General features: G+C 69.7%; 47 protein-coding genes and 1 tRNA gene. 26 read left to right on the top strand and 22 right to left on the bottom strand.

Features of this window, described 5'->3' with window-relative positions; genetic code table 11:
* Window positions 1–113, bottom strand: a 113-nt coding sequence (locus ACZ7SW_RS45185; RefSeq protein WP_452082024.1) for a PHP domain-containing protein, incomplete at its 3' end; no start/stop codon positions are given.
* 410 nt (window positions 114–523) lie between these two features.
* Here ACZ7SW_RS45185 and ACZ7SW_RS45180 point away from each other — a divergent pair.
* The 4 genes from ACZ7SW_RS45180 to ACZ7SW_RS45165 all read left to right on the top strand — a co-directional run bounded on the left by ACZ7SW_RS45180 (window position 524) and on the right by ACZ7SW_RS45165 (window position 5,355).
* The gene (locus tag ACZ7SW_RS45180; protein ID WP_470236543.1) at window positions 524–1,201 is read left to right on the top strand and encodes a FadR/GntR family transcriptional regulator; all 678 of its coding nucleotides are present in this window, start codon (window positions 524–526) and stop codon (window positions 1,199–1,201) included.
* Window positions 1,198–2,634, top strand: coding sequence for an amino acid permease (locus ACZ7SW_RS45175; protein WP_470236541.1), 1,437 nt, complete (start codon window positions 1,198–1,200; stop codon window positions 2,632–2,634). The genes ACZ7SW_RS45180 and ACZ7SW_RS45175 overlap by 4 nt, the downstream gene beginning before the upstream one ends.
* Complete coding sequence (locus ACZ7SW_RS45170) at window positions 2,631–3,575, top strand: asparaginase (protein WP_470236540.1); 945 nt, start codon at window positions 2,631–2,633, stop codon at window positions 3,573–3,575. Before ACZ7SW_RS45175 ends, ACZ7SW_RS45170 begins: the two co-directional genes overlap by 4 nt.
* A 154-nt stretch (window positions 3,576–3,729) precedes the next feature.
* The gene (locus tag ACZ7SW_RS45165) at window positions 3,730–5,355 is read left to right on the top strand and encodes a CocE/NonD family hydrolase (protein WP_470236539.1); all 1,626 of its coding nucleotides are present in this window, start codon (window positions 3,730–3,732) and stop codon (window positions 5,353–5,355) included.
* Here the strand turns inward: ACZ7SW_RS45165 and ACZ7SW_RS45160 are convergent.
* Both ACZ7SW_RS45160 and ACZ7SW_RS45155 read right to left on the bottom strand, forming a co-directional pair.
* Window positions 5,345–6,106 (bottom strand): metallophosphoesterase, encoded by a 762-nt coding sequence (locus ACZ7SW_RS45160; RefSeq protein WP_470236538.1) that lies wholly within the window; start codon window positions 6,104–6,106, stop codon window positions 5,345–5,347. The genes ACZ7SW_RS45165 and ACZ7SW_RS45160 overlap by 11 nt on opposite strands.
* Before the next feature lie 4 nt (window positions 6,107–6,110).
* Window positions 6,111–6,725, bottom strand: coding sequence for a GntR family transcriptional regulator (locus tag ACZ7SW_RS45155; RefSeq protein WP_470236537.1), 615 nt, complete (start codon window positions 6,723–6,725; stop codon window positions 6,111–6,113).
* Between the two features lie 45 nt (window positions 6,726–6,770).
* Here ACZ7SW_RS45155 and ACZ7SW_RS45150 point away from each other — a divergent pair, with 45 nt between their 5' ends.
* On the top strand, window positions 6,771–7,955 hold the full coding sequence (locus tag ACZ7SW_RS45150) for an aminotransferase class V-fold PLP-dependent enzyme (protein WP_470236536.1): 1,185 nt from the start codon (window positions 6,771–6,773) through the stop codon (window positions 7,953–7,955).
* Between the two features lie 286 nt (window positions 7,956–8,241).
* On the opposite strand, the gene ACZ7SW_RS45145 is transcribed toward ACZ7SW_RS45150, so the two are convergent.
* Window positions 8,242–8,544 (bottom strand): hypothetical protein, encoded by a 303-nt coding sequence (locus tag ACZ7SW_RS45145; protein ID WP_470236535.1) that lies wholly within the window; start codon window positions 8,542–8,544, stop codon window positions 8,242–8,244.
* A gap of 314 nt (window positions 8,545–8,858) precedes the next feature.
* On the opposite strand from ACZ7SW_RS45145, the gene ACZ7SW_RS45140 reads away from it, so the two are divergent.
* Window positions 8,859–9,308, top strand: coding sequence for a hypothetical protein (locus ACZ7SW_RS45140; RefSeq protein WP_470236534.1), 450 nt, complete (start codon window positions 8,859–8,861; stop codon window positions 9,306–9,308).
* A 40-nt stretch (window positions 9,309–9,348) separates the two neighbouring features.
* Here the strand turns inward: ACZ7SW_RS45140 and ACZ7SW_RS45135 are convergent, their stop codons facing one another.
* The 4 genes from ACZ7SW_RS45135 to ACZ7SW_RS45120 form a co-directional block, all read right to left on the bottom strand.
* Complete coding sequence (locus ACZ7SW_RS45135; RefSeq protein ID WP_470236533.1) at window positions 9,349–10,038, bottom strand: haloacid dehalogenase-like hydrolase; 690 nt, start codon at window positions 10,036–10,038, stop codon at window positions 9,349–9,351.
* 277 nt (window positions 10,039–10,315) lie between these two features.
* Window positions 10,316–10,387, bottom strand: a tRNA-Val gene (locus tag ACZ7SW_RS45130).
* Window positions 10,388–10,435: 48 nt separating this feature from the next.
* Window positions 10,436–10,900 carry a peroxiredoxin gene (locus ACZ7SW_RS45125; protein WP_470236532.1) on the bottom strand — a complete coding sequence of 155 codons (465 nt, stop codon included), beginning with the start codon at window positions 10,898–10,900 and terminating at the stop codon, window positions 10,436–10,438.
* A 55-nt stretch (window positions 10,901–10,955) separates the two neighbouring features.
* Entirely contained in the window at window positions 10,956–11,390 is a 435-nt protein-coding gene (locus ACZ7SW_RS45120; RefSeq protein WP_067591158.1) for a DUF3052 domain-containing protein, read from the bottom strand.
* Window positions 11,391–11,789: 399 nt separating this feature from the next.
* Between ACZ7SW_RS45120 and aceE the strand changes: the two genes are divergently transcribed.
* The 3 genes from aceE (at window position 11,790) to ACZ7SW_RS45105 (ending at window position 16,337) form a co-directional block, all read left to right on the top strand.
* A complete protein-coding gene (aceE, locus tag ACZ7SW_RS45115; RefSeq protein WP_470236531.1) occupies window positions 11,790–14,585 on the top strand; it encodes a pyruvate dehydrogenase (acetyl-transferring), homodimeric type in 2,796 nt (931 codons plus the stop codon).
* 141 nt (window positions 14,586–14,726) lie between these two features.
* Window positions 14,727–15,938 carry an alpha-hydroxy acid oxidase gene (locus tag ACZ7SW_RS45110; protein WP_470236530.1) on the top strand — a complete coding sequence of 404 codons (1,212 nt, stop codon included), beginning with the start codon at window positions 14,727–14,729 and terminating at the stop codon, window positions 15,936–15,938.
* 153 nt (window positions 15,939–16,091) lie between these two features.
* Window positions 16,092–16,337, top strand: a complete 246-nt coding sequence (locus ACZ7SW_RS45105; RefSeq protein ID WP_470236529.1) for a hypothetical protein — start codon at window positions 16,092–16,094, stop codon at window positions 16,335–16,337.
* Window positions 16,338–16,339: 2 nt separating this feature from the next.
* On the opposite strand, the gene ACZ7SW_RS45100 is transcribed toward ACZ7SW_RS45105, so the two are convergent.
* The 4 genes from ACZ7SW_RS45100 to ACZ7SW_RS45085 form a co-directional block, all read right to left on the bottom strand.
* On the bottom strand, window positions 16,340–16,978 hold the full coding sequence (locus ACZ7SW_RS45100) for a nicotinamide mononucleotide transporter family protein (RefSeq protein WP_470236528.1): 639 nt from the start codon (window positions 16,976–16,978) through the stop codon (window positions 16,340–16,342).
* A 268-nt stretch (window positions 16,979–17,246) separates the two neighbouring features.
* Window positions 17,247–18,116 carry a mechanosensitive ion channel family protein gene (locus tag ACZ7SW_RS45095; RefSeq protein ID WP_470236527.1) on the bottom strand — a complete coding sequence of 290 codons (870 nt, stop codon included), beginning with the start codon at window positions 18,114–18,116 and terminating at the stop codon, window positions 17,247–17,249.
* Window positions 18,117–18,866: 750 nt separating this feature from the next.
* Window positions 18,867–20,081 carry an ABC transporter permease gene (locus ACZ7SW_RS45090; protein ID WP_470236526.1) on the bottom strand — a complete coding sequence of 405 codons (1,215 nt, stop codon included), beginning with the start codon at window positions 20,079–20,081 and terminating at the stop codon, window positions 18,867–18,869.
* Window positions 20,078–20,995, bottom strand: coding sequence for an ABC transporter ATP-binding protein (locus tag ACZ7SW_RS45085; RefSeq protein ID WP_470236525.1), 918 nt, complete (start codon window positions 20,993–20,995; stop codon window positions 20,078–20,080). Before ACZ7SW_RS45085 ends, ACZ7SW_RS45090 begins: the two co-directional genes overlap by 4 nt.
* Before the next feature lie 155 nt (window positions 20,996–21,150).
* On the opposite strand from ACZ7SW_RS45085, the gene ACZ7SW_RS45080 reads away from it, so the two are divergent.
* The 5 genes from ACZ7SW_RS45080 to ACZ7SW_RS45060 all read left to right on the top strand — a co-directional run bounded on the left by ACZ7SW_RS45080 (window position 21,151) and on the right by ACZ7SW_RS45060 (window position 26,159).
* A complete protein-coding gene (locus tag ACZ7SW_RS45080) occupies window positions 21,151–22,362 on the top strand; it encodes a PucR family transcriptional regulator (protein ID WP_470236524.1) in 1,212 nt (403 codons plus the stop codon).
* A gap of 287 nt (window positions 22,363–22,649) precedes the next feature.
* Window positions 22,650–23,561 (top strand): ACP S-malonyltransferase, encoded by a 912-nt coding sequence (locus ACZ7SW_RS45075; RefSeq protein WP_470236523.1) that lies wholly within the window; start codon window positions 22,650–22,652, stop codon window positions 23,559–23,561.
* A complete protein-coding gene (locus ACZ7SW_RS45070; protein ID WP_470236522.1) occupies window positions 23,558–24,541 on the top strand; it encodes a beta-ketoacyl-ACP synthase 3 in 984 nt (327 codons plus the stop codon). Before ACZ7SW_RS45075 ends, ACZ7SW_RS45070 begins: the two co-directional genes overlap by 4 nt.
* 70 nt (window positions 24,542–24,611) lie before the next feature.
* Window positions 24,612–24,857 (top strand): acyl carrier protein, encoded by a 246-nt coding sequence (locus ACZ7SW_RS45065; RefSeq protein ID WP_037820481.1) that lies wholly within the window; start codon window positions 24,612–24,614, stop codon window positions 24,855–24,857.
* A 51-nt stretch (window positions 24,858–24,908) separates the two neighbouring features.
* The gene (locus ACZ7SW_RS45060; RefSeq protein ID WP_470236521.1) at window positions 24,909–26,159 is read left to right on the top strand and encodes a beta-ketoacyl-[acyl-carrier-protein] synthase family protein; all 1,251 of its coding nucleotides are present in this window, start codon (window positions 24,909–24,911) and stop codon (window positions 26,157–26,159) included.
* A 73-nt stretch (window positions 26,160–26,232) separates the two neighbouring features.
* Here the strand turns inward: ACZ7SW_RS45060 and ACZ7SW_RS45055 are convergent, their stop codons facing one another.
* Window positions 26,233–26,832: a hypothetical protein gene (locus ACZ7SW_RS45055; RefSeq protein WP_470236520.1), complete on the bottom strand. Its 600-nt coding sequence runs from the start codon at window positions 26,830–26,832 to the stop codon at window positions 26,233–26,235.
* Between the two features lie 23 nt (window positions 26,833–26,855).
* Complete coding sequence (locus ACZ7SW_RS45050; protein WP_093576929.1) at window positions 26,856–27,359, bottom strand: DUF3145 domain-containing protein; 504 nt, start codon at window positions 27,357–27,359, stop codon at window positions 26,856–26,858.
* A gap of 267 nt (window positions 27,360–27,626) precedes the next feature.
* On the opposite strand from ACZ7SW_RS45050, the gene ACZ7SW_RS45045 reads away from it, so the two are divergent.
* Window positions 27,627–30,059 (top strand): hypothetical protein, encoded by a 2,433-nt coding sequence (locus ACZ7SW_RS45045; RefSeq protein ID WP_470236519.1) that lies wholly within the window; start codon window positions 27,627–27,629, stop codon window positions 30,057–30,059.
* A gap of 95 nt (window positions 30,060–30,154) precedes the next feature.
* Here the strand turns inward: ACZ7SW_RS45045 and ACZ7SW_RS45040 are convergent, their stop codons facing one another.
* Window positions 30,155–30,724 carry a TetR/AcrR family transcriptional regulator gene (locus ACZ7SW_RS45040; protein WP_470236518.1) on the bottom strand — a complete coding sequence of 190 codons (570 nt, stop codon included), beginning with the start codon at window positions 30,722–30,724 and terminating at the stop codon, window positions 30,155–30,157.
* A 55-nt stretch (window positions 30,725–30,779) separates the two neighbouring features.
* Window positions 30,780–32,174: a dihydrolipoyl dehydrogenase family protein gene (locus ACZ7SW_RS45035; protein ID WP_470236517.1), complete on the bottom strand. Its 1,395-nt coding sequence runs from the start codon at window positions 32,172–32,174 to the stop codon at window positions 30,780–30,782.
* 145 nt (window positions 32,175–32,319) lie between these two features.
* Between ACZ7SW_RS45035 and ACZ7SW_RS45030 the strand changes: the two genes are divergently transcribed.
* Complete coding sequence (locus ACZ7SW_RS45030; RefSeq protein WP_470236516.1) at window positions 32,320–33,240, top strand: Lsr2 dimerization domain-containing protein; 921 nt, start codon at window positions 32,320–32,322, stop codon at window positions 33,238–33,240.
* A gap of 101 nt (window positions 33,241–33,341) precedes the next feature.
* On the opposite strand, the gene ACZ7SW_RS45025 is transcribed toward ACZ7SW_RS45030, so the two are convergent.
* Genes ACZ7SW_RS45025 through ACZ7SW_RS45015 form a run of 3 tightly spaced genes read right to left on the bottom strand, consistent with a single transcriptional unit; the run spans window position 33,342 to window position 35,199 of the window.
* Window positions 33,342–34,070, bottom strand: a complete 729-nt coding sequence (locus tag ACZ7SW_RS45025; RefSeq protein WP_470236515.1) for a lipoate--protein ligase family protein — start codon at window positions 34,068–34,070, stop codon at window positions 33,342–33,344.
* A gap of 45 nt (window positions 34,071–34,115) precedes the next feature.
* Window positions 34,116–34,517: a VOC family protein gene (locus tag ACZ7SW_RS45020; protein ID WP_470236514.1), complete on the bottom strand. Its 402-nt coding sequence runs from the start codon at window positions 34,515–34,517 to the stop codon at window positions 34,116–34,118.
* A gap of 4 nt (window positions 34,518–34,521) precedes the next feature.
* A complete protein-coding gene (locus ACZ7SW_RS45015; RefSeq protein WP_470236513.1) occupies window positions 34,522–35,199 on the bottom strand; it encodes a TetR family transcriptional regulator in 678 nt (225 codons plus the stop codon).
* A 92-nt stretch (window positions 35,200–35,291) separates the two neighbouring features.
* On the opposite strand from ACZ7SW_RS45015, the gene ACZ7SW_RS45010 reads away from it, so the two are divergent.
* The 8 genes from ACZ7SW_RS45010 (at window position 35,292) to ACZ7SW_RS44975 (ending at window position 43,864) form a co-directional block, all read left to right on the top strand.
* Complete coding sequence (locus ACZ7SW_RS45010) at window positions 35,292–36,380, top strand: ferredoxin reductase (RefSeq protein WP_470236512.1); 1,089 nt, start codon at window positions 35,292–35,294, stop codon at window positions 36,378–36,380.
* Between the two features lie 17 nt (window positions 36,381–36,397).
* Window positions 36,398–37,507 (top strand): fatty acid desaturase family protein, encoded by a 1,110-nt coding sequence (locus tag ACZ7SW_RS45005; RefSeq protein WP_470236511.1) that lies wholly within the window; start codon window positions 36,398–36,400, stop codon window positions 37,505–37,507.
* An 8-nt stretch (window positions 37,508–37,515) separates the two neighbouring features.
* Window positions 37,516–37,734: a hypothetical protein gene (locus ACZ7SW_RS45000; protein ID WP_470236510.1), complete on the top strand. Its 219-nt coding sequence runs from the start codon at window positions 37,516–37,518 to the stop codon at window positions 37,732–37,734.
* A gap of 628 nt (window positions 37,735–38,362) precedes the next feature.
* Window positions 38,363–39,631 carry a sensor histidine kinase gene (locus tag ACZ7SW_RS44995; protein WP_470236509.1) on the top strand — a complete coding sequence of 423 codons (1,269 nt, stop codon included), beginning with the start codon at window positions 38,363–38,365 and terminating at the stop codon, window positions 39,629–39,631.
* A gap of 24 nt (window positions 39,632–39,655) precedes the next feature.
* Window positions 39,656–40,300, top strand: coding sequence for a response regulator transcription factor (locus tag ACZ7SW_RS44990; RefSeq protein WP_470236508.1), 645 nt, complete (start codon window positions 39,656–39,658; stop codon window positions 40,298–40,300).
* A 16-nt stretch (window positions 40,301–40,316) separates the two neighbouring features.
* The gene (locus ACZ7SW_RS44985) at window positions 40,317–40,727 is read left to right on the top strand and encodes a YjbQ family protein (protein ID WP_470236507.1); all 411 of its coding nucleotides are present in this window, start codon (window positions 40,317–40,319) and stop codon (window positions 40,725–40,727) included.
* A gap of 30 nt (window positions 40,728–40,757) precedes the next feature.
* Window positions 40,758–41,459: a haloacid dehalogenase-like hydrolase gene (locus tag ACZ7SW_RS44980; RefSeq protein ID WP_470236542.1), complete on the top strand. Its 702-nt coding sequence runs from the start codon at window positions 40,758–40,760 to the stop codon at window positions 41,457–41,459.
* A 233-nt stretch (window positions 41,460–41,692) separates the two neighbouring features.
* A complete protein-coding gene (locus ACZ7SW_RS44975; protein ID WP_470236506.1) occupies window positions 41,693–43,864 on the top strand; it encodes a bifunctional lysylphosphatidylglycerol flippase/synthetase MprF in 2,172 nt (723 codons plus the stop codon).
* On the opposite strand, the gene ACZ7SW_RS44970 is transcribed toward ACZ7SW_RS44975, so the two are convergent.
* Together ACZ7SW_RS44970 and ACZ7SW_RS44965 are read right to left on the bottom strand one after the other, a co-directional pair.
* Window positions 43,804–44,811, bottom strand: a complete 1,008-nt coding sequence (locus ACZ7SW_RS44970) for a DUF8017 domain-containing protein (protein ID WP_470236505.1) — start codon at window positions 44,809–44,811, stop codon at window positions 43,804–43,806. The genes ACZ7SW_RS44975 and ACZ7SW_RS44970 overlap by 61 nt on opposite strands.
* A gap of 5 nt (window positions 44,812–44,816) precedes the next feature.
* On the bottom strand, window positions 44,817–46,565 hold the full coding sequence (locus ACZ7SW_RS44965) for a proline--tRNA ligase (RefSeq protein WP_470236504.1): 1,749 nt from the start codon (window positions 46,563–46,565) through the stop codon (window positions 44,817–44,819).
* Window positions 46,566–46,689: 124 nt separating this feature from the next.
* On the opposite strand from ACZ7SW_RS44965, the gene ACZ7SW_RS44960 reads away from it, so the two are divergent.
* Complete coding sequence (locus ACZ7SW_RS44960; protein ID WP_470236503.1) at window positions 46,690–47,046, top strand: VOC family protein; 357 nt, start codon at window positions 46,690–46,692, stop codon at window positions 47,044–47,046.
* 432 nt (window positions 47,047–47,478) lie between these two features.
* Here the strand turns inward: ACZ7SW_RS44960 and ACZ7SW_RS44955 are convergent, their stop codons facing one another.
* Window positions 47,479–48,444: a GNAT family N-acetyltransferase gene (locus tag ACZ7SW_RS44955; protein ID WP_470236502.1), complete on the bottom strand. Its 966-nt coding sequence runs from the start codon at window positions 48,442–48,444 to the stop codon at window positions 47,479–47,481.
* A gap of 66 nt (window positions 48,445–48,510) precedes the next feature.
* On the opposite strand from ACZ7SW_RS44955, the gene yaaA reads away from it, so the two are divergent.
* On the top strand, window positions 48,511–49,254 hold the full coding sequence (gene yaaA, locus ACZ7SW_RS44950; RefSeq protein ID WP_470236501.1) for a peroxide stress protein YaaA: 744 nt from the start codon (window positions 48,511–48,513) through the stop codon (window positions 49,252–49,254).
* Window positions 49,255–49,430 lie beyond the last annotated feature (176 nt).

Raw genomic sequence — 49,430 nt, 5'->3', positions numbered from 1 at the left:
GCCGGCATGCCCAACCGGGCCGCCTCCGCGAAAAGAGGACCGATCTTCGCCGCACCGTCCAGCATCGAATACTCGGTATGGACGTGCAGGTGGACGAAAGAATCGTTCGACACCAGCGAAAACCTCCCCTAGGCAGACGGCTTCCCGGCTCCGGTCGACGCGGCGGGCCCGGGCTGCCCACCCTAGTCCGCCGCACCTGGACGAGCTCGCCCGCCTATGGTGCGCGCGCGTCGTCCAGGTTCGGGTTCGGCGCGCCGGACGGCGGTCCGGATCTGTTCCCGGTGATGATCACCGGTGCACGCCTTCTCTGACTGACCCGGACACCGTCGCATCCGGCACCGACAAAACCGGGGTCTCCGGGAGCCGGGCCGCCGAGAGTCACCCGGGAGCGTGAACCAAGCCACAACCGCCGAGAAAGGGGCCATGGCGTCGCTTGACAGCGGCCGGGCCGGAACCGACGATCCGACGCGTGAACCTGTCTGACAGCCGGGCAGCCGGACCGCTCCCCCGGCGCGTCAGCGCGATGGAGGCCGTGCTCGGCTATCTGCGCGAGGCGATCGAGCACGGGGAGTACGCGGTCGGCGACCAGCTGCCGTCGGAGGCCGCGCTGAGCAGGGAGTTCGAGGTCAGCCGCTCGGTCGTGCGCGAGGCGCTGCGCGGGCTGCAGGCGCTCGGGCTGACCGTGTCGCGCACCGGCCGCGGCACGTTCGTCACCGCGAGCGGCCCGCCGGAGAACCCTACGTTCGGCGACTACTCGGCCCGCGACCTGGTCGAGGTGCGCAGGCACGTCGAGGTCCCGGTGGCCGCGTTCGCCGCGCGCCGCCGCGACGCCGACCAGCTCGCGCGCCTCGCCGATCTCGTCGACCGGATGGACGCCGAGACCGGCGACGCCGCGTGGGTGGCGCTCGACTCACAGTTTCACGTCACGATCGCACGGGCATCAGGCAATCCGGTGTTCGCGAAGGTGATCGAAGAGATCCGCGACGCGCTGGCCCGGCAGTCGGCGTTCCTGAACCAGCTCGGCGGTCGGCGGACGCAGTCGAACGTCGAGCACCGGCGCATCGTCACCGCGATCGCCGAAGGCGAAGAAGATGCGGCCGCGGCCGCGATGACCGAGCATCTCGATCACGTCGAGAAGACCCTGACCACGATCGTCCGACCGGCGCGCGCCGGCGAAGCAGAAACAGGTACCACCGCGTGACTGAAGAAACCCTGCCCGCGACTGCCGAGGCGGACACCGCCGACGCGGGCGACGCCGGATACCGCAAGGCGCTGAAATCCCGGCACATCAACATGATCGCCATCGGCGGCGCGATCGGCACCGGTCTGTTCCTCGGCGCGGGCGGACGGCTCGCGCAGGCCGGTCCGGCGCTCGCGATCGTGTACGCGGTGTGCGGGCTCTTCGCGTTCTTCGTGGTGCGCTCGCTCGGCGAGCTGATCCTGCACCGGCCGTCGTCCGGCGCCTTCGTGTCCTACGCGCGCGAGTTCATGGGCGAGAAGGGCGCGTACATCGCGGGCTGGATGCACTTCCTCAACTGGTCGACCACCGGTATCGCGGACATCACCGCCATCGCGTTGTACGCCCACTTCTGGTCGTTCTTCACGCCGATCCCGCAGTGGGTGCTGGCGCTGATCGCGCTGGCGGTCGTGCTGTCGCTGAACCTCGTCTCGGTGAAGCTGTTCGGCGAGATGGAGTTCTGGTTCTCGATCGTCAAGGTCGCCGCGCTGGTGCTGTTCCTGCTCGTGGGCATCTTCCTGCTGGTGACGCAGCATCCGATCGACGGCCACGCGCCCGGCCCGCAGCTGATCGCCGACCACGGCGGCGTGTTCCCGGCGGGCATCGTGCCAATGATCCTGATCGTGCAGGGCGTCGTGTTCGCCTATGCCTCCTGCGAGCTGGTCGGCGTCGCGGCGGGCGAGACGGAGAACCCGAAGGCGGTCGTGCCCAAGGCGATCAACTCGATCATGTGGCGGATCGCGGTGTTCTACGTCGGTTCGGTCGTGCTGCTGGCGATGCTGCTGCCGTGGAACGCCTACTCGGCCGATCAGAGCCCGTTCGTGACAGTGCTGGCGAAGCTGGGCGTGCCGTACGCGGACAGCATCATGAACCTGGTCGTGCTGACCGCCGCGCTGTCGAGCCTCAACTCGGGCTTGTACTCGACCGGCCGGATCCTGCGCTCGATGTCGCTGGCCGGGTCCGCGCCGAAGTTCACCGGCGTGATGAACCGCAACCAGGTGCCCTACGGCGGGATCCTGCTCACGTCGTCGGTGTGCGTGATCGGCGTCGGGCTGAACTACGTGGTGCCGAAGGACGCGTTCGAGATCGTGCTGAACTTCGCCGCTGTCGGCATCCTCGGCACCTGGGCGATCATCGTGCTGAGCCACCTGCTGTTCGTGCGGAAGGCTAAGCGCGGCGAGGTGACCAGGCCGCACTTCCGGCTGCCGTTCTCGCCCTACACCGAGATCGCGACGCTCGTGTTCCTCGCCGCGGTCGTCGTGCTGATGGGCTTCGACAAGACCGGCCGGATCACCCTGATGGCGCTGCCGGTGATCGTCGTCGCACTGGTCGTCGGCTGGTTCGTCGTGCGCAAGCGGATCGACATGAGCGCGTTCGACAAGGCAGAAGCGTCGTGACCCCGCAGGAACGCGAACCGCGGCACGTTCCGCTGGTCCACCTTCTGCGCGACGGCATGGTCGAGGGCGTGCACCACGGTTCGGTCGTCGTGCTCGATCCCGACGGTTCGACGCTGTTCGAGGCGGGCGACCCGGACGTCGCGATGTACCCACGCTCGACCGCGAAACCGCTGCAGGCCGCCGCGATGGCCCGGCTCGGGCTGCGGCTCGACCCGTCCGGCTTCGCGATCGCCGCGGCCAGCCACTCCGGCGAACCACGGCACCTCGAAGCGGCGAACGCCGTGCTGGCAAGCCGCGGCTTCATTGAGGCGGATCTGGGCAACCCCGCTGACCTGCCGTACGACCCGGTCGAACGAGACGCCTGGATCGCGGACGGCCGGAAGCCGACGCGGCTGGCACACAACTGCTCCGGCAAGCACGCCGCGATGCTGGCCGTCTGCCGGGAGCAGGCGTGGGACGTCGACGGCTACCTCGATCCGGCGCATCCGTTGCAGCGCGCGATCCGGGAAACCGTCGAGGAGCTAACCGGCCAAACCGTGCCGCGAGTAGCCACGGACGGCTGCGGCGCGCCCCTGTTCGCGCTCTCCCTGCGGGGCTTGGCGCGAGCTGCTTCGCGAATCGCGACCGCGCCCGACGGTTCGCCGGAATCGTTGGTGGCCAACGGAATCCGGGAGCACCCGGACCTGGTAGCGGGAAGCCGCCGCGACGTCACCCGGCTCATGCAAGCCGTGCCCGGCCTCATCGCGAAGGACGGTTTCGAGGCAGTGCAACTAGCCGCACTTCCAGACGGAACCGCAGTAGCACTGAAGATCGCGGACGGCGGCGACCGTGCTCGCCCCGCAGTACTCGCGGCAGCACTGGCGCGAGCTGGCGTCGATCCGAACCTGCTCGCCCCGTTCAGCGATCCAGCCCTTCGAGTGACGAACGCACTGGCCGCCTGAGCCAACCCGCACCGACGCACCCAACAATCGAGGCACTCAGCCCTTCCCCCGCACCCCGATACGAAGCCTCCCTGCACAATCAAGCTTCGGGGTGCCCCACGCCCCCGTTCCTCAGCAGAAGCGAACCGATCACAACCCGCGTACGTTCGATAACGTGCTGAACCGAATCGTCGACCGACTGCTCGGTCTCCCCGCCGCCGAAGGCCCAGCCCCCACCGCCGCCAAAGGCCTCCGCATCCCCATGCGAGACGGCGCACACCTCCTAGCCGACCGCTACACCCCGTCCGGCCTGACCATCGGCCCGGTCGTCCTGATCCGCACCCCCTACGGCCGCACCGGCCCGCTCGCCAAACTCTTCGGCGAGACCTTCGCCCGCCACGGCCTGCAAACAGTCCTCCAAAGCACCCGGGGAACCTTCGGCTCAGAAGGTCAGTTCCGCCCGTTCCACCACGAGCGCGAGGACGGGATCGCCACCGTGGAATGGCTGCGCGCGCAGCCCTGGTGCGACGGACGGATCGCGATGGCGGGCGCGAGCTACCTCGGCCACACGCAATGGGCAGTCGGGCCGTATCTCGACCCGCCGCTGGAGGCCATGTGCCTCGCGATCACCGCGTCGGAGTTCGTCAGCACGTTCTATCCGGGCGGGGTGCTCGCGGCGGACAACATGGTGTCCTGGTCGGCGATGATCGGGAAGCAGGAGGAGCGGTTCGCCGCGCTGCCGAACCCGCTGCAGACGCGGCGCACGCGCAACGCGATGGCGTATCTGCCGATCGCGGGCGCGGACGTGGTGGCGATCGGCAAGCCGGTGCAGTTCCTGCAGGACGTCACCGAGCACGCGGACCCGGACGACGATTTCTGGCGAATGTCGGACCACAGCGCCGAAGTCGCGAAGCTCGAGGTGCCGGTCAGCATGGTCACCGGCTGGTACGACCTGTTCATCCGCGCGCAGCTGCGGGACTTCCGCACGCTGCAGGACGCCGGGCGGTCGCCGCGGATCACCGTCGGGCCGTGGGCGCACGGCGAACCGGCTAGCTTCCGCGCGCTGATCCAGGACCAGCTCGGCTTCCTGCGCGCGCACCTCGCCGGCGACCGCACCCAGCTGCAGCGCTCCCCCGTGCGGATCTTCCTGCAGCAGGCGTCCGCCTGGCTCGATTTCGACCACTGGCCGCCCCCTTCCGAACCCACGCACGCACATCTGCGGCCGGTCGGCGGCCTGGGCGAAACGGTGTCCGGCCCGGCCCTGCCCACGCCGTTCACCTACGACCCGGCGGACCCGACTCCGGCCGTCGGCGGGCCGTTGCTGATGGGAAAGACCAAGCAGCGCGACAATTCCGCGACCGAGGCGCGCGACGACGTGCTGGTGTTCACCGGCGAACCGCTGGTGCACGACGTCGACGTGATCGGCGACGTGTCCGCCACCGTGTTCGTGCGGACCGAGCTGGCCGACGCCGACGTGTATGTGCGGCTGTGCGACGTCGACCCCGGCGGCATCTCGCGCAACGTCACCGACGGCATCCTGCGGCTGCGTCCCGGAGCGCCGGAAGCCGATGCGGACGGCGTGGTGCGGGCCGAGGTCGAACTCGACCCGACCGCGTACCGCTTCCGCCGCGGGCATCGGCTGCGGGTGCAGATCGCGGGCGGCGCGTTCCCCCGGTTCGCGCGCAATCACGGTACGGGAGAACGGGTTTCGTCCGCCGTGCGCGGCACGCCGAACCGGTTCGAGGTCTTTCACGACGAGACCCGGCCGTCGCGGGTCACGCTGCCGGTCTTTACCCGGTGACCGCGCGCTGATGCGTCGTCAGCCTGCCGTCGTCGTGCAGTACGTGCAGCAGAAGCGACGGCGGGCTGTCGAAGTCCAGCGGCCCGCCCTCGTCCCAGCCGCGCCCCGCGCCGGGTTCCACCGGCAGCAGTGATCCGGACACCACGCCCGGCGCGACCCGCACCGGCACGCCCGCGAACTCAGTCGCCGCGCCGGTGTGCACGTGTCCGCACAGCAGCGCCGCCACGTCGGGATGCCGCTTCAGCACGGCGGCGAGCCGGTCCTCGCCGGTCTGGCGGATCGCGTCCACCAGCGGCACCCCGACGTCGAGCGGCGGGTGATGGAAGGCGACGAACGACGGGCCGTCGTGCCCGGCGAGCGTGTCGTCCAACCAGGCCAGCGTCTCGTCGGCGAGGTAACCGGCGCCCTTGCCCGGGATCGTCGAATCGCACGACACGAACAGCACTTCGGCCACCTTGGTCGCGGTGTTCACCGGGGCGTCGCTGGCAGGTTCTCCCAGCAGCGCCTCGCGAAACGGCGCGCGTACGTCGTGGTTGCCGGGGCAGACCACCACGGGCACCGGGAGGTCGAGCAATTCCGCCGCGCGACGGTACTCCTCGGGCAGGCCGTGATCGGCGATGTCGCCAGTGACGATGACGGCGTCGACCGGCTCTTCGAGGTTTCGCAGGTACCGCGTCACCGCGGCGGCCCGTGCGTCGGCGCGCTCGCTGCCGTCGAGGTGGATGTCGGACAGATGCGCGAAAATCCGCACCGGATCAGCTCCCTTTCAAGTACGCCAACGCTTTCACCCAGTTCCGGACGAGCAGCGCGGAGGCACCGGGCAAGTCGTCCGCCCGCAGCGCCGCCGCGATCTCGCGGTGTTCGGCCACGCTCTCCGCCACTCGGTCCCGACCGCCGAAGTATGCCGTCTCGTAGCGTTTCAGCAACGGCTTTGTCTGCTCGATCAAGCGCAGCAGATGCGGGTTGTCGCAGCGGGACGTGAGCAGCGCGTGCCAGCGGTCGTCCGCCGCAGGCAGATCGCAGGAATCGGCTATCTCGTCCGAAATCCGGTCGAGCGCATCCGGCAGCGAGGCGAGTTCGAGCGGGGACGTCCAGCGCAGCGCGAGCGCCTCCAGCTCGGCGACCAGCGGATACAGCCGACGTGCCTCCTGCGGATCGAACGGCGCGACGAGAAACCCGCGACCCGGCGCGGCGACGAGAAGCCCGCGGTCGGCGAGGCCGATCAGCGCCTCGCGCAACGGCGTCCGGGATACGCCCAGCTCGCTCGCCAGGCGGACTTCGTTGATCCGGGTGTCCGCGGGAAACCGCCCGTCGAGGACGCGCGCGGTGATCTCCTCAATAAGTTCACCGCGCATAAGTCTCTTGACCATGTGATGAGTATTGCACACAGATCGCCCGTACTGTATTCAGTTCATATGGCCAGCTCTTTCGATGTCGACCGTGCAAGGCACGAAACGCCCGGATGTGTCGGAGTCACGCACTTCAACAACGCCGGCTCCGCCCTCCCGCCCGCCCGCGTGACCGACACCGTGGTCGACTACCTGCGCACCGAATCCCTGCTCGGCGGCTATGAAGCGGTCGAACAGACCAAGGACCGCCTCGACGGCGTCTACACCTCGGTGGCACGGCTGCTCAACGCCGCTCCGGAAGACATCGCACTCAGCGACAACGCGACCCGCTCGTGGCAATCGATCTTCTACGCACTGCCGTTCGGACCGGGCGACCGGATCCTCACCGCGAGCGCCGAATACGCCAGCAACGCCATCTCCTACCTCCAGATCGCCCGCCGCACCGGAGCGACCGTGGAGGTCGTGAACAACGACGAAACCGGCCAGCTCGACGTCGACGACCTGCGCCGCCGCATCGACTCCCACGTGAAGCTCATCTCGGTCACCCACGTCCCGACCCAGGGCGGTTTGGTGAACCCCGCCGAGGAAATCGGCGCCGTCGCCCGCGAGGCAGGCATCCCGTTCCTGCTCGACGCCTGCCAGTCAGCTGGCCAACTGGACCTGGACGTCGAACGAATCGGCTGCGACGCCCTCACCTCCACCGGCCGCAAGTACCTACGAGGCCCGCGCGGCACCGGCTTCCTGTACGTGCACCCGCGCCTGCGCGACCGCCTCGAACCGGCGATGCTCGACCTGCACTCGGCCAAGTGGACCTCCCCCACCGAATACGTCGTCGACCCGACCGCGAAGCGCTTCGAGGTATGGGAACGCGATTACGCCGCCGTACTCGGCCTCGGCGCGGCCGTGGACTACGCGATGGAATGGGGCCTGCCCGCGATCGAGGAACGGGTCGCCGCTCTGGCCGCGACCCTGCGCACCCGCCTGGCCGAACTGGACCGCGTCACCGTGCACGACACCGGCGCGCGCAAGTGCGGCCTCGTGACCTTCAGCGTCGACGGATTGCCCTCCGACGAGATCAAGGACCGCCTGAACGCGGCGAAGATCAACACCAGCGTCGCGCGCCCGTCGTCCGCGCAGTACGACTTCACCGCCCGCCACCTGCCGGATTTGGTGCGCGCGTCGGTGCACTATTACAACACCGAGGAGGAAATCGACCGGTTGACCAGTGAGGTTGCCGCGCTTGCGCGGTGAGGTCGCTGCGGATCACCCGGTTGGCGCAGTATCCAGCACCACCGAAGCCGCCTCTTGTCTCGCGTACACCCGCGGAGTGCGCTGCGGCCGGGCCTGTCGAGGGGGCAGGCCCGACGGGGCAAGGGGAGGAAACGAGAAGGCCTCCTGGGCCGGGATTGATGGGGGAACCCGGCCCAGGGGGCTTTCTCTTCGCAGGGGACCTGCCCGCGGACTGGCGAGGCAACTAGTACGACTCAGGTCGCAAATCTTCGCGCCACGCTTGACCCCGCCCAGGGCTCTCGGGCGCTCAGCTGCCGTAGCCGGTGTTCCGCAACGCTGCCAGCACCCGGTCGACCGCCGCGTCGAGCAAGAACGTGTCGTCCATCGATGACCAGAACGCGACCGTCCTGGTCAGTTCTTCGCGCCAGAACGCCTCGGGATCTGACACCTCGATACCTAGCGAAACGCAGAACTGAGCGAATCCCTTGCCCGGATGGCCTTCGTCGACGGTCGTCACCAGAGAGCTAAGCAACGGCCGGCCATGCTCGTGCTCGTACCGGCTGACATGTCCCAGCGAGTGGTTGAAGCCGCGAAAGGGCGGCCGACTCATCGGGTAACGCCACGTGCCTTCTGGATCCACTGCCTCGCCTAGGTCGCGATAGTAGATGCAAGCCGACTCCGGATTCAGGGCCGAACTGGCGCGAGCCCGATCACGGAGGTGTCGCCAGATGAGTCGTTCGCCGGCAGTGAGCTGCAACAAGGAGACCTCCGCGCACACAGGAATGGAGCGGGCTCACCTGGCGTGCGCCCTGACGTAACACAGTCGACGGCAAGCTCCTGAACGTTACGAAATCTGTGCCTCGCCCGATACAGCATCATGGAAGCAGGACGCGAGAATCCCGAAAAACTACACTAAGGCTGATTATGGAATACGAAGAAATTGTGCAGTTGGTGAGAAATTCTCAGTCGAGCGACTGGTCGTGCATCTCACTTTTCATTGACGGTCACTATGAAGTTGCCACTTACAAGCCGAATGTTTCGTTGAGCATCGCTTACGGTCGCGAACACAACTCAGGGGAATCGTGGGACCACGAAAAATGGTCGCATAATTTTCCCGACCCCAAGATTTTTGGCCTCTATGCCGACGTCCGCTGGAATGGCACGGTCATAGACAGCGAGCTTCTTGTATCCGTTGACGGCCACCGGGCTTACTTGCCTTCCGGGTTACTCAAGGAGGACAAGGACACAGGCGAACATGTCGTGTCCGCAAGGCAGGACGAGGTCGCTTTCGCACGTCTTGTCGATGCACTGGCGCACCACGACGGAAGGTTTGACGAGTATCTGGAGCGCGCAAAGATCCGAATCATCGAGTAACCAAATTCGACAGAAGAGCGCAGACGATTGGCGGGAACTCTCACAACTTGATCTCACGCGGTGAACCAACTACCCGAGATGCTCCCGCGTCTCTCAATTCACCTTCAGTCGTCTTGCCAGTCGTTACCCCGATGACCCGCACCCCAGCGACCAGCCCGGCACTTACGTCATTCGGCGTATCCCCGATCAGCACGACGTGCTGGTCTTCGAAGCGTGCGCCGGTCCGCGTCTCGGCTCGCTGCCGGGCGATCTGCACCAACTCCGACCGCTCGGCATGGTCGTCGCCGAAAGCGCTGCTGTCGAAGTCAAGAAAACCGGCGAGATCGAAAACCTCCAGTTTGATACGTGCCACCTCGCGCGGGTTGCCAGTGAGGACAGCCTGGTGAACGGTGCGATCGATCGCAAACCGCTCGAGCGTTTCCCGTGCGCCAGGCAGGGCGCGCCCGGTGGCGCCAAGCTCTCCGCGAGCGTCCTCGTAACCCCGCACGAGGGCATCTGCCAGCTTTTGGACAGCCCGAGCGGTCGCCTCCAGCCCGTTGACCTTCAGCGACTCGGCCATGATCTCCAGTTCAGTTCGACCGGCGATGTTCGCCAGTTCGGCGAGCGGCTTGCCAGTAGCCGCCGGAAACGCCCGGTCGTAAATCGCCCGTCCGACGCCCCTCGTCTCGGTGAGCGTGTGGTCGATGTCCCACCGCACCAAGGCCTGAAGCGCGGTGTCAGACGTCGTCATGTCAAAAGTCTGCCATCGGTGCCAATTCAAGTCTGGCCGCGCGAGGCTTTCTGATGCGATCCGCCCCGTGGTGGACGGCGTCGAACCAGGCTGAATATCTCAAGCTCGCAGGCCGGTCCGCCTCACGGTGCTGAGACGGCCGGAGAACCCGCAGACTGGTGTCGCAGGGGCCTTGACCTTCCAACTGCCATAGGCGGACGGCTGAAGCGTCCTGAACGGCGAAACGAACAAACCCCATCCAGTGAAACCTCTACCGGATGGGGTCAACCAAAGAGAGTGGGCGCAGCAGGGATCGAACCTGCGACCGCTCGGGTGTAAACCGAGTGCTCTCCCGCTGAGCTATGCGCCCGCGCGCCGGAACGGGGAAACCCCCGCCCCGGCGAGCGAAAGACAACGATCAGGCAGTCAGTTCCTCGACGGCCTTCTTCCACCCGGCCTGGTCGCGCGCCTCGCCGGGCGCGTTGACCTCGGCGAAGCGGACCACGCCTTCGGTGTCGATCAGGAAGGTGCCGCGAACGGCGAGCCCGGCCTGGTCGTTGAAGACGCCGTACTTCCGCGCCACCTCTCCGTGCGGCCAGAAGTCCGACAGCAGCGGGAACTGGTAGCCCTCGACCTCGGCCCACGCCTTGAGCGAGAACGGCGTGTCGACCGAGACGCCCAGGACCTGGACGCCCTTGCCGTCGTAGTCGCCGAACTCGTCGCGCAGCTGGCACAGCTCGCCGGTGCAGATTCCGCTGAAAGCGAACGGGTAGAACACCAGCAGGACCGGCTTGTCGCCCTTGAACTGCGACAGCGTGACCGGCTGCTTGTTGTAGTCGTTGAGCGTGAAGTCAGGGGCCTGCGAACCGACCTCGACGGCCATACCGGCGATTCCTCTCCAGAGCGAACACGAGCGTGCCGCCCACCCTATCGCGGCCTCAGCGCTGCTTGGCCTTCGAGGACTTCGGCGACACCAGCCGGGTGCCCAGCCAGCCCGGGCCCACGCTGATGTTCGCCGTCTGGGCCAGCCCGACCTGGGGCACCGCCTCGGCGATGTCGCTGGGCTCGACGTGCCCGGGCTGCCCGGTCTTCGGGGTCAGCACCCAGATCACGCCGTCCTCCTCCAGCGGACCGCGCGCGTCGACCAGCGCGTCTCCGAGGTCTCCGTCGTTGTCGCGCCACCACAGCAGCACAACGTCGATGACCTCCTGGGCGTCCTCGTCGAGGAGCTCACCGCCGATCGTTTCCTCGATCGCCGCGCGAACGTCGTCGTCGACGTCCTCGTCCCAGCCGATCTCCTGGACCACCATGTCCGGCTTGATGCCAAGGCTTTCGGCGACGCCGGCACTGCCTGCGTCTCCCGCGGCGACCACTGCTTCCACTCCTCCAACTACGACGGAGCGCGGCAGTAGGTCCGCCGCACTCGGATACACGGTTGTCGAACAGCGAACACTGACGCGGCGCTGCGCGCAACCGTCCACACCGGATCTTTGGCAAGTCGTGTCTGCAGCGTAGGGGCTTGCCGCCCCGCTGCCCGACTCCGGGTGGCACTCAGTACCCCACCACTGCGAAGCTCTCCTGGGGAGCCTCCTTTAGGGTGGAGGAGAGAAAACGCGCGCGCGATACACCGTGCGCGGGGAGTGGCGACACTCGGGCGGCCGATGTTACCGGGCAGTACAGGTGACGGGAACCCCAACCGGGACGACCATGGACGTCGGCGAGCACTCCCGCCCACCAGCTACAACGGCTACAACCAGCTACAAGGAGACCCCTTGGCCCCGCAGAACGACGGCGCCTCCGGCAAGGAGACCCCGGCTCGCGTACGCGTCATCCGTGACGGACTCGCGGCGCACCTTCCCGACATCGACCCGGAAGAGACCAGCGAATGGCTGGACTCTTTCGACGAGGCGCTGGCCCGAGGGGGCCAGCAGCGGGCCAGGTACCTGATGCTGCGCATCCTCGAGCGCGCCCGGGAACGCAACGTCGGCGTCCCGGCGCTCACGTCGACCGACTACGTGAACACGATCCCCACCGAGAACGAACCGTGGTTCCCCGGTGACGAGGAGATCGAGCGCCGCTACCGCCGCTACATCCGCTGGAACGCGGCGATCATGGTGCACCGCGCGCAGCGGCCGGGCGTCGGCGTCGGCGGCCACATCTCCACCTACGCCTCGTCGGCGGCGCTGTACGAGGTCGGCTTCAACCACTTCTTCCGCGGCAAGGACCACTCCGGCGGCGGCGACCAGGTCTTCTTCCAGGGCCACGCCTCCCCCGGCATGTACGCCCGCGCGTTCCTCGAGGGCAGGCTTTCCGAGCAGCAGCTCGACGGGTTCCGCCAGGAGTTCAGCCACGCGGGCGAGGGCGGCGGCCTGCCGTCGTACCCGCACCCGCGGCTGATGCCGGAGTTCTGGGAGAACCCGACGGTGTCGATGGGCCTCGGCCCGATGAACGCGATCTACCAGGCGCGGTTCAACCGCTACCTGCGCGACCGCGGCATCAAGGACACCTCCGACCAGCACGTGTGGGCGTTCCTCGGCGACGGCGAGATGGACGAGGCCGAATCGCGCGGCCTGATCCACGTGGCCGCGGGCGAGGGCCTGGACAACCTGACCTTCGTGATCAACTGCAACCTGCAGCGGCTCGACGGCCCGGTGCGCGGCAACGGCAAGATCATCCAGGAGCTCGAGTCGTACTTCCGCGGCGCGGGCTGGAACGTGATCAAGGTCATCTGGGGCCGCGAATGGGACTCGCTGCTCTCGGCCGACCGCGACGGCGCGCTGGTCAACCTGATGAACGTCACGCCGGACGGCGACTACCAGACGTACAAGGCCAACGACGGCGCCTTCGTCCGCGAGCACTTCTTCGGCCGTGACCCGCGCACGAAGGAGCTGGTCAAGGACCTGTCCGACGCCGACGTCTGGAACCTCAAGCGCGGCGGCCACGACTACCGCAAGGTGTACGCGGCGTACAAGGCGGCCATGGAGCACCACGGCCAGCCGACGGTGATCCTGGCCCACACGATCAAGGGCTACGGCCTCGGCCCGTCGTTCGAGGGCCGCAACGCCACGCACCAGATGAAGAAGCTCACCCTCGACGACCTGAAGCTGTTCCGGGACGCGCAGCGGATCCCGATCAGCGACGAGGAGCTCGAGAAGAACCCGAAGCTGCCGCCGTACTTCCACCCGGGCCCGGACTCGCCGGAGATCGAGTACATGCGCGGCCGCCGCAAGGCGCTGGGCGGGTACCTGCCGGAGCGCCGCCCCAAGACCGCCAAGGCGCTCGTGCTGCCCGGCGACAAGGTCTACGAGGGCGTCCGCAAGGGCTCGGGCAAGCAGGAGGTCGCCACCACGATGGCGATCGTCCGGCTCATCCGCGAGCTGGCGAAGGACTCGGAGATCGGCAAGCGGATCGTCCCGATCATCCCGGACGAGGCGCGCACGTTCGGCCTCGACTCGATGTTCCCGACCGCCAAGATCTACAACCCGCACGGCCAGACCTACACCTCGGTCGACGCGAGCCTGATGCTGGCGTACAAGGAGTCCGAGAAGGGCCAGCTGCTGCACGAGGGCATCAACGAGGCGGGGTCCACCGCGTCGTTCACCGCCGTCGGCACGTCGTACGCGACGCACGGCGAGCCGATGATCCCGATCTACATCTTCTACTCGATGTTCGGGTTCCAGCGCACCGGCGACGGCCTGTACGCGGCGGCGGACCAGATGGCCCGCGGCTTCGTGCTCGGCGCCACCGCCGGCCGCACCACGCTGACCGGTGAGGGCCTGCAGCACGCGGACGGGCACTCGCTGCTGCTGGCGGCGACGAACCCGGCCGTGGTGGCGTACGACCCGGCTTACTCGTTCGAGATCGCCCACATCGTCAAGGACGGCCTGCGCCGGATGTACGGCGAGACCGGCCCGGACGGCAACGGCGAGAACATCTTCTACTACATCACCATCTACAACGAGCCCTACCAGCAGCCGGCCGAGCCGGAGAACCTGGACGTCGACGGCGTGCTCAAGGGCCTCTACCGGTACGCCGACGCCCCCGCGGGCGACGGTCCGGAGGTGCAGGTGCTGGTCTCCGGCGTCACGATGCCGGACGCGCTCAAGGCGCAGAAGATGCTGGCCGAGGAGTGGGGCGTGCGGGCCGCGGTGTGGTCGGCGACGTCGTGGGGCGAGCTGCGCCGCGAAGCGGTCGAGATCGACCACGAGAACCTGCTGCACCCGGACGCGACGCCGCGGGTTCCGTACGTCACGCAGAAGCTGTCGGAGGTTTCCGGCCCGGTCGTGGCGGTGTCGGACTGGATGCGCGCGGTGCCGGACATGATCCGCCCGTGGGTGCCCACCGACATGCTCACGCTCGGCACCGACGGGTTCGGTTTCTCCGACACCCGCCCGGCCGCGCGGCGCAAGTTCCTGGTGGACGCCGAGTCGATCACCGTCGGCGCGCTGTCCGCGCTCGCCAAGCGCGGCGAGTTCGAGCAGGCGAAGGTCGCCGAGGCGGCGCGCCGCTACCGGCTCGACGACGTGGCGGCCGCCGGGCCGCAGACGTCCGACTCCGGCAGCGCGTGAGCCACGCCTGAGCGAACCGGCCGGACCGGCTGAAGGACGCGAGAGGCCCCTCCAAGACAGGACGGACCCTGTCTTGGAGGGGCCTCTGCTTTAAGGTAGACATCGGATGTATCCGGATGCCCTGACGAAAGGTGGTCGAGCGTGACCCAGCGTCGCCTGCCCCGGCCCAGCGAGCTCAAAGAGATCCTGCGGCCGAAGCCGATCGTGCTGAACCCGACCGATCGGCGCCTGGCCAGCGCGCACACGATCGCCGACCTGCGGATGATCGCGCGCAAGCGCACCCCGCGCGCGGCGTTCGACTACACCGACGGCGCGGCCGAGCTCGAAGACAGCCTGCGCCGCGCCCGGCAGGCCTACCGCCGCGTGGAATTCCGGCCCAACGTGCTGCGCGGAGTGTCCGATGTGGACACCAGCAGGGAGATCCTCGGGAAGCGCTCGGCGCTGCCGTTCGCGTTCGCTCCCACCGGGTTCACGCGGATGATGCAGACCGAGGGCGAGCGCGCGGTGGCCAGGGTGGCGCAGCGCAACGACATGCCGATGGCGCTCTCGACAATGGGCACCACGTCGATCGAGGACCTCGCGGCGGCCGCCCCGGACGCGCGCAAGTGGTTCCAGCTGTACGTGTGGCGCGACCACGGCGCGGGCGAAGATCTGATGAATCGCGCTTGGGAGAGCGGGTACGACACGCTCCTGCTGACCGTCGACACCCCGGTCGCGGGCCAGCGCCTGCGCGACGTCCGCAACGGGCTCACCATCCCGCCCGCGATCACGCTGAAGACGTTCGTGGACGGCGCCACGCACCCGGCGTGGTGGTTCAACATGCTGACCACCGAGCCGCTGAACTTCGCGTCGCTCAACCGGTTCGGCGGCACCGTCGCGGAACTGCTGGACAAGCTGTTCGACCCGACGCTGAACTTCGACGACCTCGACTGGGTGCGCCAGACCTGGCCGGGCAAGCTCGTGATCAAGGGCGTGCAGAACGTCGACGACGCGCGTGACGTGGTGAAACACGGCGCCGACGCGGTGCTGCTGTCCAACCACGGCGGCCGTCAGCTCGACCGCGCCCCGACGCCGATCGAGCTGCTGCCCGCGACGCTGGACGAGATCCAGGACAGCGCCGAGGTGTGGGTCGACACCGGCATCCTGTCCGGCGGCGACATCGTGGCCGCGCTCGCCCGCGGCGCGAACGCGGTGCTGATCGGCCGCGCGTTCCTGTACGGCCTGATGGCCGGCGGCGAGCGCGGCGTGCAGCGCTGCGTGGACATCCTGCGCACCGAGATGATCCGCACGATGCAGCTGCTCGGCGTCCGGCGGGTGGACGACCTGCGCCCGACCCACGCGACGCTCCGCTGAGCCCAAAGTCCGTGAGGGGAACCCCCAGGGAATCAGGGTCCCTCAGGGTTCCCTTCACGGACCTTTCAGCGCGGACTGGTGCGGTCGGCGCAACGAGGTATCCAGTGACGGACATCACGTCTCCTGCCTTCGGATCATCCGAGGGAGAAGACCATGTCCGTCACGCTGAACCGCCGCGCGCTGGCGATGCTGCGCGCGATCGCCGCCGGCCGAGCCGAACTCACCCGCAGCTGCGAACCGGACCTGAGGGTCGACGGCCTGCCGTGCTGTGACCAGACGACCGCGCACGACCTCGTCCGGGAGGGACTGGTCCGCCCGGCGTCCGCGCTGGGCGGCGCGGTCGGGCAGTGGACGCAGGCCGAACTGACCCCGGACGGGCAGCTCGCGCTCGGAGTCTGACCTCAGCGCGCCGCGGCGACGGTCTTGTCGCCGGCGACCGCGGTGCGCGCCGAGCGGTTCCAGGTGACCCAGCCGTGGACCACGAGCGCGGCGAAGACGAGGTAGATCGCGGCCGAGAAGTACAGGCCGGAGCGGATCTGCAGCGGCACGCCGATCGCGTCGACCACCAGCCACACGCCCCAGAACTCCACGAGCCCGACACCCTGCGCGGCGAACGCGACGAGCGTGCCGACGAAAATCGCGGCATCCGGCCACGGCGCCCACGAGGCGTCGAGGGCTTGGAGTGTCAGCGCCATCGCGACCGTGCCCAGCCCGAACGCGCCGAGCATCACGGCCCGCTCGGTCCACCGGCCTTTGCGCACGACGACGCCGTAGACCGGGTCGGTCCGGCGGTTCCAGGCCCACCAGCCGTAGAGCGAGATGAGCAGGATCGCGACCTGCCGCCCGGCGAGGCCGCCGAGATGCGCGGAGGCGTAAACGGAGAAAAGCAGGACGGTCGCGCCGACCTGCACCGGCCAGGTCCACAGCGTCCGCCGCTGCGCGAGGAACACGACCGCGAGCGCGAACACCTGCCCGGCCAGCTCCGCGATCGAGATCCACTGGCCGAACACGGTCACGCCGTGGTGCAACAGGAAGTCCACGTCGGCACCCCTTCCGATCTACGCCTCCCAACATGCAACACGGAGCCGCCATTCCCGTGCCGATGTGAGACTGCAGACAGTCCCGCTGAGCGGACGCCGGGACGTGCCGGGGACAGACCGAGGGGCCGCGCTGCCGAAGCAACGCGGCCCCTCGATCGAAGACCCGATCCGCCGATCGGGAAAGGCCGTCAGCGAAGCTGCTGGCCGGGCTCCGGCCCGCAGCACGGCCCAGTGAGGGCCGCGGCCCTCACCGGCGCACTGGTCCCGTTCAGCGCTCCACTCGACCGAAACCGGCCGGCGGGGTCGGCGGCTCCGGCGGGCGGCCGCCGTCCGCGGGCATCTGCCGGGTCTGCTCGCCGGGCTGCGGAAGGCTGCCCGACTGGGACTGCGGGTAGCTCTGCGTCCGGGCCTGCCCGGCGTGCGCGTGCTGCCCGCTCACCTGGCCCGGCTCCCGTGCGCCGCTGCCGGAGCCCGGGCCGACCTGGCCCTGCAGGTTGGCCAGCCAGCCGCCCCACCGTTCCTGGGCGGGCTTGATCAGGCCGCCGCCGAAGCCGACCACGATCACGCCGCCCGCGGTCGCCAGCACCGCGATCAGCACCGGACCGGTCACCGACGTCGCGATGTTCACCTGGCCCAGCGCCGCGATGATGCCGAACGCCATCACGAGCCAGTACGCGACCGTGCTGAGCAGCCGTCCCGCCGGACGGCCCGACAGCGCGCCGGAGACCACGTCCCGCACGACCTTCGCGATCGCCGCGGCCACGATGATCAGCACCACCGCGACCAGGATCCTCGGCAGGAACGCGATGATGTCGTTCAGCAGCTGGCTCACCGGGTTCGACTGCCCGAACACCCCGAACGCGAGCTGCAGCGCGATCAGCAGAATGAAGTAGTAGACGAGTTTCACGAGCACCGTGGTGGCGTCGAGATTCGCGCCCTTCACCATTCCGGTCAGCCCGGTCTTCTCCACCAGCCGCGTGAAACCGAGCTTTCCGAGAACGAGCCCGAGGGCTTTGGACACGGCTTTCGCGATCAGCCAGCCGATCAAGAGGATGATCAGAAAACCCACGAGTTTCGGGACGAACGTGGCCACTAGATTCCAGGCCTGTCCGAGTCCGTCCTTGAGTTGTTCACCCACGCTGGCTCCCTTCGCCGCGGTTCGACGTGGATTCCGGCACCGTCCTGTCGCACCGGGTCGCAGGACAGGTACCCACTGCACCCGAGTGCTGTGCACCACGATCGAGTGAGACGACTGGCGCGGGAAGATCAAGCACCGCCATACTTGTCCTACCGGTGGGGACCGGGGAGACGAGGCCGCTCGGCGCAGCGAAAACCGCAAGCGCCGGGCGGCCTCGAACATTTTCCGCTCTTTATCGCCGCGCCACGGCGCTTCCGAGACGAATAGGGCTCGGGTTTTCTCCGCCGTTCATCTGGCCTTCATGTTCGGGCGATTGGCGGACCGCCGACGGATTTGCGTCCCGGCCTGGGCGCGGTCGCGGAGATGTCCGGACGGGAATCCCGGCGAGGCGCGGTCTGTGCGGTGCGAATTCGCGTAGCCGGACAGCCGCCGACGGCGAATTGCGCGGATCTTCCGGCAGCCGCGCGGATAACGGTGAGGCGGCAATGGCGGGTGACAGCGAGGTGCGAGAAGCGACGCGAAGGTCATTAACCCGGGTGCGGCGACCGGGGCCGAACGGCAATGCGGCGGCCTAATCGCGAGGGCGGCGTTCACGCAACTCACCCGTTGCCGCTAACCCACGTGGGTTAGGGGCTCCGCTTCCCAGGTCCCTCACCCGGCCGGAGCGTCCACCGAGAGTAGAGGCTTCCCGGCGTTGAAAAAACGGCGGGCCGCAGCGTCCGCCGCGGCCCGCCGTGGAGAACTCCGCGGTCAGGCGGCGCTCAGCGCGTCCCGCAGCTTCACCTTCGCGCCGGTGCGCATCACCGCGTTGCGGTAGATCCGCGCGGCCAGCCAGATCAGCGCCGGGATGAGCGCGACCACCAGGCCCACCGACAGCACCGCCTCCCACACCGGCACGCCGCCCATCGCCAGCCGCATCGGCATCAGCGTCGGCGCGAACACCGGGATCACCGACAGCACCTCGGCCAGCGGGCTGCCCGGATTCGACGGCAGGATCGAAATCCCCACCACGTACCCGGCGATCACGAACATCAGCGCGGGCATCGTCGCGCCGCCCACGTCCTCCTGCCGCGACACCAGCGCGCCCAGCGCGGCGAACACGATCGAATACATGAAGAACCCGAGCAGGTACCAGACGATCAGCCAGGCCACGGTGCCCACCGCGGCGTTCACCGAGATCGTCAGCACCCCGAACCCGAGCCCGGCCGCGACGCCCGCCACGCCGATCGCCAGCATCTGGATCAACCCGACGGTGCCGATGCCGAGGACCTTCCCGGCCATCAGCTGCCACGGTTTGATCGTCGACAGCAGCAGCTCGACCACCCGGGACGTCTTCTCCTCCACGACGCCCTGGGCCACGCTCTGCCCGTTGATCATCAGCGACATGTAAATCAAGATGCCCGCGATGATGCCGAGCACCAGTTGCTGCCCGTTGTAGTCGTACGGCTTCTCGAGCGGCGGCAGTTCGTCGATCGACGCCGCGGCAGTCGCCTGACGCACCTTCGCCGGATCGCCGCCGAGGGACTCGATCTGCTGGTTGAGCGCCAGCTGCCCCTCGAGCACGGTGAACGTGTTCTTCAGCTTCGCGTCCAAGTCTTTCTTCACCTGGACGTGGACCCGCTTCGAGTCCTGCACCAGCAGCGCGTCGATGGAGCCGTCCCGCAGCTTGTCCTGACCCGCTTTTTCGTCGGGCACCTGCTGCGTCGCGACGGTCTGGCCGATCGACTTCGCCGTCGCGGTCAGCGGCTCGGCCAGCTGCGAGGCGGCGGGCACGTAGCCGACCGTCGCGTCGGCGCTCCCGCCGCCGTTGAAGAGCTTGAAGACCAGCGCCATCGCGACGATGAGGAACATCATCACCAGCGTGGTGACGCGATAGGCCTTGGACCTGACCCGCGTGGAGATCTCCCGCCCGGCCACCAGGCCCACCGCGGACAGCGAGCTCATCTGGACGTTGGACCCGGTCATGCCGCGGCCTCCTGGTGCTCGGACACGACGGAACGGAACAACTCGGTCAGGGACGGCAGTTTCCGGGCGAATTCCCGCACCGGGCCGGTCGCCAGCGCGGCGCGCAGCACCGCCTGGTCGTCCGCGCCGTCGGCCAGTTCCAGCTCGGTCACCGTGCCCTCGCGGCCGATCACGGTCACGCCGGACAGCCCGGCCGCCCAGTTCTCAGGCGCCTCGGGGGCGTCCACGAGCAGCCGCGTCGAGCCGCCCGCGCGCAGTTCCGCCACCGTGCCGGACGCCTCCATCCGTCCACTCCGGACAATCCCGATCCGGTCGCACAGCCGCTCCACCAAATCCAGCTGGTGGCTGGAAAACACGACCGGAACGCCCTCGGCCGCCTTCTCCTTCAGCACGTCGCTCATCACGTCGACGGCCACCGGGTCCAGCCCGGAGAACGGTTCGTCCAGCACGAGAATCCGCGGTTCGTGCACCAGCGCGGCGGCGAGCTGCACGCGCTGCTGGTTGCCGAGGCTGAGCTTCTGCACCTCGTCGTCGCGGCGCGCGGCGACGCCGAGGCGTTCGGTCCACCGCTCGCTCGACGCCTTCGCCGCGGCGGCGGGCATTCCGTGCAGCCGGGCCAGATACGTGAGCTGTTCGCCGACCTTCATCCTCGGGTAAAGCCCGCGTTCCTCCGGCATGTAGCCGATCTGCCGGCGCGTTTCGTGCGTGATCGGCTCGCCCGCGTACCGCACCTGGCCCGCGTCGGCGCTCAGCACGCCGAGCGCGATGCGCATGGTGGTCGTTTTGCCCGCCCCGTTGCTGCCGACGAATCCGAAAAGCTCCCCCGGCCGCACGTCGAACGTCATTTTCTCGAGCGCCACCACGGCGCCGTACCGTTTGGAGATCCCGTCGATCTCCAGTCCGGGCTCTGGCATGGCCCGTCCCCCTGTTCTTTTTTCGCCCGGGGTGATCCCCTGCCACCCCACCCGGGATCCTAGGCACTGCGCCCGAGCCGCGCCCACCACCTGAGGTCGGCGTCGTATCCGCCTAAAGTTGCAGGCCGCTGGCGGCACGTAGGATCGGTTCCGACATGGCCGACACCACAGGACGCCCCGCGCGAAAGCACCACGGGCTGTCCGCCAAAACCCTGCGCAGCCTGGAGCACGCCTCCGGGCGGCTGGCCAGCGCGAGCGTCGCGGAAATGGAACGCCGGCTGGTCTGGTTCGCGCGGCTGCCCGCCGACCAGCGCGCCAGCGTCCTGCTGATCACGCAGACCGGGGCCAGCGGATTCGTCGCGTGGCTGCGCGATTCGAAGGAAGCGCTGAAGCTCACCACCGAAGCGTTCCGAGACGCGCCGACCGAAGTGTCGCGCTGGATCAGCCTTCGCCAGGCCGTCGCGATGGTGCGGCTCGCGATCGAGGTATTCGAAGAACAGCTCCCGGAATTCGCCGCCTCGGAAGCCGAACGCGCCGCGTTGATCGAAGGAATTCTCCGCTACGGCAGGGAAATCGCTTTCGCCGCGGCCAATTCCTACGCCGCCGCGGCGGAGGCGCGCGGTGCGTGGGACGCCCGGCTCGAAGCGCTGGTGGTCGACGGAATCGTCCGTGGCGACGCCGAGGAATCCGTCCTGTCGCGGGCGGCCGCACTGGGCTGGGATCCGGCCGCGGCGGCGACTGTGCTGGTGGGGAATCCGCCCTCGGACGACCCGCCGACGGTGGTTTTCGACGTCCGCGCCCGCGCCGCGCGCGTCGGCCGCGCGGTGCTGCTGTCGGTGCAGGGCTCGCGGCTGGTGATCGTGATCGGCGGCCCCACCGAAGGCGGGCCGAAGGAACGCGAGATCCTCGCCCGGATGTCGACGGTGTTCGCCGACGGCCCGGTCGTGGCGGGCCCGACCATGCCGACGCTGGCCGAGGCACACCACAGCGCGGCCGAGGCGCTGTCCGGATTGCGCGCGGTGGTCGGCTGGCCCGGCGCGCCGCGTCCGGTGCGGTCCGACGATCTGCTGCCCGAACGCGCGTTGTCCGGCGACCCGGGGGCGGAGCGGCTGCTGGTCGATTCGGTGGCCCGTCCGCTCGAGGAGGCCGGAGCGGCGCTGCAGCGCACGGTCGAGACCTATCTGGACACTGGCGGGGTGCTGGAACGCTGCGCGCAAACGCTGTTCGTGCACCCGAACACGGTCCGGTACCGGCTGCGCAAAGCCGCCGAACTCACCGGCCGCAACCCCACCGACGCCCGAGACGCGCTCGTGCTGCGGGTCGCGCTCACAGTCGGCAGGCTCGCCCGCGCTCGCGGGCTCTGGTAGCCGTAACCCCGGGGCTCGGCCCGCTTCGGCCTCGACGGGACGCGTGGCTTTCCGCAGACGTCCGCACCGGACCCGTCCCCCGGCGCGAGCGCCCGGCGCCGCTGCGCGCCGAGGGGGCGCGCCGGGTGACAGACTTCACGGCAAGCGCTGGTTGAATCCCACAAGGCGGATGGGTTAAGGGCCGGGTTCTCCGGCGGGTCTTTGGAGGTTTCCTCCAATTACGCCGCACGGACTTGGTGACCGCCCGCATCTGAAGCACCGACCGGTCCCGTGGTCTCATAGACAGCGTGACAGTTGCAGTCCTCTCCCCCGGCCAGGGTTCCCAAGCCCCCGGCATGCTCGCCCCGTGGCTCGAGCTCGACGGTGCCCGCGCGCGCGTCGAAGAGTGGTCCGCCCGCTCCGGGCTCGACCTGATCCGGCTCGGCACCGAGGCCGGGGCCGAGGAGATCCAGGACACCGCTGTCGCGCAGCCGCTGATCGTCGCGCTGTCCCTGCTGTCCTTCGAGCAGCTGCCGGTTCCCGGCGACGCTCCGGTCGCCGGGCACTCCGTCGGCGAACTGGCCGCGGCCGCGATCGCCGGCGTGCTCACCCCCGCCGACGCGGTCGCGCTCGCCGCGGTCCGCGGCGCGGAGATGGCCAAGGCGTGCGCGCTCGAACCGACGTCGATGGCCGCGGTGATGCTCGGCGACCCCGAGGAAGTCGCCGCGTGGCTGGAAAGCCAGGGCCTCGCCGCCGCGAACCGCAACGGGGCCGGGCAGATCGTCGCGTCCGGGTCCGCCGCCGCGATCGAGAAGATCATCGCCGAGCCGATGGAGGGCACGAAGATCCGTGCGCTCAAGGTCGCCGGCGCCTTCCACACGCCCTACATGGCTCCCGCGGAAGACGCCTTGCGCGAGCACGCCGCCGGTCTCTCCCCGGCCGACCCGACGCGCCCGCTGCTGTCCAATGCCGACGGTCAGGTCGTCGCGAGCGGCGCGGAGTACCTGCGCAGGCTCGTCGCCCAGGTGACCCGCCCGGTCCGCTGGGACCTCACCATGGACGGGCTCGTCTCGCTCGGCGTGGACCGCACCGTCGAACTGGCGCCCGCGGGCACCCTGACCGGACTGGTCAAGCGGCAGCTCAAGGGCGTCGTCACCACTACCACCGCGCTGAAGTCGCCCGCCGAACTGGCGGCGCTGCGCGAGGAGGACGCCCAGTGACCGCCCGCCCCACCCTGCGCCTGACCCAGGGCGCGCCCGCCGCCCGCATCCTCGGCTTCGGCAGCCACCAGCCGGACCGGATCGTCACGAACGACGACCTGTCGCAGGTCATGGACACCAGCGACCAGTGGATCCGCGACCGCGTCGGCATCATCGAGCGGCGGTTCGGCGAGAAGGACGAGGTGCTGGTCGACTACGCCGTCGCCGCCGGGGCCAACGCGCTCGCCGACGCGGGCGTCGATCCGTCCGAAGTGGACACGGTCATCGTGCCCAACTGCACCATGCCGTCCCAGATCCCGAACGCGGCCGGGCAGGTCGCCGCGCGGATCGGCGTCCCGGCCCCCGGCGCGTTCGACCTCAACGCCGCGTGCGCCGGGTTCTGCTACGGCCTCGGCGTCGCCTCCGACCTCGTGCGCGCGGGCTCGGCGAAGAAGGTCCTCGTGATCGGCGCGGAGAAGCTCACCGACGTCGTGGACCCGACCGACCGCGCGAACGCGATCATCTTCGCCGACGGCGCGGGAGCCGCGGTGGTCGGCGGGGCCGACGAACCGGGCATCGGCCCGGTGGTGTGGGGCAGCGCGGGCGACCTCGTCGACCTGATCTACATGCGCGACCACCGGTGGATCTACCAGGAGGGCCAGTCGGTCTTCCGCTGGGCGACCACGCAGATCGCGCCGATCGCGTTGCGCGCGCTGGAAGCCGCCGGGCTGCGACCGTCCGATGTGGACGTGCTGGCCCCGCACCAGGCGAACCTCCGGATCGTCGAGTCGATCGCCAAGAAGCTGCGCGCCAAGGGGGCGCGCGAGGACATGGTGGTGGCCGACGACATCAGGTACTCGGGCAACACCTCGTCCGCCTCGATCCCGATGGCGCTGGACCACATGCGCAAGGCGGGAACGGCGAAAAGCGGCGACGTGGTGCTCGCGGTCGGCTTCGGAGCCGGGCTTTCCTATGCCGCGCAGGCGTTCGTCCTGCCCTGAGCGATACTTCCCCCGCGGGCGCCGTGCCCGCGAGCGGACCTCCAGAAGAACCGAGAAGGGAACAACACCGATGGCTGACAACACTGAGATTCTCGCCGGCCTCGCCGAGATCGTCGAAGAGGTCGCCGGCGTGGCTCAGGACGACGTCACCGCCGAGAAGTCGTTCGTGGACGACCTGGACATCGACTCGCTGTCGATGGTCGAGATCGCCGTGCAGGCCGAGGACAAGTTCGGCGTCAAGATCCCGGACGACGAGCTGGCCAACCTGAAGACCGTCGGCGACGCGGTGAACTACGTGTCCGCCAACTCGAAGTAAGTCCTCTTCGTACCCGGGCCCCGGTCCGGAGCCGACCTTGGGGAGACTCCCATGAGCAACATCGACGTCGTGATCACCGGAATGGGCGCGACCACGCCGCTCGGCGGGGACGTCGCGTCCACCTGGGACGGTCTGCTGGCCGGCCGCAGCGGGATCCGCACGATCGAGGCGGACTGGGCGGCGGAGCTGGACCTGCCGGTGCGGATCGCGGCGCAGCTCGCCGTCGAGCCGACCGACATCCTGCCCCGCGTGCAGGCGCGGCGGCTCGACCGGTGCGAGCAGGTGGCGATCATCGCCGCCCGCCAGGCCTGGGCCGACGCCGGGTTCGCCGAGCAGACCGACGAGCACACCGATGTCGAACCGGAACGCCTCGGCGTCTCGATCGGCACCGGGGTCGGCGGGCCGGTGACCCTGCTGACCCAGAACGATCTGTTGCACCAGCAGGGTCTTCGCAAGGTGTCGCCGCTGACCGTGCCGATGCTGATGCCGAACGGCCCGGCCGCGCACGTGGGCATCGACCTGAAGGCCCGCGCCGGGGTGCATTCGCCCGCGTCGGCGTGCGCGTCCGGGGCCGAGGGCATCGCCAACGGCTACGAGATGATCCGGTCCGGTCGGGCCGACGTGGTGGTCGCGGGCGGTTCCGAGGCCTGCATCCACCCGATCACCGTCGCCGGGTTCGCCCAGGCGCGCACGGTGTCGACGCGCAACGACGACCCGGCCGCGGCGTCGCGCCCGTTCGACGTGAGCCGCGACGGCTTCGTGCTCGGCGAGGGCTCCGGCGTCGTCGTGCTCGAGCGGGCCGACCGCGCGAAGGCCCGCGGCGCGCGGATCTACGCGAAGCTGGCCGGCTACGGCCTGACCTCCGACGCCTACCACATCACGGGCAACCACCCGGAGGGCATCGGCCAGATCGCGGCGATGCGCGCGGCGATGGCGATGGCCGGACTGTCCCCTTCGGACATCGGCCACGTGAACGCGCACGCGACGTCCACTGTGGTCGGGGACATCGGCGAGGCGGCGGCGATCCGGTCGGCGGTCGGCGAGCACCCGGTGGTCACCGCGCCGAAGGGCGCGCTCGGCCACCTCGTCGGCGGAGCGGGGGCGGTCGAGGGCATCGCGACGATCCTCGCGCTGTACGAGGGCATCGTGCCCGCGACGCTGAACCTCACCGAGCAGGACCCGAAGGTGCAGCTCGACGTCGTGGCCGGGGAGAACCGCAAGGTCGAACTCGCCGCGGCGCTGTCCAACTCGTTCGGTTTCGGCGGGCACAACACCGCGCTGGTGTTCACGCCGGCGAACTGAACCCCTTTACGGTGAAGGGCCCCCGCGGGAATTCTCGCGGGGGCCCTTCATCCGTTTCACCGGGTTTTCGACGTCAGCACTGGTCGTGTTCGGTGGCGGTGCCGTCGACCGTGTCGATCCGGTACGAGCCGTGCTCGAACTTCATCGGCAGCACCAGCCGCCAGTTGATGCACTCGTGCGGGAAGTCGAGCGGGGCCTCGTTGAGCGACTGGGTGCTGGTGAACCCGACCAGGGCCCGCAGCGTGCCCTGCGCGCCCGGTTCGATGCGGTACAGCAGGATGTTGACGTCCTTCGTGGACTGGAAGTTGCGGTGCCAGTCCACTTCCGGCGTCTTGCTGCGGCGCGCTTCGCTGACCGTCTCGGTCCAGGCGTCGTAGTCCTTCTGGTTCAGCGCGGTGAAATACGCCTTCAGCACGGTGCGGACGGCGTCGTCCTGCGGATGGTTCTCGGCGTCCGGGGTGGCCCCGACCTCGACCGCGCCGGACTTGTCGGCCGAACCGCCGCTGGTCGTGGCGGACGGCATCATGACCTGGCCGTCGGTCGAGCGCGGGGAATCGGGGCGGCGGTACAGCTCGCGGGCGAGCAGACCCCCGGCGACGGTGATGGACAGCACCACCACGAGCACGGGGATCAACCACCGCTGACGGGACGGCGGGGGCGAAGGAACGCTCACCCGGGTGAGGGTACCGCTTCCGTTCACCCGACCTGGTGCAGCCAGGTGACCGGGGCGCCGTCGCCCGCGTGCCGGTACGGCTCGAGCGCCTCGTCCCAGGCCGCCGCGAGGAGTTCGTCCAGTTTGTGCGCGAGGGTTTCGCCGCCGCGGGTCATGCTGACGAGCGCGCGCAACTGGTCCTCGCCCACGACGATGTCGCCGTTGGCGCTGGTGCGGCCGTGCCAGAGCCCGAGACCGGGCGCGAAGCAGAACCGCTCGCCGTCGACGCCCGCGCTGGGCTCCTCGGTGATTTCGAAGCGCACCATCGGCCACGCCTTGAGCGCGCCGGCGAGTTTGCCCGCGGTTCCCGCGGGCGCGCTCCAGCTGCATTCGGCCCGGAGCTGTCCCGGACTGGCCGGCTGGGCCGTCCACTTCAGCTCGACCCGGGCACCAAGGGTGCCCGAAATAGCCCACTCGACGTGCGGACATACCGCAGACGGCGACGAGTGGACGTACACCACGCCTCGGGTGCTGCCACGGGTGCTCACTGCTGACCTCCGCTTGTTCGACGAGGGACGTCTTCCCCTACGACCTCTCGAACCCTGCGCAGGTTGCGTAGCCTCCACGGCAGTTCCCGACCTGTGTAGCACATTCTGCACCCCAACCGTGCCGTTTGGCCACACGAACACCACAAGTCGCAGCGGACGACCCATTGTGGTGAGCCACGCCGACGCGAGGGCGCGGAGCACGGTTCCGGCGGCCCGGCACGCTAGCGTGGTGCACCGGAAACGCTGCGGATTCAGAGGAGAGTTTCGGTGCGACTGGTCCGTCTCGGGCAGCAGCCCTCGCGCGTCGCGGAAGACGTGCGGGCCGCACTGGCCTCCCTCGGCCGGGGGAGCACGGTGATCGGCGGCGTCGCGCTCGTCGGCGCCCGCCCGACCGGAGACCGTCCGGTCGAAGCGGTCGTGGTGCTTCCCGCGGGCGTGCTCGTCGTGATCGGCGTGGACCTGCCCGACCCGGCCCTGCGTCTCGAAGCCCCGCTGAGCGGACCGTGGAAAGCGGACGGCTGGCCCCTGGTCCACGGCGACGACGTCAACCCCGCCACCGAAGCGCTCGACCTTTCCCAGGAATGCGAACGCCGCATCGCGGAACTCGGCGGAGGCCCGGTCGGCACGATCGTGGCGGTCGGCCCGTACGTGGAGACGGTCGACCAGCCGCCGGGCGACCTCGCCGGCCCGGTCCGGGTCCTGCACCCGACGCCGACGACCATGCTCGCGGCGACAGTCTCCCTGGCGACGGCGCGGCATCCGCGATCGGTGGACCAGGCCCGGGCGTTGATCTCGGCCTTGGCGCCGGACGCGCCGGAGCTTTCGGACGAGGTTTTGCGGGGGGAAGGGTTCGTCCGGTTCGCGGACGACGTTCCGGTTCCTCCGGGGCCTCGGTCTCCTGGGATCGGAGGTTCGGCAGCGGCTGTCGGCGCGGGGGTTGCTGACAGTACCTCGGCGGCGAAGTCCGGTTCCGGGGCACCGAACGTGTCCTCGCCCGGCACTGCCGCGACGAATTCCGTTGCCGCACCGGGCGCGGCGAGCCCGGTTCCCGCAGGCGCCGGAACCAAGGCCGGATCGCGCACGACGACTGCCACCGGGCCGGAAACGGCGAACAGTTCGGCCGGGGTCTCCGCCGGTACTGCGGCTGCGGGGGTCGGGGCTGCGGGGGTCGGGGCTGCGGCGGCCGGAGCGGCGGTGTCCGGTGCCTCCGGTCCCACCGCCGAGCGCGATGCGGGTGGACCCGTTGCCGCCGGTTCCGACGCGGCCCCAACCCGCACCGTTCAACCGGCCGCCGGTTCTCCCACCAGCCCTGCCACGGCCAGCTCCGGGGCGGCCCGAGCCAACGCTGCCGGAGCGGGCGGGGCGGGGACCGCCGTTCCCGACGCAACCTCGCCCGGCACCGTCGAATCCGGTGCGGCTGGATCCGGAGCGGCTGGATCGAGCACCGCCGAATCCACCGTCGCTGGGTCTGCTGCCGCGGCGGGAAAATCCGCCGCGGATGCCGCTCCCTCAGCCAGCCCGGGACCGCGAAGCCCGGCTGGTGCGGGAAATCCGCCAGGGCTCCCCGTCTTCCCCGGGGCTGCTCCGGGATCCGCTGACTCCATGCCGTCGAAGGCTGCTGCTTCCCCCAGCAATCCTTCCGCCGCACCGAAATCCGCGGTTCCCGCGCCGCGGCCGAAGATCATCGCGGTGCGGCCGCCCCGGCCGGAGATTCCCTCGATCGAACTGGCCTCGCTTTCCGAGGCGCCCACCGAATCCACTGATCCGCCCGAGGCTCCGACCGAGAAGATGCCGTCTCCGGCGAAGCCGCAGGGCTCGGGACGCCCGCGCGCCGCCGTTCCACCGGTTGTCCCGGCGAAGGTTCCCGGGCCGGGCACTGCGCCTCAACCTGTGCAACCGGCTCCGGCCGTCGGAACGGGCGCGGCCGGGGCGGCGGCAGCCAGTCCCGGAGCCGGAGCAGCCACTGGCGCGGGAGCAGCCGCAGCCGGAGTTGGCGCAGGGGCCCCCGCCGCAGCGGGTGCGGGAGCAGCCTCCGGAGCCGGACCGAACACCCCGCCCGGGCCGGGGAAACCGGGCTCCCGGACGGTCAAATGGGTGCCGATCGCGGCGATCGTCTTGCTGGTCGCCCTGGTGGTGTCGGCGATCGTCGTGGCGACCAGCGGCGGCGAGGACACCACCGCCGCACCGCCTGCCAGCAGTGCGCCGCCGCCCAGCAGCGTGCCGAGTCCGGTGCCGAGCAGCGTCAAGTCGAGCGCCCCGCCGGCGCCGACTCTCACCTTCGAGCCCCGGGCGAACAGCGCCGACCAGAAGTGCGCCTCGCACGCTTTCGGGGACGTCCAGGCGAGCCTTCAGCAGACCAGCTGCTCCGCGGTCCGCCGCGCGAGCTACACCGCGCTCGTGGACGGGCGCCCGGCCGCGGTCACCGTCGCGGTGGTCGAGTTTCCCGATGCCGGACAGGCCAATCACCTCAAGCAGATCGCCGACAACCCGGGCGGCGGCGGGATCCTGGACGTCGCCACGGAGACCGGCAAGTGGCCTTCGGGCCCGCCGCAGTTCGACGGCGCCGCCTACGCCAGCAAGGTCGACGGGAACGGCGTGCGGATCGTGCAGGCGGTCTGGCAGCCGGGACCGTCCACTGCGGACGATCCCGGACTAGCCCGCGCCGCGAAGGGCGCGCTCGACTTGCAACTGCCGTCCTGAGCGAACGAGCAGCCGCCTTCGGGTGGCGGCTCGCTCTAGCGCGCACGACCAGCGTCCGGGGCGAAGCGAGCGACCGCCGTCCCGAAAACCAGCCCTCAGTGCCAGCCGTGCTCCAACAGGTCGAACGCCACGTCCACCATCCGCCGCGGGTCGGCCGAGCGATCAGCCAGCGCGGCCGTCTCCAGCGCGAAATGGGCCAGCACCGCACACCGCGGATCCCCTTCCGGCGCACGGGTTTCCGCCGCGATCACCCGGCTCAGCGTGTGCTCGTGCCCCATCCACATCTTGTGCCAGTACTCGGCGAGCGCGGGCGTCTCCCGCACCAGCCGCAGCAGCGGTTCGGCCTCCGCGCGGATGCCGGACGTCGCCCGGACGTGCATGTGCGCACGGAGCGCCTCCAGCACCGACGTGCCCTCCGGGCGGTCCCGCACGGCCGAGACCAGCGCCTCGTCGATCTCGGGCTCCCGGTCGAAAACGAGAGCTTCCTTGGTCGGGAAGTGCTTCATCAGCGTGGTGGTGGACACGTCGGCGGCGTCAGCGATCTCGCGCACTGTCACCTGGTCGTAGCCGCGCTCCAGGAACATCCGCAACGCGGCGTCGGCCAGCGCCTGGCGGGTCGCCGCCTTCTTGCGTTCACGACGGCCGGGAACGGGGGCACTGGTCATGCCCCGACGCTACCGGACGTGGCACGACCAATTGAGCGACACGACACCGCCCGCCTCAGAGCCCGTAGGCCTCCAGCAGCCGCAGCCACACCTCGCTGATCGTCGGGAACGCGGGGACCGCGTGCCACAGGCGGTCCAGCGGCACCTCGCCGACGACGGCGATCGTCGCCGAGTGCAGCAGTTCCGCCACGTCCTGGCCGACGAACGTGACGCCAAGCACGACGCCGCGTTCGGTGTCCACGACCATTCGCGCTTTGCCCTGGTACCCATCGGCGTGCAGCGAGGAACCGGCGACCGCGATGTCGATGTCGACGACCCGGTCCGCGGATCCGTCGCGCGCCTCGGTGAGGCCGACTGACGTCACCTCCGGGTCGGTGAACACCACTTGCGGCACCGCGTGATGGTCGGCGGTCGCGCTGTAGCGGCTCCACGGTTCGGTCGAGATCTCCTCGCCGCGGGCACGGGCCGCGACCGAGTCGCCGACCACGCGGGCGGCGTATTTTCCCTGGTGGGTCAGCAAAGCGCGGCCGGTGACGTCGCCCGCGGCGTACAGCCAGCCACCCTCCACAGCGGACACCCGGCCGCTTTCGTCGACCTGGAGCGGACCGTCGGCGGGCAGGCCGAGCACGTCCAGCCCGATGGTGCTGGTCGCGGGCGCGCGGCCGGTGGCGACCAGCAGTTCGTCGACCACGATCTCGTCGCCGCCAGTCAGTTTCAGCCGCGTGCCACCGTCCACAACGGACACTTCAGCCAAGCCGGAGTTCACGCGCACGCGGACGCCCGCCTCGCGCAATCCGTCCAGGACCAGGTCTCCGGCGAACTCCGGCAGCCGCGGCAACGGGCGGTCGCCGGTGATCACGAGGTCGACCTGCGCGCCGAGCCGGGCCCACGCCTGCGCCATCTCGACGCCGACCACGCCGCCGCCGAGCACGCCGAGCCGTCCGGGCACCTCGGTCGCCGACGTCGCTTCGCGCGAACCCCACGGCTTAATGGTGTCCAGGCCCGGAATCCGCGGCGTGCGCGGGACGCTGCCGGTGCACACGATCACCGCGTGCCGGGCGGAGAAAACGCGGCCGTCGTCGAGAGTGACTTCGCGCTCACCGGTGATCCGGCCGTAGCCGCGCACGGGTTCGATGCCCGCGCCGCGCGCCCATTCGACCTGGCCGGAGTCGTCGCCCTTGCCGGTGAACCAGTCGCGACGCGCGAGCACCTTCTCCGGATCCAGCGCGTCGCCGATCGGCACGCCGGGCATCCGTTTGGCCGCGGCGAGCAGATTTCCCGGGCGCAGCAACGCCTTGCTCGGGATGCACGCCCAGTACGAACACTCCCCGCCGAACCGTTCGTGTTCGACGAGCGCCACCTTCAGCCCGCCCACGGCGGCCCGTTCGGCGGCCACTTCCCCGACCGGACCCGCCCCGATGACCACGACGTCGAAAGTCTCTGCTGCCATGCGCACAGCGCACACCACCGCGCAGGTTCGCGCAAGCCTGCCGGTATTCTCGTGAGAGAGCTGCAAGAAACCGGCGGCACCGCGGAATCCGGGTCGTCGCCGTGCCGGTTGCACGCACGACCACGATCGAGCACGGGAGGCTCCCATGGCAAGGAACACCGCTGTCCGCACTCTGGACGACCTGACCGGCGGACGCGCGGCGGAAACCGTCGCGTTCGCGCTGGACGGCACCGAATACGACATCGACCTCGGCACCCGCAACGCGGCCGCGCTCCGGCGGCTGCTGGAGCGGTACGCCAAGGCCGGCCGCCGGACGGGCGGCCGCAAGCTTCGGCCGCGGCTGATCGCCGGGGCGAAGAAGGCCGAGTCGAAGCCGGCGGAGAAGACCGCCGCGGCGGGCAAGGGCGGGAAAGCCGTTGCTGGCAAGAAGACCGCTGCCGGGAAGGCAGCTCCGGCCACCCCGGCGCGGACCGCGAAGACCACGGCGAAGACTGCCCGAACGGGTGGCGCGACCGGGACTGTGAGCCGGACCGCGCGCAAGGCTCCGGCCAAGTCCGCGGCAGCCAAGCCCGCGGCGACCAAGAGCACGGCCAAGTCGACGAAGGCCGCCGCGGTCAAGACGACTGCGGCGAAGACGGCGAAGACGGCGAAGATCAAGGCATCCGCAGCCGCGAAAACCGCAGCACCGGCCAAGTCCGCGACGGCCAAGACAGCCGCGAAGGCAGCCACGGCCAAAACCGCCACCCCAGCGGCCGCGAAGGCGGGCTCGGCGAAGACTGCCACCCCGGCAGTCGCGAAGGCAGCCACGGCGAAAACCACCGCCCCGGCAACTGCGAAGGCAGCCCCGGCTAAAGCCCCCGCCCCGGCAGCCGCGAAGGCGGCCACGGCGAAAACCGGCGCTCCGGCAACTGCGAAAGCAGCCCCCGCCAAAACCACTGCCCCAGCAGCCGCGAAGGCGACCCCGGCGAAAACCGCCGCCCCGGCACCGGCCAAGGCACCCGCCAAGCCGCGTCGCCGTACGGCCAGCGAAGTGCCGCCGGTGCTGTTCTCCTCCTCCGGCAACTGATCCGGTCCGTGAAGGGCTCCTTGAGGGAATCAGATTCCTTCAAGGAGCCCTTCACGGCATCTCAGCCAGAGCGCGCGGATGTGGCTGCCGTGCAAGGGCGATTACGAACGCTGGCGTCCTTCGGCGTGCCAGTCCGGGAATTCGTAGCGGCTCCACAGCAATGACCGCTGCCGCTCCAACTCCCCTGCAGTCGGTTCGCGCGGCGGGAGCGGGCCGAGCAGTCCCGCCGCGGCTGCGCGGACGGTGTCTTCCACCTCAGTCAGCGGCAGCCGCACGCCGTGGTCGGCCAGGGACGCGACCTTGCTCCGGTGCGAATCCAGCGGCTTCGGGTCCGGTGGCGGACCGGTGAGGTACGCGCCGACGCGAGCGGCGTCCGTGTCGACCAGCAGCGTCGAATGCGCCAGCAACACGTCTTTGGTCCGGAACACCGCGAAACCGCACAGTTTCGCGTCGCCGACGAAGATCCCGCGGTCGCCGATTCTGGCCGGGAGACCGAGTTTCTCCACCGCGGCGGACATCACCAGGCCGAGCATTTCCAGCGGACGCGGCGCGGGGCCGGGAAGCACGAGCGTCACGTTGAGGTTGCCCGGGTCGTGGAACACCGTGCCACCGCCGCTGGCTCGCCGCAGCACGGGGACGCCGTCGCGAGCGCATTCGTCGACGCGGACTTCGCGCGCGATCCGCTGACCGCGCCCGACGACGACGCACACCGGGTTCCGCCACAGCCACACCGCCGGCTCCGTCGGTCCCTCGCGCAGCAGTGCCTCGTCGAAGGCCAGGTTGTGTGCTGGGTCGGTGAATTCGGCTCGGACTTCCGACCCGCTCGGCATAGCGTTCCTCCACGATCTGCTGGACTTCGGGATCGTAGAGCAGGCTCAGGACACCGCTGGGCCGAGCAGGTCCCAGCGGTTGCCCGCGACGTCGCGGAACACGACGACCTGGCCGTACGGCTCGGTCCGCGGTTCGCCGAGGAACTCCACGCCAGCGTCGCGCATCCGCTGGTAGCTGGCCTCGAAATCGTCCACGCGCAAGAAAAGCCCGACGCGGCCCGCGTACTGGTCCCCGACCGCGCGGGACTGCCGGTCGCCGTCGGCCTTGGCCAGCAGGAGGCCGGTTTCGCCGCCGGGCGGGCGGACGACCACCCAGCGTTTGGGGCGGCCGTCGTTGGTGAGCGACGGCGAATCCTCGGCCAGGTCGAAGCCCAGCGCGCGGGTGAAGAAGTCGATCGCCTCGTCGTAGTCGTCGACGATGATCGCGGTCAGCTGCAGAAATGCCATGCCGCTAAGGCTGCCAGTGCGGCACGCCGAGCAGGATCATCCGGAGCCGTTTTTCCGCCGCGACCAACGTGCGCTCGTCGGCGGCGGTGTCGCCGGGCCGGATGTCCAGCAGTTCGGCGACCGTGCCGAGCATCGCGGTGACAATAAGGTCGGCCAGCAGGTGCAGGTCCTCGGTGGGCCAGGCGCGCAGCGCGTCGAAGCGAGCCAGGTCCAGAGCCAGATCGCTGGAGAACATCCGCATCTCGACCGCGATCGCCCGGGACACCGCGCCGGGACCGGCGTAGCGCTCGCGCGTGACGAACCGGAAGTGGTCCTCGTGCTCGCGGACGTGCCGATGCAGCGTGTGCACTGAAGCCCGGATCATGCCGCCGTAGCCGCGCTGCTCGGTGCGCGCGCCGCGAAGCATGTCGCGCAGCGTGCGCGTGGTCTCCTCGACCAGCGCGACGCCCAACTCCTCCATCGACGAGAAATGCCGGTAGAACGCCGTCGGCACGATGCCCGCGCCCTTCGCGACCTCGCGCAGCGAAAGGCTGGCGAAACTCCGGTCGGCGAGCAGGTCGAGCGCCGCGTCGAGCAGCGCCTGACGGGTGCGCTGTTTGCGCTCCTGCCGGCTCACCGGGCCGGCCGGCTCCTCGGCTGCGGACACGTCGAGCAGCGTACTGGCGATCGTCGCATGGCCCACGTCACATCACCTCGCTTCCGCGTTGACAGGCCCCCCGGCCTTGCCCCCACACTAGTCAGTGTACGACTGTGCACTCAACTTCTGGAGGGGTGATGACCGCACTGCTCCCGCGCCGCGTGCGCGGACTCGTCTCGCTCGCCGAGGCGCTGCTCACCCCGCACGGCGCGGACCGGTACCTCGAACTGGTCGACCCGATGCTGGTGCGCCGCGAGATCCGCGGCCGCGTCACCGCCGTGCGGCATCAGACGCCGGACACCGTCACCTTCACGGTGCGGCCGAGCCGGGCGTGGCAGGGCTTCCGCGCCGGGCAGTACGTGCGGATGCAGGTGGAGATCGACGGCGTGCGCCGGACCCGCTGCTACTCGCCGTGCGGCGCGCAAGGCAGCGGCGACCTGGAGTTCACCGTGAAAGCCGACCCGCACGGCCTGGTGTCGCGGCACCTGCAGGACACCGCGGTCGGCGCGGTGGTCGGCCTTTCGCCCGCGGACGGCGAGTTCACCCTGCCGTCGCCGCGGCCGGACCGGATCGTGCTGATGAGCGGCGGCAGCGGGATCACGCCGGTGCTCGCGATGGCCCGGACGCTCGTCGCCGAGGGCCACCCCGGCGAGATCGTGTTCCTGCACTACTCGAACACCCCCGCGGACGCGCTCTACCGCGCCGAACTGGCCGAACTCGCCGCCCGGCACCCGGCGTTCCGCGTGGTCAACGCGCACACCCACGCCCGCCGCGGCGGCGACCTGCACGGCCTGTTCTCCGTCGACCACCTGGAGAAGGCCGCGCCGTGGTTCCGCGAGGCCGAGACCTTCCTGTGCGGCCCCGCTCCGCTGATGGCCGCCGCCCGCGAACTCTTCGAGAACGAGGGGTTGAGTGCACAACTGCACACCGAAGAGTTCACGGCAGCGCCGTTGACCTTCGACACCTCGGCCGCCGAGGGCCGGGTGCGGTTCGCCCGCAGCGGCCGGGAGTGCGACAACTCCGGCAAGCCGCTGCTCGAACAGGCCGAGGACGCGGGCCTGACGCCGGAACACGGGTGCCGGATGGGCATCTGCTTCTCCTGCACGCAGCTCAAAACCGCCGGCCGCGTCCGCAACGCCCGCACCGGCGAGGTCTCCGGCGAGGAGAACGAAGAAATCCAGCTCTGCGTCAGCGTCCCCGTCGGGGACGTCGAAATCGACGCCTGACCACCGGAGGAAGCATCATGACGGGTCTGCAGGACCGCCTCACCCCCGCCCAGGTCGAGGAATTCGGCCGCGAACTCGACGCGCTGCGCCAGCGGATCGTCGACGACCTCGGCGAGGAGGATGTCGAGTACATCCGCAAGATCATCAAAACCCAGCGCGCGCTGGAGGTGACCGGCCGCGGCCTGCTGTTCGCCGGCTTCCTGCCGCCCGCGTGGCTGGCCGGCGTCGCGGCGCTGTCGGCGGCGAAAATCCTGGACAACATGGAGATCGGCCACAACGTGATGCACGGCCAGTACGACTGGACGCGCATCCCGGAGCTGAGCTCGCAACGCTTCGAATGGGACACCGTCGCACCGGCGGAGAACTGGCGGCATTCGCACAACTACATCCACCACACCTACACGAACATCGTCGACAAGGACCGCGACGTCGGCTACGGGATCCTGCGAATGGACCCGGCGCAGAAGTGGCATCCGTACTATCTGGGCAACCCGGTGTACGCGACCTTGCTCGCGCTGCTGTTCCAGTGGGGCGTGATGCTGCACGACCTCGAGGTCGAGCGGGTCGTGAAGGGCGAACGAACCTGGGCGGAGAACGTGCCGGTGCTGCGCCGGATCGTCCGCAAGGCCTCGCGCCAGATCGGCAAGGACTACGTCCTGTTCCCGCTGCTCACCGGCCCGCTCGCCCCGCTGACGCTGCTGGGCAACGCGAGCGCCAACCTGGTCCGCAACCTGTGGGCGTTCTCGATCATCTTCTGCGGCCACTTCCCCGCGGACGTCGAGAGCTTCACCGAGGAGGAGACCGAGAACGAAACGCGCGGCCAGTGGTACCTGCGCCAGATCCTGGGCTCCGCGAACATCACCGGCAGCCCGCTGTTCCACATTCTCTCGGGAAACCTGTCGCACCAGATCGAACACCACCTGTTCCCGGACCTGCCGGCGCGCCGCTACCCGCAGATCGCCGGGGAAGTGCGCGAAATCTGCGAACGCTACGGCCTGCCGTACAACACCGGCCCCCTGCACAAGCAGCTGTGGTCGGTAGCGAAGAAAATCGTGCGGCTGGCCCTTCCCGGAAAACCGGGCCCGGCCGCTACCGTGGACCCCGAACGGCAACTCCGAGCAGCCTGAGGAAGCCCATGGTCGGCCCATTCGAAAGTGGCAAGGACACCGTGCAGGAGCTGACGGAGTCCGCAGCCAACCACATCGGCAAAATCGCCACGATCATCACCGGCGCGGTCCGCGACATAGCCCGCGAAACGGGCGATTGGTTCACGGACGTGATCGAAATGCGCGAAGCAGCCCAACGCGCGAAAGAAGACGAAGCCCGGCTGGACAAGAGCCCCGAGGCAGACTGATCCCGCCGAGCCTTCTCCCCGCCCGGGAGGTCCGTCAGGGGAACCCTCGGGGACTCTGATTCCCTCAGGGTTCCCCTCACGACCAGCACAAGTCCGTGAGGGGAACCCTGAGGGACTTTGGTTTCTGCCAGGCCCCCTTCATGACCGCGCCGTCGCCACATCGGGATGCCAGCCACCACCGCAAACCCATCGCGACCAGGCCCCCAAGCCACGCGCACCCACCACCCAACCGCACCCGGCGTACCCAACTCCCCACCCCACCAGATCCCCGCACCCACCCCAAACCGCACCAACGCACCCAACAGAACCAGGCACCCACACCACCCCCGCACCCCGATACGAAGCCAAAAATGCGGACGGCGGGTGCTTGTCAAGGCATCTTTCCCGCCTTGACAAGCACCCGCCGTCCGTCATCACAATCAGCTTCGGGGTGCCCGCCCCAACAACGAGGCGCGATGTCGCCGCCAGGCGACGAGGTAGGGCTACCCCCCGCCCCAGCACACAAGCCACCCCGGTAGTAACCACCCCCAAACCCCGGCAAACTCAACCGAGTGACCACCCACCCGCACCGCCCTCTCCCGCACCCCGGCGGCGAGCCCCGCGGAACAGAACACCCCCAGGTCACCCGATGAACCCCGCCCTCCTCCGCCGCCTATGGCCCACCACCGCCCGCCAAGCCCTCTCCGAAACCGCCTGGCTGGCCATCACCGGCGCCCTCCCCCTCCTCTCCGTAGTCCTCCTCCTCACCGGAACAGCGATAGGGATAGCCCTCACCCCCATTCTCGCCGGACTCCTGATCCTCACCGGCGTCCTCCGCTCCGCCAGACTCCTCGGCGGCCTGCACCGCCGCCTGGCCGCAAGATTCCTGAACCTCCCCCTCCCGCCGCCGCCGAGAACCGACCTCGACCCCGGCCTCTGGAACTGGCTCACCGCCCGCCTCGGCGACCCGACAGCCTGGCGATCCGTCGCCTACCTCCTGGTCCGCCTCCCCTTCGGCCTCCTGGCCCTGATCGGCTCCGGCGCGCTCGGCTTCTTCGGCCTGGCCTCCTTCACCTACCCGCTCACCTGGCTCCTCGCGACCAGCCCGGGCCGCGGCCACGGCCTGCCGGTCTTCAACATCCAGAGCTTCGAATGGCTGGGCTCCCTCGGCTGGTGCCTGCTCGGCATCGCCGTCCTGACCGTCTGGCCCGCCGTCGTCCACGTCCTCGCCGAAGTCGACCGCCTCCTCCTCCGCACCCTGGCCGCCGACCCCGGCCTCCGCGAACGCGTCCGCTTCCTCGAGGAAACCCGGGCCACCGCCCTGGACGAAGCGGCCGAACAACTCCGCCGCATCGAGCGCGACCTCCACGACGGCGCCCAAGCCCAGCTAGTCGCGATGGCGATGAAACTCGGCCTGGCAAAAGAAGAACTAGCCGCCGACACAGTCGACCTCGACCAGATCCGGACCCTGGTCGACACCGCACACAGCAACGCCAAACAAGCCCTCGTCGAACTGCGCGACCTGGCCCGCGGCATCCACCCCGCAGCACTGGACAAGGGCTTGAGCCTGGCACTGTCCACATTGGCCAGCTCAGCCGACTTCTCCGCGACAGTCTCGGTAGAACTAAGCCGGCGCCCACCGCCCTCGCTGGAAACAATCGTCTACTTCGCAGCCGCCGAACTCATGACCAACGCGTCGAAACACGGTGCCGGACGATGCGCAGTCCTGGTCGAAGACCGCGAAGACGAACTCCGGCTGACAGTTGCCGACCATGGCCCCGGCGGTGCCGCAGTCATCCCCGGCGGCGGACTGGCCGGAATCGCCGAACGACTCCGGCCGGCGGACGGCGAACTGACCGTGTCGAGCCCGAACGGCGGCCCGACCGTAGTCACCGCGACGCTCCCGCTGCCCCGCTAAACTCGGTGGAATGAGGGGGAAACCGTGCGGATCGTGATCGCGGAGGACTCGGCAATCCTGCGCCAGGGCCTGGTCGAACTCCTGGGCCTGCGCGGCCACGAGGTAGTCGCGGCGGTGAAGAACGCCGACGACCTCCGGACCGCGGTCCGCGAGCACCGGCCAGACGTGTCCATTGTGGACATCAGAATGCCGCCGACCCACACCGACGAAGGCCTGCGCGCGGCGATTGACCTGCGCACGGAACGGCCCGGCTGCGCGATCCTCGTGTTCTCGCAGTACGTCGAAACCAACTACGCCAAGCAACTCCTCGCCGGAGAAGCGGGCGCGGTCGGCTATCTGCTGAAGGACCGCGTCGCCGAGGTGTCGGACTTCCTCACCGCGCTGGAACGCGTCGCCGCCGGGGAGACGGTGCTCGATCCGGAGGTCGTCCGCCAGCTGTTCGCGACGACCGGCCAGGCCGGTCCGCTCGCCGAGCTGACGCCGCGCGAACGCGAGATCCTCGGGCTGATGGCGCAGGGCCGGTCGAACTCGGCGATCGCGGCCGAGGCGTTCCTGTCGGCGGGCTCGGTGGAGAAGTACGTGACGAGCATTTTCGGCAAGCTGGGCCTGCCGCCGTCGGACGGGCACAACCGGCGCGTCCTCGCCGTGCTCCGCTATCTCGATTCCTGACGCCTACCCTGGCGGCATGTACTCCACCGAGATCGAGGTGCACACCGGCGACACCGCCGTCGTGCACAACCTGTCCCGGGAGGCCGAGAGGTTCCTGCGCGACGCCGACGCCACCGACGGGCTGCTGCACGTGTGGGTACCGCACGCGACGGCCGGGCTCGCGGTGCTGGAAACCGGCGCGGGCAGCGACGACGACCTCCTCGCCGCGCTCGACGACCTGCTCCCCCGCGACAACCGCTGGCGCCACCAGCACGGCACCGGCGGACACGGCCGCGACCACGTGCTTCCCGCGTTCCTCCCGCCGTACGCGACCGTGCCGGTGCTCGGCGGCGTGCTGCTGCTCGGCACGTGGCAGTCGGTGTGCCTGGTGGACACCAACGTCGACAACCCCGTCCGCCGGGTCCGCTTCAGCTACCTCACCGGCTGAGCCCGCCGTAGCATCACGGTTGTGACGGCCATTCGCACGCACCGGCTGGTGCTCTGGGACATCGACCACACGCTCGTCGACTACACCGGGCTCGGGGTCGGCTGGTACGGCTCGGCGCTGGCCGCGGCGACCGGGGCGGAGTTCCGCGCCTACCCGGATTTCGGCGGCCGGACCGAACGCGCGATCACCGCCGACGTGCTGGCCCTGCACGGGATCGAACCGGACGAGGAAACCATCCAGCGGATGTGGCGGGAGCTGATCGCGGCCGTCGAACGCGCCCGGGACACGTTGTCCGAGGAAGGCCGGGCGCTCGACGGCGCGGCGGACGTGCTCGCCGATCTCGCCGAGCGCGAGGGGGTCGTGCAGAGCCTCGTCACCGGCAATCTGCCGGAGATCTCGCGGCACAAGCTCGCCGCGCTCGGCCTCGACGAGCACCTCGATCTGGAAATCGGCGGCTACGGTTCGCTTTCCCCGAACCGCGCAGACCTCGTCCCGCACGCCGTCAAAGCCGCGGAAGCGAAGCACGGAACAGCATTTCCCGCGGAATCGGTAGTAATTCTCGGAGATACTCCGAATGACATCGAGGCAGCGCTCGATTACGGTGCGGTGGCGATCGGCGTCGCTACCGGCCGGTTTTCCGCCGGGCAATTGACCGAGGCCGGCGCGCACCTGGTTTTGCCGGATCTCGCCGACCTGTCCGCGGTCCGCGCCGCGGTGCTCGGACTACCCTGAGGCAAGCGACCGGGATCACTCGTTCGGGCGACTCCGAGGTCAACCCCTATTCCGGGTCGGAGCCGCTTCAGAACTGTCGAGTACCACCCTGTTCACGCTGGCCAGAGCGGTGTTGTGCGACGAAGGTCAGTCTTGGGGCCAGGGTCGGGTCCCCCTGGGGTAGCAGTCCCTTAGGGGGAGAAGTAGGTCCGACGGGCGATGACCGCTTAAGATCGCCGCGCCAAACTTTCCCCATGACGATCGCACAGGGGGGAACCGGCCTCGCGGCCGGAGAGGCACGCGGACGGCTAGCGGTGCTGTGGAACCGGATCCCGTTCACGACGACCGTCGTGCTCGCGATCCTGATCGTGGGGGTCGCGACCGGCTCGCTCTGGCACGCCGCCGAGCACCAGCACGCTTTCCATTACTACGCCTACGGCCTTCCCTCGCTCGAGCACGGCCGCTGGTGGACGCTGTTCACCGGGCCGTTCTACGCCCTGCGCCCGTGGTTCTACCTGCCGATGGCGGGCAGTTTCGCACTGATGGCCGGGTTCGCCGAATGGCACCTGGGCACCCGGCGCGCGATGGCGGTGACCATCGGCGGGCAACTGGTGTCGACGGTCGTCGCGGTGCAGTTCCTCGAACTCTCCCGCAATTCCGGCTGGGCCTGGGCCGACCGGATCTCCGGCACGCTCGACGTCGGCTTCTCCGGCGGTGCGCTCGCCGCGATCGCCATCACCAGCGCGACCCTGCGCACCCCGTGGCGGCTGCGGCTGCGAGCCGGGCTTTGCGTGTACGCCGGGGTAGCGATCGTCTATGTCGGCACACTCGCCGACCTCGTGCATTTCTTCGCGCTCGTGCTCGCGCTGCCGCTGGGCCGGCGGCTCGCCGGGCCCGCCGCGCGCAACGCCAACAAGCCGTCGCTGCGCGAATGGCGGCTGCTCGCGTCCGCCGGTTTGGTGCTGCTGGTCGTCGCCGAAGTGGTGATGTGGCTGGTCCCCGGCGACGGCCCGTTCGGCTCGTCCGACTCGATCTCGTTGTCCGGCAACGAACTTCTCCCGCTGTGCATCGTCGCGGTGCCGATTCTCAACGGGTTGCGCCGCGGTTCGCGGTTCGCCTGGCGGTGCGCGATCGCGCTGTGCGTGCTCGCCGCGTCGCAGATGGCGGTGCTGGCCGGGCTCGTCGCGATCACGCAGCTGATCCGCGAGGACTACGACCTCAGCAGTCCGCCGCTGTTCATTGTGGACAATCTCTTGTGGACAGTCGAGCTGATGTTACTGATCTCGGCGCGGCGCGCGTTCCGCGTGCCCTCGCGGCGCAGGCGGCGCAAGCTGTTCCGCGGCGGGCCGGACCCGGCCTTCGCCCGGCTTCTGCTGGGCCGCAACGGCGGCAGCACCATCTCGTGGATGACGACCTGGCCGCAGAACACCTACTTCGTCGCCTCCGACGGCACGTCGTACCTGGCGTATCAGCGGCACGCCGGCGTCGCGGTGGCGCTCGGCGACCCGGTCGCGCCGGACGGGACGAGCGACCGCACGCTGCGGGAGTTCTCCGCGATGTGCGAGAACACCGGGCTCGTGCCGTGCGTGTTCTCGGCGACCGCGGGGACCGTCGCGCAGACCGCGAAACTGGGCTGGCAGCAGGTCCAGGTCGCCGAGGACACCTTGGTGGACTTGGAAAACCTCGAATTCCGCGGCAAGGCCTGGCAGGACGTGCGGACCGCGCTGAACCGCGCGAAGAAGGACGGGATCGAGTTCCGGCTGGTCCGGTTGGCCGAACAGCCGTGGTCGATCCGCGAGCAGGTGCGGGCGCTGTCCGAGGAATGGATCTGCGACAAGGGCCTGCCGGAAATGGGCTTCACGCTCGGCGGAGTGGACCAGGCGATGGACCCGGCGACGCGGGTCGGTCTCGCGGTCGACGCGGACGGAACGGTGCACGGCGTGACGTCGTGGCTGCCGGTGCACACCGGCGCCGGCGAGGTCGGCGGCTGGACGCTCGACGTGATGCGCCGCCGCGCGGGCGGATTCCGGCCGGTGATGGAGTTCCTGATCGCCTCGACCTGCCTGGCGTTCCGCGAGGAGGGCGCGAAGTTCGTGTCGCTCTCGGGTGCGCCACTGGTCCGCAGCAACGACAGCACGCCGCGGCAGATGGTCGACCGGATGCTGGACGCGCTGGGCTCGATGATGGAGCCGTACTACGGATTCCGGTCCCTGCACGCGTTCAAGGCGAAGTTCCAGCCGCGGCACGAGCCGCTGTACCTCGCTTACCGCGACGAGGCCGATCTGCCGCGGATCGGGATCGCGCTGAGCCGCGCGTATCTGCCGAACGCCGGGCTGATGGACTTCGCGAAGTTGGCGCTGCGGCGTCAGCGCGTGGCCGGCGGCGGCGTGGTCGTGGACCGGTCCGCGGCCGGGACGCCGCGGTAACTGTGCAGGATCCGGACGAGGTCGTCCCGGGACGCGGAGCCCGGGCGGCCTTGTTCTGAATACGCGACCAGCACGGCCGACTTGTCACCGGCGTCGAGCGCGAGCGCACCGGCCAGCACGCTTTGCGGCTTGCACGGCGCGTTGCTCGGAGTCACCTCGGCGACTACGAGCGTGCCTTCACGGCTTTCGTTCTCGATCTTGACTTCAGTCTTCTCCGGCGCACCAGGTGTCACCTTCGCGGCCGGAGCACCTTCGCCGGTGTACGCGCTGATGCCCAGGTCAGTGACGGCCTTGCGGGCGGCTTCGGCGGCATCAGCGGTCTTCTCGGTGGTGAAACCCGCGCCGCCGACCTGGCCGACCGAGTCTTCCTTGCAGCTGCCCTTGCCGAGGAACGCGCTGGTGGACAGGGTGATCCCGGACGACCCGGCGACCGGGTCCCAGCCGTGCAGCGTGGTCGGCGCCGGTTGCCAGGACGGCGGCACGTCGTAGGCGTAGCTGCCGTCTTTGCCCGCCACCGACTGCCATCCCGCGACCACCGGCGGCACGACCACCCGAGGCTCGGGCTGGTAGGTGCGCGGGGCGCGCGGAGTGTCGTCCGTGCTGGCGGAATGGTGGCTCTTGCCGGAGAAGACGTTGTAGCCGAACACCCCGATCAGAATGAGGATCGGGACCGCCCTCACCAGGCGGAGGTTGGTCTTGCGGGGCGCGGATCCGCGGAGCTGTGCCGGGGCGCGGGTTTGCCGCAGGGCGTCCGCGCCTTCGTCGGGCGGCGGAGTGCCCTGCGGCTGCCGGGCTGGTTCGGACGGCCCCGGCGCCGGGTCGGTTTTCCCGTACCCGGCGCTCGGGAACTTCGGTGCGTCGGACGGCTCGTACCCGCCGAAGCCGCTCAGCGCGGCGTTGTCCTGGTACCCGCCGTCGTCGCGGCGTTTGCGCCCGAACCAGCCCACCGGCTTCAGCCGCGGACGAGCTTCGCGAGGTGGTCGACGACCGAGTCGACGGCGATTTCTTCGCGTTCGCCGGTGCGCCGGTCCTTGACCTCGACCAGCCCGTTCGCGAGGCCGCGGCCGACGACGAGGATCGTCGGGACGCCGACCAGCTCCGCGTCGGCGAACTTCACGCCCGGGGTGGCCTTGCGGTCGTCGAGGATGATTTCGAGACCGGCGGCGTCGAGTTCGGCGGCGATCTTCTCCGCGCCCTCGCGCACCGTCTCGTCCTTGCCCGCGATGACCACGTGCACGTCGAACGGCGACACCTCGCGCGGCCAGACCAGGCCCTGCTCGTCGTGGTTCTGCTCGGCGAGCACGGCGACCAGGCGCGAGACGCCGACGCCGTAGGAGCCCATGGTGATCCGGACCGGCTTGGAGTCCGGGCCGAGCGCGTCGACCTCGAAGGCGTCGGTGTACTTGCGGCCGAGCTGGAAGATGTGCCCGATCTCGATGCCGCGCGCGGCGACGAGCGTGCCCTGTCCGTCCGGCGACGCGTCGCCCTCGCGGACCTCGGCGGCCTCGATGGTGCCGTCCGGCGTGAAGTCGCGGCCGACGACCAGGTCGAGCACGTGGTGGTCGCGCTGGTCGGCGCCGGTCAGCCAGGCCGTGCCCTCGACCACGCGCGGGTCGACGAGGTAGCGGACGCCGTTCTCCTGCAGCCCCTTCGGGCCGATGTAACCCTTGACGAGGAACGGGTTCTTCGCGAAGTCGGCTTCCTCGAGCAGCTCCACCTCGGCGGGCTCGAGCCCCGCTTCGAGGCGCTTGAAGTCCACCTCGCGGTCGCCCGGGATGCCGATGCCGAGCAGCTCCCACTCCTTCGCGCCCGGCTGGCGCGTCTTGACCAGGACGTTCTTCAGCGTGTCCGCCGCGGTGAACTCGCGGCCGAGCCCGGCGGCGTTGAAGAACGCGACGAGGGTCTCGATGGTCGGCGTGTTCGGGGTGTGGTGCACCTGCGCCTCGGGCAGCCCGTCGAGCGGCCGGGCGGCGGGCGCGGGCGTGACCACGGCCTCGACGTTCGCCGCGTAACCGGATCCGGTGCTGCGGACGAAGGTGTCCTCGCCGTTCTCCGCGACCGCGAGGAACTCCTCGGACGCCGAGCCGCCCATCGCGCCGGACGTGGCGGCCACGATGACGTATTCGAGGCCGAGGCGGTCGAACAGCTTGATGTAGGCGTCGCGGTGGGCCTGGTAGGAGCGCTCGAGACCCTCGTCGTCGAGGTCGAAGGAGTAGGAGTCCTTCATGACGAACTCACGGCCGCGCAGGATGCCCGCGCGGGGGCGCGCTTCGTCGCGGTACTTGGTCTGGATCTGGTACAGCGTGACCGGGAAGTCCTTGTAGGAGCTGTACTCCCCCTTCACGGTGAGCGCGAACAGCTCCTCGTGGGTCGGGCCGAGGAGGTAGTCGGCTCCCTTGCGGTCCTTGAGGCGGAAGAGGTTGTCGCCGTACTCGGTCCAGCGGTTGGTGGCCTCGTACGGTTCGCGGGGCAGCAGCGCGGGGAACTGGATCTCCTGCGCGCCGATCGCGTTCATCTCCTCGCGCACGGTCTCCTCGACCCGGCGCAGCACGCGCAGCCCGAGCGGCAGCCACGAGTAACCACCCGGGGCGACCCGGCGGACGTAGCCGGCGCGCACCAGCAGCCGGTGGCTGGGCACTTCGGCGTCCGCCGGATCCTCGCGCAGTGTGCGGAGGAACAACGACGACATCCTGGTGATCACTGGGAACTCCCTGCGCTGAGCGGGTCTTAGACGTTTCGCACAGAGTAGTCAACCCCCTGGCCCCGACGCATGCGGGTTATCGGCGGGCACGGTTTTTGTCGGTGGTCGCGGTTAGCGTGCGGGCATGGGTTTGGAGATGGGCATGATCACCGTCGACTGCGCTCAGCCGCAGCGGCTGGCGGAGTTCTGGACAACGGCACTGGGCGTTTCGGTGGCGGCGGACTACGGCGAGTTCGTGATGCTGGAGAGCCCTGCTTCGGGCGGGCCTCGGCTGGGCTTCCAGCGAGTGCCGGAGCCGCGGAGCGGGAAGAACCGCGTGCACGTGGACTTCGGCGCGGACGACCGAGAGGCCGAGGTCCGACGACTGGTCGAACTGGGCGCGGTGGAACTGGGGCGGCATGAGGTGCCCGGGTTGGAGTGGACGGTGCTGGAGGATCCGGAGGGGAATGTGTTTTGCGTGTCGGCGGAGGGGGCGCATTGAGGATGGGGTGAGAGCGGCTGCGGGCGACGGTCAGCCCGCAGCGCGCGGATGGCTGGGCCGCGAGCTGACGCAAGCAGTTGGCACGGTCACCGGCGAGGGCACCGGTGCGCGTTCACGGGCAGATTCCGCAGCGCACGTCGAACGTGCCGAGGCACGGCTATCGGCGAACGGCCCGGTGGTCGCCAGCGACCACGACGGCACGCTGGGCCCATGGTCGCCCGCGAGCGTGGGCCTGCTGGCCGCTCGCGAACGCCACTGCCCACGGCGCACGCCGCATGCACCGGCGAATGCACCCGGCGCGGGAGCACCACCGAACTCGACGGCACCTGGCCACCAACGAACGCTTCAGCAGCCAGCGAGCGCCCCGGCACAGAGCCACCGGCGAACACGGCACCCAGGCCACCCCGTCCGAGCAAAGACCTCGGGCGGCGGTCAGCCGAGCGGCAAAACGTACCCGTAGTTCCGCTCGGTCGCCTGATACCCGCACCGCTCGTAGACCGCGAGCGCGCGGTGGGTGTTGTCCGCGTCCACCGCCAGTGACGACCTCTCGAAGCCAGCCGCGCGACCGGCTTCGAGGGTGTGTGCCAGCAGCGCCGAGGCCAGGCCCCGCCCGCGGGCCTCCGCCAGGGTGCCGACGTAGTTGACGTGCAGTTCCCGCACGCCCGTCGCCGCCGCGTCCGCCTCGTAGAACGACGACATCACGAACGCCACGACCCGGTCTCGTTCCGGGGAAAGGAGGAGAAACGACAGGTCAGGCTGGAAATCCTTGTTGCCGCGGAACCGGTGGTCCCACTCGTGGGCGGAGAGCCACGTGCTGCCCCAGTGACCGGCGAACGCGGCGTTGCGCGCGTCGAGAACCAAGGCGTCGTAGCGCTCCTCGCAGGAGACCAGCACGAGATCGTCCGGAAGCGGCGGAGCCGGTGGCAGCGACGTCAGGTCCGCGCGCATCTCCACGAAGGTGCGTTCCTGCTTGAACCCGCCGCGTTCGAGAAGCGAGATGTACCAATGCTCGTTCTCGTGCGCGCCAGCGTGCAGTTCGAGCTTCGCGTCCGGGAAGTGCCGCGCGTGGACGCTCCGGGCCGTGCGCGTGAGCCACTCCGTCAGCACCGAAGCGACCTCGTCGGTCCGGTACTCCGGGTCGGTCAGCGCTGCGACATGCGGCTGATGCACGGGCTCGGCGGCGTCGCGAGCGACGACCAGGGCGTAGCTCACCAACCGCGACCCGTCCCAGGCGCCGACGCTCGCCCCCGGCAAATCGACCGACGGGCCCGACAGTTCCTGGCGCACGTCGCCCTCGTCCCAGTGCTCGCCGGTGCGGTCGGTTTCCTCCGCGACCGTGCAGAGCCGGGTGACCGCGCCGACGTCGGCGAGCGTGAGCGGGCGCCAGGTGAGTTCCATGCGAGCCAGAGTAAGGAGCGGCACACGGCCAACGCACCCGGATTACCCGGCGGTTACGCTCCGGGGGTGCTGGTGCTCCTCCCCCCTTCCGAAACCAAGGCCGACGGCGGCAAAGGCGCGCCGCTGGACCTGGACGCACTGTCGTTCCCCGAGCTGAACCCGGTGCGCGCCAAACTGGCCGACGCCCTGGTCGAACTCGCGGCAGACGTCCCGGCGAGCCTCGCCGCGCTGGGCATCTCCGCACGCCAGGCCGACGAGGTCGCCCGCAACGCCCAGCTCTGGACCTCCCCGACGATGCCCGCGCTGCGCCGCTACACCGGCGTCCTCTACGACGCACTAGACGTCAAAAACTTCACCCGCGCCGGGCTGGCCAAGGCACAACAGCGACTGGCCGTCACGTCCTCGCTGTTCGGCGTCGTCGCAGCGACCGACCCCATCCCCGCGTACCGCCTCTCGGGCGGCAACACAGTGCCCGCGCTAGGCACCGTCCGAGGCTTGTGGAAGCCAGTCCTGGAACCAGTACTGCGCGACGTCGAAGGCCTGATCGTGGACCTCCGCTCCGGCACGTACGCAGCTTTCGCAAAACTGCGCGCGGACGCAGTCACCGTCCGAGTAGTAACCGAGGACGCCGACGGCAACCGCACCACAGTGAGCCACTTCAACAAGGCCTACAAGGGAAAGCTGGCCGCAGTACTGGCCACCACCCGCAGCGAACCATCCACTGTGGACCAATTAGTACGCGTAATCACCAAAGCAGGCCTAACCGTAGAACGCACCGGCGACCACGCCCTAGAACTACTAACCGACTAAACGCCCGCAAGCACACACGCACGCACACCTAACGGGCACCAACGCACAAACCCAACCAAGCACCCACACCACCCCCGCACCCCGATACGAAGCCAAAATGCGGTCTTGGGGGGGTTGTCCAGAAACCCCTCCCCCCCTCCCCAACACACCAAAAAAACCCCCCCAACCCAACCCCC

It is taken from the genome of Amycolatopsis sp. NPDC114484 (genome assembly GCF_055633755.1).
Note: the sequence above shows the minus strand (reverse complement) of the source record. Positions and strands in the feature narration are given on the sequence as shown.

Excerpts from the sequence above, each read along its gene's own strand:
- ACZ7SW_RS45085 (WP_470236525.1), bottom strand. The coding sequence starts at position 20,995 with ATGCCAGAGCCCGGACTGGAGATCGACGGGATCTCCAAACGGTACGGC.
- ACZ7SW_RS45135 (WP_470236533.1), bottom strand. The coding sequence starts at position 10,038 with ATGACGACGTCTGACACCGCGCTTCAGGCCTTGGTGCGGTGGGACATC.
- ACZ7SW_RS44985 (WP_470236507.1), top strand. The coding sequence starts at position 40,317 with ATGTACTCCACCGAGATCGAGGTGCACACCGGCGACACCGCCGTCGTG.
- ACZ7SW_RS45150 (WP_470236536.1), top strand. The coding sequence starts at position 6,771 with ATGGCCAGCTCTTTCGATGTCGACCGTGCAAGGCACGAAACGCCCGGA.
- ACZ7SW_RS45010 (WP_470236512.1), top strand. The coding sequence starts at position 35,292 with ATGACCGCACTGCTCCCGCGCCGCGTGCGCGGACTCGTCTCGCTCGCC.
- ACZ7SW_RS45040 (WP_470236518.1), bottom strand. The coding sequence starts at position 30,724 with ATGACCAGTGCCCCCGTTCCCGGCCGTCGTGAACGCAAGAAGGCGGCG.
- ACZ7SW_RS45020 (WP_470236514.1), bottom strand. The coding sequence starts at position 34,517 with ATGGCATTTCTGCAGCTGACCGCGATCATCGTCGACGACTACGACGAG.
- ACZ7SW_RS45145 (WP_470236535.1), bottom strand. The coding sequence starts at position 8,544 with ATGAGTCGGCCGCCCTTTCGCGGCTTCAACCACTCGCTGGGACATGTC.
- ACZ7SW_RS45035 (WP_470236517.1), bottom strand. The coding sequence starts at position 32,174 with ATGGCAGCAGAGACTTTCGACGTCGTGGTCATCGGGGCGGGTCCGGTC.
- ACZ7SW_RS45125 (WP_470236532.1), bottom strand. The coding sequence starts at position 10,900 with ATGGCCGTCGAGGTCGGTTCGCAGGCCCCTGACTTCACGCTCAACGAC.
- ACZ7SW_RS44975 (WP_470236506.1), top strand. The coding sequence starts at position 41,693 with ATGACGATCGCACAGGGGGGAACCGGCCTCGCGGCCGGAGAGGCACGC.
- ACZ7SW_RS45065 (WP_037820481.1), top strand. The coding sequence starts at position 24,612 with ATGGCTGACAACACTGAGATTCTCGCCGGCCTCGCCGAGATCGTCGAA.
- ACZ7SW_RS45025 (WP_470236515.1), bottom strand. The coding sequence starts at position 34,070 with ATGCCGAGCGGGTCGGAAGTCCGAGCCGAATTCACCGACCCAGCACAC.
- ACZ7SW_RS45000 (WP_470236510.1), top strand. The coding sequence starts at position 37,516 with ATGGTCGGCCCATTCGAAAGTGGCAAGGACACCGTGCAGGAGCTGACG.
- ACZ7SW_RS45080 (WP_470236524.1), top strand. The coding sequence starts at position 21,151 with ATGGCCGACACCACAGGACGCCCCGCGCGAAAGCACCACGGGCTGTCC.
- ACZ7SW_RS45030 (WP_470236516.1), top strand. The coding sequence starts at position 32,320 with ATGGCAAGGAACACCGCTGTCCGCACTCTGGACGACCTGACCGGCGGA.
- ACZ7SW_RS45140 (WP_470236534.1), top strand. The coding sequence starts at position 8,859 with ATGGAATACGAAGAAATTGTGCAGTTGGTGAGAAATTCTCAGTCGAGC.
- ACZ7SW_RS45180 (WP_470236543.1), top strand. The coding sequence starts at position 524 with ATGGAGGCCGTGCTCGGCTATCTGCGCGAGGCGATCGAGCACGGGGAG.
- ACZ7SW_RS45155 (WP_470236537.1), bottom strand. The coding sequence starts at position 6,725 with ATGGTCAAGAGACTTATGCGCGGTGAACTTATTGAGGAGATCACCGCG.
- ACZ7SW_RS45060 (WP_470236521.1), top strand. The coding sequence starts at position 24,909 with ATGAGCAACATCGACGTCGTGATCACCGGAATGGGCGCGACCACGCCG.
- ACZ7SW_RS45105 (WP_470236529.1), top strand. The coding sequence starts at position 16,092 with ATGTCCGTCACGCTGAACCGCCGCGCGCTGGCGATGCTGCGCGCGATC.
- ACZ7SW_RS44995 (WP_470236509.1), top strand. The coding sequence starts at position 38,363 with ATGAACCCCGCCCTCCTCCGCCGCCTATGGCCCACCACCGCCCGCCAA.
- ACZ7SW_RS45005 (WP_470236511.1), top strand. The coding sequence starts at position 36,398 with ATGACGGGTCTGCAGGACCGCCTCACCCCCGCCCAGGTCGAGGAATTC.
- ACZ7SW_RS44955 (WP_470236502.1), bottom strand. The coding sequence starts at position 48,444 with ATGGAACTCACCTGGCGCCCGCTCACGCTCGCCGACGTCGGCGCGGTC.
- ACZ7SW_RS44960 (WP_470236503.1), top strand. The coding sequence starts at position 46,690 with ATGGGTTTGGAGATGGGCATGATCACCGTCGACTGCGCTCAGCCGCAG.
- ACZ7SW_RS45090 (WP_470236526.1), bottom strand. The coding sequence starts at position 20,081 with ATGACCGGGTCCAACGTCCAGATGAGCTCGCTGTCCGCGGTGGGCCTG.